Consider the following 44,863-nt stretch of genomic DNA (forward strand, 5'->3'; position numbering starts at 1 on the left):
ACTGTTATGATGACATAAGCTGTTGTATTATAACTAATACTTTTGTGTTATAGCATAATATAATACAAGGCAGAAATTTTTTGCCCTTATATGGGCTAAAATCGACTATTCTCACGCGTAACTACTATAAAAAATTTCAATAGGTAGCATAGAGCAAAAAGATCCATTAAAATATTGCTCAAATAATACAGGCTAAATTATCATTAGCTATTTGACAGCTTCGTATGAAGTGAAGTCATAATTAAAATATTTCTTGGTCGTAAACTGCTGGAAAATTCAGTAGGCAAATCAGTGAGCACACTACTAAGGTGAGCTCTCATTGGTAAGACCAAATTGGTTAACATAGATGATTCGTCCATAGTTTTATTATGGCTGTGGTGAATACCTGGATTTAGGTTTAGGAGAACAACATTGTCCAGCCTTAAAATTAAGTCTCTTGCTCTTAGCTTGGCAGTTGGCTCTGCTGCATCTTTGATTAGCGCCTGTGGTGTAACAGGTAGTGATAGCTCTGATACCAACCTTATGACTCCAACTGGTTATTATGAGCATGCAGAGGCTAAGGTCTTACCTGATCCTATCAAGACTGCGCCAGGAGTAGCTTTATATAAAGATAATGCTTTTGCTATTCCAGCTGTTACTCCAACTGAAGTTAGCGAAGGTTTAGTTGGCGAAAATATGGATGTTCGCCCTCCAGTAGTTTCTCAGGTTTCAGAGTCTGGTGTTGACATCTTAAATAAGGGTGAAAGTGCCGTAGTTTGGTTCTTACCTTACAATAGTTTTAATGTCACCAATGAAGAGACCGCTTGGAGATATTTAAATTCTTCATTGTCATATTTAAAGCTACCAATTGCTAGCCGTGATGATACTCAATACGTAATTAGAACAGCAGAGTTCAATTACAATGACTTTGGTGAGCCATATGATGATATTTCTAAGGATTTAGAGGCATCATCTTTTAGCCAAACTTATGAAATTCAAGTAGGCCACGCTCAGCAAGGACAAATTGGCTATTTCATTACTTTATTAAGTTCCAAGCACAGCAAGAGCTCTTTTGAGCTTACCCCAGTACAAAAGAGCAGCTTTACTGTAGGCTTTGGTAACACCTTAATTAAAGCATTATCACTACAAGCAAAGGGTGCAGATGTTATTCCTGACTATGTACAGGTAACCTTAGGTCGTGATAACAACGCTCAAGACGCATTAGTAGTTAGTGCTCCATACAATACCACCTGGAATGTAATGCGTGGTACCTTAGAACAGTATGGTATGAGTGTTGAGGAGTATTCTATTTCTCGTTCTACCTTCACCATTAAGGTAAGCGAGGAGGATTCTGATTTCTATCGTAATTTAGGAATTGAGCCATTCTTATTAGAGTCTGGTGAGTACATTGTGCGTTTAGCTGTATCTGGCGACAACACATTGATCACTTTCTATGATGAGGATGACAAGCCTCTAAATGCAAACAAGGTAGCAGCCTTATACGCTGGCTTCTCTAAGGCACTTGCACAACAATTTGCCTTATATAAGAGCGAAGGCTCTAAATATCTTGATAAATTTGCTGATGAGGATTAAAATTTACAAGGCTTGATAGGGTTCTATCAGGCCTTATTTTTTACTACTTTTCTAGGAAAGCGCCAAAATGGAAAAGAAACAGGAAATTTATCGCGGTAAGGCTAAGTCTGTTTACGAGACTGATGATCAAAATCACTACATCATGTTATTCCGCGATGACACCTCTGCTTTTGACGGTAAGATTATCAAGCAGTTGGATCGTAAGGGTCGTACCAACAACCGCTTTAATTTCTTCATCATGAAGAAGCTTGAAGAAGCTGGTGTTCCTGTACACGTTGAAGAGTTACTCTCTGACACCGAGTGTTTAGTTAAGAAGTTAGAAATGCTCCCAGTAGAGTGCGTTGTTCGTAACGTAGCTGCTGGTTCTATCTGCAAGCGTTTAGGTGTTCAAGAGGGTCTTGACTTAAACCCTCCAACCTTCGAGTTCTTCTATAAGGACGACGAGTTACACGATCCAATGGTAAATGACTCTCACATCATTTCCTTTGGTTGGGGTACTCAAGAGCAGATCGATGAGATGAAGCGTTTGTCTTTCAAGATCAATGAGGTTTTAAAGGATCTCTTTGATAAGGCTGGCTTAATCTTAGTTGATTACAAGCTCGAGTTTGGTCTTTACGAAGGCAAGTTAATCTTAGGTGACGAGTTCTCTCCAGACGGTTGCCGTTTATGGGATAAAGAGACTCGCAAGAAGCTTGACAAGGATCGTTTCCGTCAGGGCTTAGGTGACGTTATTGAGGGCTACGAGGAAGTTGCCCGTCGTATCGGTTGCCCACTCTAATTTATCCTAGCTAGTACAGCAAAGTGTTACTAAGAGCATTTTGCTAGTACGCATACACTTGTTTTATAACTTGTGTAGTGGCCACAAAATTTATTTTGTGGCCACACGTATAAATTCAAACAAGCTTTCCCAGAGCTAAATTTGCTCACTAAATAGTAATACTTTTCTCATTGTAGTTGCCATCAACTATTCAGTCTCTGCTCCCTCACAATCTACTGCATAAAGTTCATTTTTATTTCTTTATTTTTATGTAGTATCTATGAGTCTTAGCTTAAATTTTCTCAAGGCTGTTGAGACTAAATTTAGCCTTTAAGTTAGATTTTTTCTTTCTTGATGATTTTTGACTAGTTCACTACAATAGAAATACAACGTTTTGGAATTTCAGCTTATCGTCGGCTTGGTGATATAAGCTTCTTAGCAGAAGTTTATAATTATCTTTTTACTTAGCTCTTGTCAAAATTAAAAAGCACTAAAATTAGTGTTTATGACGTTAAGCTTTGGGGATATTGGCAAGAGGCGCTATATTAATAAAGTATTATTCAAATACTTGGATTGCGAAAAATTAGGATTTTAAAATGGCAGCAAGAAAGCGTAGAACCAAAATCGTAACTACTTTGGGCCCAGCAACTGATCGTCCTGGTGTTATTGAAGAGTTGATCCGCTCAGGTGCTAATGTAGTTCGTTTGAACTTCTCTCATGGCACTTTTGAGGATCACAAGAAGCGTGTTGAATTAGTGCGTGCCGCTTCTAGCTCCTTACAATTACCTGTTGCAATTATGGGTGATTTACAAGGTCCTAAGATCCGTATTGGTAAGTTTAAAGAAGGCCCAATCTTATTAAAGTATGGCGATTCTTTCGTTTTAGATGCTGACTTAGATCTTAATGAGGGAACAAAAGAGAGTGTAGGCCTTACTTATCAACAATTACCTCATGATGTAAAGCCTGGCGACATTTTATTATTAGATGATGGCCGTATCCAATTAGCTGTTACCAAGATCGAAGGTAACAAGATTTTAACAACTGTTATTGTAGCTGGCCCATTATCCAACAATAAGGGCATTAACAAGCAGGGTGGTGGTTTATCTGCTCCAGCTTTAACTGCTAAGGATAAGCAAGACATTATTCATGCAGCTAAGTTAGGTGTTGATTATATTGCTGTTTCTTTCCCACGTTGCGGTAAGGACTTAGAAGAAGCCCGTCGTTTATTAAAAGAGCAAGGCTCTAATGCTGCTATTGTAGCTAAGGTAGAGCGTGCTGAGGCTGTAGCTTCTGAGGAGGCTATGCGTGATATCGTAATGGCTTCTGATGCTGTAATGGTTGCTCGTGGTGATCTTGGTGTAGAAATTGGCGATGCTAACTTAATGGCCGTTCAAAAGCGTCTCATTAACTTTGCTCGTGGTCTTGATCGTATTGTAATCACTGCTACCCAAATGATGGAAAGCATGATCAAGAGTCCTATGCCAACACGTGCAGAGGTTATGGACGTATCCAACGCCGTGCTTGATGGTACTGATGCTGTAATGTTATCAGCTGAGACCGCTGCTGGTGACTATCCAGTAGAAACTGTACGTGCTATGTCTCAGGTATGTTTAGGCGCAGAGTCTCAGGTTCAAAAGTCTGGCTACCGTGCTGATCGTATCTTTACAACCCCAGAGGAGACCATTGCTGTTTCCTCCATGTTTGCTGCTAACCACTTAGAAGGCATCCATGGTTTAGTTGCATTTACTGATAGTGGTCACTTACCTTTATTAATGTCACGTATTCGCTCTGGTTTACCAATTTTTGCTTTCTCTCGTTCTGAGCAGGCAGTTCGTTGGATGAGCTTATATCGTGGTGTATTCCCATTCGTATTTGATAACTTATCTTACAACAACCGTGATGAGTTATTACGTACTGTAGTTCGCTACTTACAAGATTTAGGTCACGTAAAGACTGGCGACCGCTTAGTAGTAGCTTTTGGTGTAACCATGGGTCAATCTGGTCACACTGACTCTATGCGTGTAGTAACCGTATAAGGTCACAGCAATAAGTTTTAATAGCTTATAGCTAAAAAGGGCATCTTAAGTACACTTAAGGTGCCTTTTTTATTTGCCAGCGACATATGAACACATAATCTTTGCAGTCTCTTACAGACATAGGAGAGACAGTTGGTTATTTATCAAAACTTGCTTAGATTTTGCGTTGTGGAGGTAATAAATTCGTATAAATGACCCTCAACATACTGCAAAACTGTTAGTTAAACGTAAATATTTGAATGTCTCCCCTATGTCAGCTCTTAAGTTTAATTGGCCCACCATCCACTAAAAGTTTACCTCGTTAAAGTAAAAGCTAAGCTCCTAAGCCTCATTTGATTTTTAGCCACCTAAATCACATCTTGTGAGCCACATTTTGCATCACCATCAACATCAGCCTTTATGGCGCTTATTGGCCTACAGCCTTAATAATTCTCATAAGTGCTTACTCCCATTCATCAATACCTAGCCTCAAGGGCAATGTCCTCTCTTAGAGTCCTTAGAGCCTTGTGCTAATGCATATGTCTTCAAGAGTATGGCTTATAGCTTCAAGCGCATGGTTTACAGTTTCAAGAGCGTGGCTTACAGCTTGGAGAGCATGGCTTAAGACTTTGGGCGCAACGATTTGCGCTTTGAGTTGTTGTAAGGATAGGGTGGTGGATAGTGGGATAGACGCTACGGCTAGCGTATGTGGTGATATGGGATTTTTTCAGGGGCCAAAAACAACAAAACCCACAATAGTGGGCTTCATTTAATGGTGGATGCTATAGGACTCGAACCTATGACCCTCTGCTTGTAAGGCAGATGCTCTAACCAGACTGAGCTAAGCATCCATTGCTTTAGTGGTGCACATTATAGAGATATTAATGGCACTTGGCAAGACAAAAAAGAAAAATTTGCCCAATTTTTTAAAGCGGTTGTTAACTACTGATATGAGAGCAAGATAATTCTTTTGCTTGAGGTAAATATGAATAAGACAACCACTATGGTAGCAAAGATGTGATTTTGCAGGGCCCAAAAACAACAAAACCCACAATAGTGGGCTTCATGTAATGGTGGATGCTATAGGACTCGAACCTATGACCCTCTGCTTGTAAGGCAGATGCTCTAACCAGACTGAGCTAAGCATCCATCGATTTGGTGATGCACATTATAGGGAGATTAATAGTACTTGGCAAGCTTTTTATTAAAAATTTTTTAAATAATATTAAGCATGTGCATAGAAAAAGCTAATTTATCTAATGTAATGTAGTGTGCTTGGGGCTGAGCACAGTATTGTTGTGTCTTGGCAGGCCTGCAAACTGGCCAACTAGCATGCTGGCAGGATGGCAGACAGGCAGCTTTGTAGCTTTGAAGCTTTGCTGCTTTTAAGCATAGCTGCATAGCTGCTTGGCTGCATAGCGACATTGCGGCTGTGCAGCATGGCTTTATGGAGGGGATCGGGCATTATCTTCTGGCTTTGCTGCTGGGAGGCTTTGCTGTTTAGTAGGGGTGATTGGGGGATAAGATCAACAAAACTTAGAGATAATAGGTATAATGTTGGCTATTTGTATGGCACCATAGTGCAGAGATAATCTATATTTTTAGCATTTTGTTTTAGTTTCTTTTTTTTTATGACCATATCTGTAGTTCAGGATAATCCATATCGTGTGCTAGGCGTGTGTAGCCAAGTATCTTTAAGGAATATCTCTTCTAATCACAAAAAGATGATGACTGAGGTAATTAAGGGCAAAGAAATTCATTTGTCCTTAGATCTTGCTTCATTCATGAAAGAGCCCTTAAGAACTCCTAGGCGCTTAGATCAGGCAAAAAGTCAGCTTTTGTCTGCTCGTGGTCGTATTTTGTATGCCATGTTCTGGTTTGTTGATACCAATAAGCTAGACCATGCTGCTCTTTATTATTTGACTCAGGGTCAAAGAGAAAACGCAGTTAAGATTCTCCAAAGTCAACAAAGCTTTTCCTCTTATATAAATTTAGCTGTCTTAGCCCTCATTGAAGACCGTTTTGATGATGCTGCAACACTTTATTCTCGCTGTCTGCAAGATGAGGATATGACCCAAGCCTTTGTACAACAAATTATTGGCGATAAATTTAAAGTCAAAGGCGCTTTTTTATTAAGTAAGGTATTAGACGTACTTAATAAGGAAAAAGAAAACAAAGAGCGTGAAGATAGCTCTGATGAGCGCAGTTTTGCTGGTGCGGGCCATGGTGTACGTAATAAAGAGGCTCAAGCCCCTAAAACAAGAGTAAATATTGAAACACCACGTACTTCTTTATTAGAGAACTTAAATCTTAAAAAGCAAGCTGGTAGTTTTGATCGCCATCTAACCGACGCTCTCAATGGTTTAATTGAGCGTATTGCGCTTATTAATCGTGAGTCTGGTATTGAAGATGACTTCTTTGAAGTAGAGCTCAATCCAAACCCAGCAGCACAAATGGTGTTAGAGGAAGTATCTCACTTCTTAGCTATTAACAATAGTGTTATTGAAGCCTTTAGACAGCGTTGCTACGAGGCTAGAGAGCGTAGCTTGTACTTAGATTATGTTTATAACTTAATCTCAGTGGTTAACTATTCTTTCCATCTGTATGCAACTGAGTTGGGTAGACAGTACTCTCCTCATATCGTGCAGCAATTACGTTCTATTATTGCTAAGCTTGAGCGTCTGTACTTTAGATTAAAATCTGATGATTTGGATTACTTTATTTCCTCTTTAAGACGCATTGAGGATGCTCTTCCTTATTATTACGCTATTGCTAATAATTTTGAAAAGTACTATTTGCTTAGTGATGATAAGAACCTCATTAATAATTTCTATGAGTTCCATCGTGCTAGTTCTAGAGTAGTGGATCAATTTAGCGCTAATTTTGGTCTTAAGGGTAGCTACATTGATTGTAGCCTTCACTTGCAAGATATGGTGGTGCGCTATAACGTAAGCTTTATGCTTGTTATGGTAAATCTAGCCTTACGCCATCCTTATAGAGTCAAGTTAACAAAGAATGGTCAAGTTACTGAGCAAGAGCTAAAAGTAGATGAAAGCTCATTGTCTGAATATACTCCTGAGGAAAGTTCTGAGTATAACGACCAAAATGATGACTCTAGTGAGTATGAGGCTCAAAACGCTCAGGATGAGCATAGCAATCAGGATGATGGCTACGATGATGAGCGCCGTCATCAGTATTATGGCCAACAGCGCTTTGCAATGACTGCTGCTAATATGGGCAATGATGCTAGTGCAAGTGAAAGCAATGATGGTAATAAGCAGCCTGCTCCTAAGCTTACCAAGGAGCAAAAGAAGCTTTTAAAGAAACAAGAGCGTGAAAAGAATCTTAAGGAGAGAAAGCGCAGCTCTTATTTCAAGCGCAAGCTTTCTAAGCAGCGCAATAACTTTATTAATATGTTAGAGCGCTATCAAAGTTATTATGTATCAGAGCATACTATGACTTTGTTAGAGATTACTATGCGACAAGTTAAGCGTCTGCCTCCTCCAGTGAGTGTTAAAGGCCTGGTATGGGGCTTAATCTTGATTGGCATTGCTGGTGCTGCTGTTTATTTAAATATTATGTTTAATTAAGATACAAAAAGAGCTTAACTGACCATCAGTTAAGCTCTTTTAGCATTAGTCTTAATTATTTGTAATATTATGATTAGAGAAGCGGTCAATCATAGCGGTAAGGTCGCTGGAGAGATTGGTAATTAAGTTGGTTCCAGCTAAATTGCTATTGTTGCTATGGAGACCCTCTTCATTCATAGAGAGTATGTGCTGTACTTTAATATTAACCTCTTCTGCTGTAGATGAGTGTTGCTGAATAGTGTTGGCAACATTATTGGTCAGCTGCTTAATAGCATTAATACTGTTTAAGATCTCATCAAGCTTTTGATTGGTTAATTGTACTTGAGCCACGCCAGTGCCTACATTAGCGTGTCCTTCCTCTACCATGCTAACAGTTTTACCTGCAATGATTTTAAAGCGATTAATAAGCTCGTGAATTTGAATAGTGGTGCTTTCAGTACGTAAGGATAAAGATCTAACCTCATCAGCTACCACGGCAAAGCCACGACCTGCATCGCCTGCACGGGCGGCTTCGATAGAGGCGTTGAGGGCTAGTAAATTGGTTTGACTAGCAATATCTTTAATTAAAGATGAGGCTTTTTCAATATCATCTACTCGAGATGCTAAATCATTAATAAGGGTACGAATTTCAGAGGAAATAGTGCTAAGTTCATCAATAGCACTCATGGTTAAGCCAGCTACTTCTTTACCTGAGCTTACTAGGTCGGCTACATCTTTAGTATTGCGAGCTGTTTCCATGGAGCTGGAGCTAACATCAGCAATCATATGAGTAATACTTTCACCAATGGACTTCATTTCCATCATAAGCTCATGAGTAACACGAGCTCGCTCTTCAGCTTCATTGACGCTATCAATTTGGCTTTCAGAGCGCATTAGGGCAATATCATTAAGTTTTTTAGCTGAGTAGCGCACGCGAGTCATAATGGTGTCAACCTCTTTTAGGTTGTACATTATGTTGTACACCACCTTAGCTTCCAAGCCAGCTCTATGGGTATAGATAATTTCGTTAATAGTGTTGTTTTGGGATTGGAAGACACCCATAATAAATTTTAAGATTTCATGCTTTCTATAGTTGCTATAGCCTAAAACAGCAAACATAGCGCCAAAGCTTAAAAAGGTACACCAAATATTATTAGTAAATACCTCTAATAAGAAAGACATGATAAAAATAAAATAGAGTACAAAGCTATTAGGAGCAAGGCGAGAGCGAATCTTCTTACCCTCACGCATTTTCTTATAGACTTGTTCTGCACGTGCAATTTGAGTGTCACTAGCAGCTGTACGTACAGACTCATAGCCAACAATTTCACCATTTTGTCTTATTGGCATGATAAGGGCATTAACCCAATAATAGCTGCCATCTTTGCAACGATTTTTAATCAAGCCCATGAATGGCTGACCTGATTGAATGGTTGACCATAGCTGAGCAAAGATCTCTGGTGGCATATCAGGGTGGCGCACAATATTTTGTGGCTGACCAATTAGTTCTTCACGACTAAAACCACTCATCTCAACAAAAGTATCATTCACCTCTGTGATAATACCTTTAAGGTCAGTAACTGAGATAATCTTAGCATTAGGATCGCTAGGGAATTTGTGTTCTCTATTAATGACTGGACCGTTATCACGCATGGGTTGGTTCTCAATTAAAAATAATATTAGATGTGTGGCAATTAAGAGCAGGCTCAAAATGATTTAGTTTTGAGCAAGTGCATTACACACAATAAAGTACAAAGGTATCTGCACAATATTGGTTCAGCACAAAGATAACTCATTACTAAAAATACTTTAGCTATGGCAGATAGGCTGTTCCAAATTAACAATAACTAATATATAAGCTAATCAACAAACATCAGACTTAATACTGAATATGTGCATTATAGCCTTAATTACATGCAAAATATTAACTTTAAGATATTAAACAATATTACTTAGCATGAATTTAACAAAAGCTGATAAGTGGCTTATATATGCAGTTTTATACTGTTTATTTAAAATTAAGAGGGTATTAAGTACAAATAGATGATGATGATTAGAATCTATTATGGCTAGATAGAACTACTATACAAGAATGCTTGTTAAATGCTGGTTCTTAAGCCATATTTTTTCTATAAAAAACACTAGTGATTACTAATCTATTAGTTGATATCTATATAGAAAATTTTGTCAAAATATTCGCTCGTGCACCAAAAGTTATCAAGACGTGATAAGCTCATGTAAATGGATAAAAGATCTGCTTAATATTAGTTTTTGGTGATCTAGCGCAAATTTAGCACAATACAATCTTGCTATTCTAGACAGATAGAAAGCAAATTCAAAAAAATCCTGATAACAAATTTAGCTTATGGCACACTAAATGGTAATATAGCAAGTTCCAAATTTAGCTGCTATTGAAGATAAGTGAGGCTAATATGCCTGAGAGTAAAGATTATTTAGCTTGTGAGCAAAATAGAGAAGTTAAAGGTATTGCTAACAACAATAACCTTAACTTAGCTGCATCTGAGCAAAATAATTGTGCTCAAATCGATGCTTATCAAGGTTCTCTTATTAATCATAAAGATAACTTACGCTCATCTGACTTAGCTCAGATTAACGACTTATGTTTAAAAGAGCTAAACACATCTTACGAGGATTTAGTAGGGGAAGCTCTTGCCTATCAAAGTCGTATTATTAGTGGCGATTTGGCTGAGGTCTTTAATTCAGGGCTAATAGTAGAACATAGCTCTTGCGATGAAGAGCTGTTATATATTTATCAGCGCTTATCGCAGTGTCAAAACCAAAGAATAAGCAAGCGTATGCCTCTTGAGCCTTTATTATTGGGCTCAGACGAAGCGCTTCATCCTATGTTTAGACGTATTGCCACTTTAGTTAAAGTAAAGAGCGCTCGTCTTTTACAGTTAGAGGCTTTATTAGAGCGTAATTTTAGTGCTTGCGTCGTATCTTCATATTTAAAGGAGCAGCATTCTGCTCCTGTAGCTAATCGTATTGTTAAGCCAAGCTCTATAGAGCAACCACAACCAAGTGAAGCTTTAGAAAACAGCAGTGCTTTACAACAGTCAAGCTCAGTTTCTAATTCCAGTGTTTCCTCTTATCACAGTAGCTCTGCCAGCAACAGCTCAGCCAGCCATGGCTTGACAGGCAACAGCCCTGCCAGCGGCAGCGCTGCCGTCCACGGCGTGGCCTGCGGTAGCTTGGCAAGCAGCAGCTTTGCAAAGGTAGAGGGCGGCTTTAGTGATGCTGCTATGGCTAAGGCTAATGATAAGACAAAGTCAGAGGCTGCTGCTAAGAGAGCTAATCAGGATATGGAGCTCCATGCTAGCAATGATAGTTATCATAGTAACTTAGCTCAGCTCTCTAATGGTGAGCAACCATCATTCTTAAATAGTGCAGAGTTGCCTGTACCATCTCATGCTATGGAGCATAAGGGCTTTAGCTCAGTAGTTAATAAAGTGCCAGAGGATAACAAGGCTCAAGCTCCTTTAGGTTTGATTGGTGATGCCATTGCTAAGTTGCAAGATAAGCATGCACATGTTGAAAGTTCAAAGATAAATGTTGATGCTTTAGAACTGGATAAAGTTATTAATGCTAATGTGCTTTATCAAGATTCATTAGGCTTAAGCGAGCATGGTGCCTTTATGGGACATGAGGATAGCTTTATTAACTTTAATCAGAGTATTGAGCGTCCTAGCCTTACTACTAAAGGCTCCTTTGCCAACATGTCTTTAGCTCCTAAGAGCAAACAAGTACAGCAAGCTCAAGTTGATCTTTTTAAACACACTGCAGGCTTGGTTGGGGCTATGGTAGAAGATAATGGCCAGAGCAATAGCGCTCAAACTAACCTCCCTAAAGGCCCTGTTGTGTCGTTAAATGGAGTTAATAACGCAGCTAATAGTTATGGTGCAAGTGGCGAACAGCTAAGTTCTAATTACAGTGCTGCTCCTGAAGGCACTAACAGCCACGCTCCAAGTAACATGGCATCAGCAGGTAATATTTATAACCCTTACCAAGTCTCAGCAAATCCTGAAAGTTCTTTTATGGGGGCGGGCGCAGGTGCAAGCACTCTCACAGGCGTAAACGCAGGTGCAAATGTAGGTGCGGGCGCAAGTGTAGCGGCAATGCCGCAATCTGGCTTTGTAGGTAGTGTTGGCGTTGAGGCAGGGGCTGGGACTTATGGCTTAGCTGAGGGCTTTAATGATTTTATGCCGCAAGGCATTGGCTCTTATGAGAGCAGCTTTGGTGGCGGTGCAAGTGCTATCGCCAGTGCTAATGCTGGCGCTAGCGCTAGCGTCAGTGCTGGTGCCAGCACTGGCGTTAGTGCTAATGCTAGTGCTAAAGAGGTAAAGGCTAATGGCGGCATTGGTAGCTCCAATGTAGGGACTTCGTCGGTAGTTAGCTTAAACAATAAGGCTGTTGATCCTGTCGCTATTAAAGCTAATATTAAGACTAGACAAGATCCTGATGTGCAAAGAGCTAGACGCTTAAAGCAGCCTGTTTCTGCTTTTGAGGTCTTGCTTAAAACTATTGAGCAGCATACTGGTATTGATGTTGATGCCGTAGAGGTTGATCCTTTTGAGATTTACCAAATGCGTCGCCAAGAGGCTAATGAGGTAGCAAACGAGATAAAACAGCGTCAAGAGGCGTTCTATAGACAATTTATGTCTAATATGCGCAAAGACGCTAATGTTAATCCTGAGTATACTTTTGATAGGTTAAGAAAGGATGAGCTCAATCATGATGCTTTTAGTTTGTCCTTTAAATTCTTAGCCAGCATTAATCAGAAGCTCAATAAGCAAATGCTTTTAGTGTTTGGTGATAGAGGTTCAGGTAAAACTTTACTCTGCCATGCTATTGCTAACCAATATATGAATCTTAAAGCAGCTGCCCATTACCAGTCCCCACGTAATCGTCAATTACCATTAGCTCTCATAGTTAATTTTGACGATGTAAAAAAGACTTGGCTCTTTTTACATAAAGAGACTTACGAGGAAAAACTCTCACGAGAAAATCTGTTTAAGACTTATTGTGAAGTTGATTTATTAATTTTAGACGGCTTATGTAGCGACAATATGGCGCTTGAGCCTTTTTCACAAAAGGTATTTTCCGAGCTTATTCGTACTCGTGTAGCTCAAAACTTACCTATGGTGGTTACTACATCAATAAATCTACAGGCTATTCATAAAGCTGTAGGTGATTTATGTTATGAGGGTATTAAGAGCTTTGACGTAGATGCTACTGCGCTATTAGGTGGTTCTCGTCGTCCTAATATCCGCTTTAATGGTGGTTATTTGCCATAGTATAGCTAAAGTCAAAATAATTATTGTTTTCTTTAACAGGCGTGACCACTTTTAGGTTGCGCCTTGTTTTTAATGGGCTAGTCTAAGGTCTAATGCCTAAAAACCAGGGCCTGATGTTTAAGGCTTAAGGTTAGCAATTTGGTTAAGTCCAAGGCCCCATACCTATGCCTATGACCTATGGTAATAAGTCATAGGTATAGGGGATAGTGGGCAAGATTTAGCCAATTAAGAGTTAGTTTGTTTAAAGTTTTAGTTGGTAGGTAGCGCAGTATTTATTTTGCAAAAGATGCAAAAAGATGGTCTTTAGTGCATAATGCACCCACCAATGGATTTTGTCTTGCTGTTGTCAGATAGTGGGGAATAATAGTGACTGGTGGACGTGTTTTAGCCTTTGATTTTGGTCTTAACCACATAGGTGTGGCTGTAGGTAATGAGTCTATTGGCTCGGTACAGGCACTAACAGCTATTAAGGCCCAAAATGGCATTCCTAATGAGCAGCAAATGGAAGCTGTATTTAAAGAATGGCAGCCAGATTATATTGTGGTTGGTTTTCCTTTAAATATGGATGGCTCTAGTGAGCTTATGACTAATAGAGCACGTAAGTTTGGCCATAGACTGATGAGTAAATACCGTATTCGAGTTTACTTTAAAGATGAGCGTTTATCATCAGTAGAAGCCAAAGATGAAATCTTCCATCATCAAGGTGGTTACCGTGCTTTAGTAAAAAACAAAGGTAAGATTGATGCTACCGCCGCTAAAATAATTTTAGAGAGCTTTTTTGATGTGGGCGGGCGTAATAGTGATTGTGATTTTTCCGATCCTATTGGCAAGCAGGCTTAATTTTTTATTTTGAGGAAATAATCATGAGTTTAAATCATGATATTAATGCTATTGTTGAGCAGATAAATAAGTTAGAGCAGGAGTTAAAAGACCTAAATTTATGGGGTGGCGAGGCTTTACGCCCAAGTGATAAGGACTTAAGCTCAACTAGTCCTTTTTGTTTAGATACCATTGAGTTCCATCAGTGGTTAGAGTATGTGCTAATTGCTCGTTTTAGATCTATGATTGAAGCTGATATGGCACTTCCTCAAGCTATGATGACTCATACTTATGCTCAAGAAAAATATCGTGGACAATGGTCTAACTATCGTAATTTAATTGGTATTCTCCAAGAGCTTGATAAGCTTGTTACTATAGCTTAGTTGCTTAAGTTGGTAGGGCCATGGCAAACATTTTGCTTTGGTCTGACCAACTCAACTCTTTGTGTTTAATACAGCCGTCGGTGAATTGACAGTGGGTTTATTTTCAGATCTTGGTTCTAAAGTAACAGCTCCCGTATCTGGGGCCATGGACAAAGCCAGAGCAAATCCAAAACTTGCAAAAGGCATGTCTATTGGTGGTGCTGCTTACCGAAAACTACGCGTAATTAAGCTTGGTACCCCATTGCTAGTATTAGCTTGTCTAGCAATGATTACCTTGCCTATTCCACCATTACTATTGGATATGTTGTTCTCTTTCAACATTGCCTTATCTATGGTGGTGTTATTAGTAGCTATTTACGCTAAAAAGCCACTAGACTTTGGTTCTTTCCCAACAGTTTTGCTTTTGACCACTATTTTGCGTTTGGCTCTTAACGTAGCTTCAACACGTGTAATTTTAATTAATGGTCAAGAAGGTACCGCTGCTGCTGGTAAGGTTATTGAGGCCTTCGGTCATGTGGTAATGGGTGGTTCCTATACTGTAGGTTTGATCGTCTTTGCTATCTTGATGATTATTAACTTCGTAGTAGTTACCAAAGGTGCTGGACGTATTTCTGAAGTTTCCGCTCGTTTTACCTTGGACGCAATGCCTGGTAAACAGATGGCTATTGATGCGGACTTAAATGCTGGTTTAATTAACCAGGAACAAGCACGTGAGCGTCGTGGTGAAATTGCCCGTGAGGCTGATTTCTACGGTTCCATGGACGGTGCTTCTAAGTTCGTAAAAGGTGATGCTATCGCTGGTATGTTAATTCTTTTCATTAACATTATTGGCGGTATTATTATCGGTACAATATTCCATAACATGAGCCTAGGCGAGTCAGCACGTATTTACGTGTTATTGACTATTGGTGATGGTCTGGTAGCTCAAATTCCTTCCCTATTACTATCTGTAGCCGCAGCTATTATCGTTACCCGTCAAAATGGCACCGAAAATGAGATGGGTCAACAAGTGGTCTCTGAGTTATTTAATGAACCAAAGACCATGTATATCGTAGCTGGTGTACTCTTTGTTATGGGTAGTGTGCCAGGCATGCCACACGTAGCTTTCTTATCTTTAGCTGCTATTGCTGCCTTTATTGGCTACTTGATTAAGCGTAAAAAGATTGCAGATCAATTGGCCGCAGAAGCCCCACCACCACCTCCTCCTGAGGCATCTCCAGATCAAAGAGAGCTTTCTTGGGATGACGTATCTGAGGTTGATGTTATTGGTCTTGAGGTAGGTTATCGCTTAATTCCAATGGTGGATAAGGCTCAGGGTGGTGAACTATTAAACCGTGTTAAGGGTGTGCGTAAGAAGTTATCACAAGACTTAGGTTTCTTAATTCCACCTGTACATATTCGTGATAACTTGGACTTAGGCCCTAATAGCTATCGTATTACTTTAATGGGTGTTACTTTTGGTGAGGCTGAGATTCAGCCTGATCGTGATATGGCTATTAACCCAGGTCAGGTATTCGGTCGTGTTCCTGGTATCCCAACTAAAGATCCTGCTTTCGGATTAGAGGCTGTATGGGTTGCCAAACAAGATAACGATCGTGCTTTAGGTCTTGGCTATACCGTAGTAGATTGCTCTACTGTAGTAGCAACCCACTTATCACAAATTTTAGCTAATAACTGTGCTTCCTTAATTGGACAAGAAGAAGTGCAGAATATTTTGGATATTGTTTCTAAGACTCAGCCTAAGTTAGTAAATGGCTTAGTACCAAATATTGTAAATTTAGGCTTATTAACCAAGTTGTTACAGAATCTGTTACACGAGGGTGTTCCTGTACGTGATATGCGTACTATCTTAGAAACCTTGGTTGAATATGCTCCTAAGAGTCAGGATCCTGAGGTGTTAACCGCAGCCTGTCGTATTGGTCTACGTCGTCTGATTATTCAGGATATTGTTGGTGGTGATTTAATTATCCCAGTAATTACTTTATCTCCTGACTTAGAGAAGGTACTACACAAGTCATTAGAAACTGGTGGTGCTGAGGGTGTAGGTATTGAGCCAGGCTTAGCTGATCGTATGCAAAAGAGCTTATATGAAGCTACAGCTAATCAAGAAATGGCTGGTGAGCCAGCTATCTTGTTAACCTCTGGTATCTTGCGCTCAACCTTATCAAGATTTGTTAAAAATACTATTCCTGGATTACGAGTGCTTTCTTATCAGGAAATCCCTGATGATAAGCAAATTAAGATTGTTTCTGTGGTGGGTAATAACAATAACGCCCAGCAACAAATTAGAGGCTAATCCAAAAGATTGATTTAAAAAGACCCTATAGTAATATGGGGTCTTTTTTTATGTCACTTGCTTAAGAATTTTTTGCTACCTTTTTGACATTTAACTAAATTCCTAATGAAAATTAGGTAATTATGATTGTTTGCTAAATTAGATAAAATGGCCTAATGACAGGGGTTCATAGCTCAAAAATCAAGGCTAGCGGCATTAAATTTGCTTGCGAGCTAAGCTTGAATTTTTTAGAGAATTAAGTTGCCCTTATTAGGTCTTGGCTGATAGACGGAGTTTGGGGGACAGTTAATAATAATTGCTACTCAACTTAATTTAGTATTGGTTTGCCCTGCAATTTTTTATACAATCTTTTAGATGTCCTAATCATTGCCAATTTATCTAAGAATAGATAATTCTTAGTTAAGAAAAGGACAATGGGATTATTTACACAGACTTTTTTGTTTTTCTAACAAGTATGGCAAAAGAGTCCCATGGTGTAAGGATGATGGTTTAGCCGTAGGTCGTAAATGAAGTTAAAGCGCTTTGAAGCAAAAGATATGCGTGAAGCCCTAACCAAAGTTAAAGAGGAGTTAGGTGACGACGCTATCATTATGTCTAATAAACGTGTTGCAGGTGGCGTTGAGATTGTTGCTGGTATAGAAACATTACCTATTGCAAAATCATCAATGCAAGCTAATGTGCGCCCAAGCAATGCTGCTGGCGGTTTATCCTCTATGGCTGACCGACAGCTAAGTGACGATAAAGTTGATATCAACTCTGATGCTAGCAAGCCTAAGCAAGATCGTAGACTGATTGGTGGAAAAAATCAGGCCTATGCTCAGAGTTTGATTGAGATTTTAGAGCGTCAACAAGCAATGAGCAAAGAGCAAGGCGATAAGTTATTAGGTGATATTGCCGCTAAAACCGAGCAAAATGACCAATATCAAGAGCGTCCTGCTAGATCTAACTCACTAAAAGGAACAGGTGTATCACGCATTATTAACCCAGTAACAGTAGATGGAGATTACGACGATATGGCCAATGATCCTATGAAAAAAGCAGGCCCATCAAGAATTGATCCATCTTTGGATGAAGATGCTGATCTATTTAAAACACCGCCTCTTCCTTTATCTCAGCAGCGTGAGTTTAAGAATTTCTTTGTTAAATCAAAGACTAAGCAAGAAAAAGAAGAATACGAAAGTAAAGCAGGTATTGATACCTATCGCTCAACTGGTGTTTCTGATGTCGCAGTACGTAAAGATTTAGAAAAAATGCGTGCTGAGGTGGAGAATATCCGTAAATTACTTCAGTTTGAGTTAGCTGGTCTGTTACAAGACAATCGCTCTCGTAATGAGCCTGTTAAGGCTATGGTCTACAAATTATTAAATTCAGTAGGCTTCTCTGATAGCGTAGCTGATTCTTTAGTAAATCAATTACCAGCTGAGATTACCTTTAATAATGCCTGGCGTGAATTAGTTTCTATTATTGAGCGCTCTATTTTAGTAGGCGATGATGAAATTGTTTCTAAAGGCGGCATTGTAACTTTAATTGGCCCTGCTGGTGTCGGAAAGACGACAACCCTAGCCAAGTTAGCTGCTCGTTTTGTGATGCGTTATGGCCCACAAAGAGTAGCCATTGTTACTGCTGACCATTATCGTATTGGTGCTGTAGAGCAGATTAAGACCTATGGTCGTATCATGGGTTGTGCCACTTATGCAGTAAAGAATATTGCTGAGTTACCTCAATTGCTCTATACACTTTCTGATAAGAGCTTAATCTTAGTAGATACTGCTGGTGTTGGCTTTAAGGATGAGCGCTTTAATGCTCAGTTATCCCAGCTTAAGTTGCAAGCAAGTTTAAAACTTAAGCACTATTTAGTGTTGCCTTGTACCACCCAGCGCAAAGTATTACAACATGCTTATGAACACTTTGCTATGGTAGGTTTAACTGGTTTAATTCTTACCAAGATTGATGAGTGTCAAAATGTAGGTGATGCTTTATCTTTATGTATTGATATGAAGCTGCCTATTAGCTATATCACTGATGGTCAACGTGTGCCAGAGGATTTAGATATTCCTAATCCAAATGCCTTGGCTCGTAAAGCATTAAGTGCTGTAGAGGATGATATTGCTCAAAGCATGATCCCTAAGGATTAAGAGTTTTTTTTAATGATCACCTGGCCTATTAATAGGATTAAGGTGGTCATAAAAGTTATCTGATAACTAAACATACAAATTTATTAATTTGATTTTGTAAGTTATTAACGCTGTGCTATAGTTTGCCTTTTGCTCAAATTTAAACCAAGTTAATTTTGGTTTGTTCGCAAAATTTCAGTCTTTTTTACGATTGAGGCAAAATAATTGCATATAGAGCTCCAAAAAATACTTTTTTACTAAGCTTTGACACTTTATGAATTTTAATTGAGATAGATCTTAGTTTTATAAACAAAGGCAACAGAAATTATTAAATTAGTCGCTAATTTAAATAAGACTAGATATATAATTTTAGCTTCTAAAGTTTTTGTTTTAGCTCAACTAATAAGCTTTCTTAAGACTTTTTCAATACTGGATATTATAAGTGTTAGAAGTTGTATTGTTTGGTTGATAGTTATACTAAGCAATCAGGCAAATGCAGAGGCTTGACGAGGCTTCCTAATATTACTCTGTGATATTAAATACAGATTAATCGTCGTTTCAATAGTTTCGTATTACGCAATGAGCGTGAACTTTTAGCATAAGAGTTTGCAGGTGTAGGATATCGTTTGTATGGCTACAAAGTACAAATGGAGAAGAGTTAAGGTTATCACAGTTACTGGCGGCAAGGGTGGTGTCGGTAAGTCCTCTGTGTCCTTAAATTTAGCTGTTGCCCTTTGTCAAATGGGTAAGCATGTCATGCTGTTTGATGCCGACCTAGGCTTAGCTAATATCGATGTTATGCTGGGTTTAAAGGTTCGTAAAAACCTTGCTCATGTATTGCGTGGTGAGTGCTCCTTACAAGAAATCATTCAAGATGGACCACATGGTCTACGTATTGTGCCAGCCTCCTCTGGTTTAAAGGAAATGGCTGAACTCACTATCGATCAGCATGCTGGTTTGATTAGAGCTTTCTCCTCATTAGAAGAGCCAGTAGATTTCTTAATCGTTGATACTGCTGCTGGTATTTCAGACATGGTGCTTTCATTCTGCCGTGCGGCTCAGGATGTCATCATGGTGGTATGCAATGAGTCCACCTCTGTAGCTGATGCTTATGCTCAAATGAAAGTGCTCTCCAACGATTATGGTGTGTCAAAGTTTAGAATCGTTGCCAATCAAGTTCACTCACTTGAGGAAGGCAAGTTCATGTTTAAGAAATTAGTTACCTTAACTGACAAATTCTTAGACGTGGCTTTAGAGTTATGCGCTTGTATTCCTATTGATATTAACATGCGCAAGGCTATTAGACAGCGTACTTGTGTGGTTGATGCTTTCCCTCAAGCTCCTGCTGCTCGTGCCTTTAAGAGCTTAGCTAGACGTGTATTGAATTGGCCTATTCCAGATATTGCTGGTGGTTATTTAGAGTTCTTTGTTGAGAACTTAATCCGTCGTCCTGATGAGAATGGTAACTTACCTCCATTACCTCAGACTATGGGCTTTGATGAAGTGGACAGTGCAGGCAACCCTCCACCTCCAGCTCCAATTGGTAGTCTCTTAGGCATTGGTGTAAATCCTATGAATGGTGATTTTCAGGCCAATAATTTAGCAATTGATGAAGATGCTGAAATCGAAGATCAATTTGCTACTGTAAAGGCTGACGCTATTGCAGCAGGCTTAATTTCACCTGATGAATAGTTAATATATATGCAAACTAAAAAAACCGCATTTTTGCGGTTTTTTTATGTCCAAAGCTTGCTAATATAAAAAAGATGGGTTCCTCCTCGCCTTACCATGTTACGCACTGCACTGCGCCGCACCGTATCGTATCGGGCCACCTCAATTCCCGTTCCTCAAGCACAATTGCTTATGCCTGAGGCAACCATAAATGATGCAGAAGGGGCTTAAAGGACAACAAACAATAAGGGAATTAAGCCATACCTATATGATGGGGTATGATTGCCAAGAGCGCTTAGCATTAGCATTTGGAGCTAGCCAGCTAACTCTTGCGAGCTTTTTCTGGCTCTGGATAGCTTGAGCTGGCCTTGTGGGGATGGAGGCGAGATTGGTAAGAAGATTTAGGGGCTTACTAGATATGGGGTTGTTTGGCACATATTTAGCAAATAGCTTTAATCTTATTGCTTTTGCCAAGGTTTTGGCAGCAATGATAGTATTTCTCTTTATTAATTAGATATTTTGTTCTTAGCTCTTTGTTTGGTAATATTAGCCTAACTAGTAGCTTTTTTTACCAAAGTTGACTTGTAGCCACTAGAGCTTATGCATTTAATAAGTGCTGTAAGTGGTGTTATTCTGATATCGCTCGCTTGTTTAGAGTTGAGTTGGATGTCTTGCTAATATCTTAAAATAGTTTTATAAAGATCCTCTTGATCTTCTAAGTCAGGTATTACTTTTGAGCTTTACTTTGTTAAGTAAGCTATTAAAGTAGGGAATAATCGTTTCATGGGTAACTTGAGTAATGCAATGTTAAAAGGTGCCAAGGCCTACCAAGGTCAGAAAGTAGCTGACCGCAACTCACTGGTAGTGAAGTATGCACCGCTCGTGAAGCGAGTGGCTTTGCACCTTAAAACTCGTCTTCCATCTTATGTTGACGTTAATGACTTAATCCAATCTGGTATGATTGGATTAATGGACGCTATTCAAAACTATAAAGATGGTCATGGTGCCACTTTTGAAACTTATGCTGCTATTCGTATTCGTGGTTCCATTATTGATGAGTTAAGACAAAGCGATTGGACTCCAAGATCGGTTCATCAAAATACCCGTGCAATTCGTGAAACTTTAGCTCGTTTATCCCATACCTATGGCCGTCCGCCAACTGATGCTGAGATGGCGGCAGAGTTAAAAGTTGATATCAATAAATATCATCAAATGATTTTAGACAGTAATACTTCACAAGTTATGTGTATTGAAGATACTGGTCTTACTGATGATGTTATAGGGGAGCGTCCTTTTTCTGATATCAATGCCTTAGGCCCTGATGATAAGCTCTTTGAATCTGTCAATGGCGAACAGTTTAAACATGCTTTAGCAACATCAATTCAGAAATTACCAGAGCGTGAGCGCACCATTATTGGTCTATATTATGATCAAGAAATGAACTTACGTGAAATTGGCTTAATTATGGGCATTTCAGAGTCACGTACCTGCCAAGTGTTATCTCAAGCAGTGGTTAGACTACGTAATGCTTTAGATGAGTGGGCTTATGTTCCTAAAAAAGAGCAAGTACTAGCTAACAACTCATATCGCCAGGTGGCTCAAGAAGTCACTAAAAAAGCACAAACTCACCTTACTAAGCGTAAATCTTCATTGTTTGATGATAATGGTGAGGTGGCAGATAATTATTTTGGCTCAACAGCAAATGCTATTGAAAGTTCAGTCAAAGTATCAAATGCTTATAGCAATACTGCTAATATTAATGCTGACAACAAGACCATCGCTGAAAATGAGATTATCCCTGACCAAGCTCCTGCTTTAGAGGCTAAGCCAATTAAAGCACCAGCTCGTCGTGGCCGTCCAAGTCTTAAGAGCAAAGCTAATAGCGTAAATAGTGTTAATAGCGCCAATAGCAATAGCAGCAGCGATAAAGAGCTAATGATTCAAGATAAGTCAGAGAAGAGTGAGCGTAAGAGTGCTCGTTCTAAAGTTAAGGCTGAAGGTGCCTCTCGTACTCGTGGTCGTCCAAGTGCTAAACCTGTGGTTATGTCTATGGAAGAATTTGAGGCGATGCAAAAGGCACAAGCTATCAATGCATCTAATAGCTAAGAGTAATGATTAAAGTTTCTTACTCTATAGCCGTTTATTAAAATAGTAAGATGCTTAAAATTTAAAATATTGTTTTTGAGCAATAGTGGTTAATTTGTTCGATCTTTTGTTAAAATGGCGGCGCAATAATTATAAATCTAAGGCAATCGGATAACTTTGAGGGGTTTGCTAATTGGTTTGTGTTGCTAACATAAGGTCAGACAATTATCTGGACAAAGGAGATAGGGCTAAGCACTAAAGATTAGTGATAGCTCATGCAAGGTCTTATTTATAAGAGCTTGTCTAACCACGCTTATTACTGCGTCGAATTTGTTTTTCGGTCATGCTCATTTTCTGATTGTGGTATTTGGTGGTTGTGACCTGGGCTTTTGTTCACAGCGAATACCTAATACTAGATTTTATTTTAGTTGCCATTCTAGATATTTATTAAGTCCTAAATATGGTGTTTTTTGGCATCTTGAAAGTTGTAAAGCTATCAACTTTTAAGATTTTCCTAAAGATAAAGCACAAAATAACAAGCTTATATTTGCTTGAAAAGCTGAATGGCGCTAATATTAAGGTTTGAAATTGACTTTAGGTACATTGCTATCATTAAAAGCAATTATCTAAATAAACCGATTTGTTTATGTATCAAAGATTTAGAGGATACATGCTGTAATACAGGGCATGTATGCTTTTTGTTTTTATAATTATTGCTATAAAAGCTATATCTGACAATACGTAAATTTTGTCACTAGTCAGTGATACAGGGTAGAGCAGATGTGTTTAACACTCTTTGCCCCATGTCAATTCAGGACCAGGCATATCAAAATTTATTAGTAAGATATGTTATGGGAATTTGTCCTGAAGACCTTTATGCAGTTAAGGAGAGTATCTTGGATAAAGATATTAAGATTTTGATCGTTGATGACTTTTCTACCATGCGACGTATCATCAAGAACCTATTGCGCGATCTTGGCTATAACAATACTTTCGAAGCTGATGACGGTGCAACTGCTCTACCAATGCTTGAGACAGGCGACTTCCAGTTCGTTATTACTGACTGGAACATGCCAATCATGCAGGGCATTGAGCTTTTAAGAAAGATTCGTGAGAATCCAAAGCTTAAGTCACTTCCTGTGTTAATGGTTACCGCTGAGGCTAAGCGTGAGCAGATCGTAACTGCTGCTCAAGCTGGCGTTAATGGTTATATCGTTAAGCCATTCACCGCTGATATCTTAAAAGATAAGTTAGATAAGATTTTCGAGCGTATTGCTAACGGTGAAGCATAATTTTTAGGTGGAGCGGTTCATGTCCGATATTTGTCAAGCCCCAGCGATGTTACATGAGTCTGATAAGCCTTTAATTTCATTAGAGGACGCTCGTGAGATCGTAATGTTGCTTGAGGCTGGAATGCAAAAAGAAGCTGATCGCAAGTTGATTGCTGTAACGCAACAACATGAGGAAAGCTTCTATCAGCAAGTAGGCTATTTGACTCGTGATTTACACACAGCAGTGCAAAAGTTTGCCTACGATCCAAGATTACGTGAGATCACTGACGAAGAAATTCCTAATGCATCTGAGCGTCTCCGTTACATTATCTCGGTAACGGACAAGGCCGCAACCCGTACCTTAGATGCAGTAGATAGATGTACTCCAATTGCTTATGCCCTTAAGTCATCTATTGATGATTTAATGCCAATTTGGAAGCATCTTATGAACGGTCGTATCGATCGTTTTGAGTTCGTATTTTTATGCCATCGTATTGACGATCTTTTAAAGAAGACTGCTGAAGATGCCTCAGATCTGTCCAATCAATTGAACGAGATCTTGATGGCTCAAGACTTCCAGGACTTAACAGGTCAGATGATCCAGCGTGTAATTGGATTGGTATCTGAGGTTGAGTCTAAGTTGGTAGAGTTCTTACGATTCTTCGGTCAGTACACCCCTGAGCAAGATCAAGAAAGACTCATGCAGAAAGCCATTGAAGCCCAAGGTCCAGCTCTTGATAGTCAAATTGAGGCAAACACTGCCGCTGCTTCGCAGGACGAGGTAGACGACTTACTAGCAAGTCTCGGCTTTTAGGAGTGAAAGATGGATGAGGAAATTCTACAGGACTTCCTGGTTGAGGCTGGCGAAATTATTGAAAAGCTCGATGAGCAGCTGGTTCAAATCGAGAAGACTCCTGATGATAAGGACCTTTTAAACTCTATCTTCCGCGGATTCCATACCGTTAAAGGTGGTGCAGGATTCTTGGAGTTAAATGAGTTAGTTGATATTTGTCACGCAGCAGAGAACGTGTTCGATATGTTGCGTAATGGCAAGATCACTTTAAACTCTGACTCTATGGATGCAGTTCTTCAGGCTTATGATGAAATCACCCGTCTTTTCTCGGCTGTGCAAAATCGTGAGCCTTTAGAGCCTGTGCCTCAGGAGTTAATCTCTCGTTTACATGATATTGCTGATGGCAAGTCTGGTGCTCCAGCAGCCGCTGCTGCTCCTGCAGCAGCTCCAGCTCCAGCTCCAGAGCCAAAGGTTGAGGCCGTTGCACCTCCACCTCCACCACCTGCTCCAGAACCAGCCCCAGCTGTTGCTGCAAGCTCCTCTGATGGCAGCGATGATGGTCATAGTATTGATGATATCACCGAAGAAGAGTTCGAAGCTTTATTAGATCAATTACACGGCAAGGGTCATGCTCCTGGTGCCGCAGGCGATTTAGCTCTTGAAGAGCATAGCGCTCAAGAAAAGCCTGCTAGTGTAGATGAGACTGATTTAGAGTTTGATAAGATGCTACAGGCTGCTGGCCATAATGACAGCCCAGCAGCCTCAGCTGCTCCTGCACCAGTTGCAGCTCCAGCTGCTGCTGCGCCAGCACCAGCTGCCGCACCAGCTGCCGCAGCTGCGCCAGCTCCAAGCAAAGAAGAAAAGAAGCTTACTGCTATCCAAGAAAAGATTGCAGCAGCTACCAAGGTTCCTGCTCGTGGTAATGCCGCCGCTTCTAGTGGTGCTGCCGCTGATGTTGAGACCACCATGCGTGTTGACAGCAAGGTGCTCGATGACATTATGAACATGGTAGGTGAGTTAGTACTAGTACGTAATCGTTTAGTATCAATAGCTGCTCATCGCTCTGATCAGGAGATGAACAAGGTAATTGCCAACTTAGACGTGGTTACTGCTGACTTACAAGGCTCAGTCATGAAGACTAGATTGCAGCCTATTAAGAAGGTATTCGGTCGTTTCCCACGCTTGGTTCGTGACCTTGCTCGTAAGCTTGATAAACAAATTAACCTTGTCATGGAAGGTGAAGACACCGAACTTGATAAGAACTTAGTAGACGCATTAGCCGATCCTATGATTCACATGGTTCGTAACTGTTGTGATCATGGTATTGAATTACCTAATGAGCGTACTGCTAAGGGCAAGCCAGTCACTGGTACTGTTACCTTATCAGCAGCACAGCAAGGCGATCATATCTTGCTTCGTATTATTGATGATGGCGCTGGTATGGATCCAGATAAGCTTCGTCAAGTTGCTGTACGCAAGGGCGTATTAGATGAGGAAGCAGCTGCCCGTATTTCTGATGAAGAAGCTTACAACTTGATCTTTGCTCCAGGCTTCTCTACTAACACTGTGATTACTGATATTTCAGGTCGTGGTGTAGGTATGGACGTGGTAAAGACCAATATTTCTAAGCTTAACGGCTCAGTACGTGTGCTATCAGAGGTTGACAAGGGTACTACTATTGAGATTAAGGTTCCATTAACCTTAGCTATTTTACCTACCTTAATGGTTCAAATCTCAGGTCGTACTTTCGCTCTACCTTTAACCTCAGTATCAGAGATCTTCTATTTGGATCTTTCATCCATGCGTAATGTGGATGGCCAAAACACTGTAATTATTCGTGACAAGGCTGTACCACTATTCTTCTTGAAGCAATGGTTTGAAAACTCCAATATCTCTGAGTACTTAAAGGGTAAGGCTCATATTGTCTTAGTACAAGTTCCAGCATCTAACTTAATTGGCTTTGTTGTTGATGAGTTAGTTGGTCAAGAAGAAGTTGTGATTAAGCCATTGGATAGTCTATTACGTCATACCCCAGGTATGTCAGGCGCAACTATTACCTCTGATGGTGGTATTGCTCTAATCTTAGATATTCCAGCCTTGATTCGTGCTTATGCTCGTAAAGGCGGCAATCGCTTCTAATATTTGAAGCCTAATTAAGATTATGCACTCTTATGGTAATGATTGCATAAGAGTGCTCTATAGTTTTGTCTTAGTTTTGTAGCATGCTTAGTGTTTAATACTTAAAAAGCGTCCTGCAAATTATTAAGGATAGCTCTAAAGCCTTGCTTTATTGCGTATAACCGACTTAACTGCAATTATTGGAACGATTCATTTCGTCCATCAAAAGGGAGGCTTCTTGTGGGGCCTCCTTTTTATTTTTTGACTGTTGCACTAAAATTAAGAAATTTTTGCAAATAGATACAAGAAAGACTTAATTGTTATATATTTTTTGAATGCGTAATATGGGCGCAACTTACATAGGAGAGAGCCTCTAAGGTGAGAGTCTCTAATTTTGCAAAATTAAGGAGCCATTCATTTTGTCTGCAAGGGGATTTCCTTATGTTAAGTCTTAGAGCCCAAGCATGTAACAACAGCACATTAAATATTTCCAAGTTCAATTAGATAGACAAACTAGACAGAGCATAATCACAATACTTTTTTAAGAACTTGGACACACATTCAAAAGTTGCAAAACATATAGGGCTATAATCAATAACCTAAGTTGTTGGCTATAGATTTAGTAAATGATTAAAAGTTAGTGCTAACTTTTTATTAAACAATGACAACTTACAAGACTGCATCAAGTGATTAAGAACTTATTTTCTTAATTTTGTCTAAATATAAGAGAGCACTTAACAAAAATATTACCTCAAATGGGTTTTCCCTTTGTAGGTCGTGGATTTAAGAGGTTTTTATGGCAATTAAGGTACTCATCGTTGATGATTCTACCTTCTTCAGAAAAAGACTTACTGAGATTATTAAAGGCGATCCTGCTTTTGAGGTTATTGGTGAGGCCAAAGATGGTAAAGAAGGTGTAGAGAAGACTTTATCCTTACACCCTGATGTAATCACTATGGACGTAGAGATGCCTGTAATGGACGGTATTACCGCTGTACAGGAAATTATGAATAAGTGTCCTACTCCAATTTTGATGTTCTCTTCTTTGACTTTTGAAGGTGCCAACTCCACATTTAGAGCTTTAGAGGCTGGTGCAGTTGACTTCATGCCAAAGAACTTCGATGATATCGCTCACCGCCGTGAAGACGCTCTTAATACTTTAAGAGCAAGCATTAAGGCTGTGGCCCGCTCACATATTCGTCGCAGTGTTCCTCGTGCTTCTTTAAGCACTGCTGGCAGCAGCAGCGCATCTGGCGCAAGCGCTGCTAGCGCACCATCATCTTTAGGAACTCGCTCTACTTTAAGTTCACGTATTGGCGGTGGTATTCCAAGCGCTCCTAGCACCTTAGGTACTAGCCGTTTAAGCTCATTAGGAACTAACCGTAACTCAACTTTAGGTTCTAGTGCCTCCAGTGCTGCAAATACCTCAAGCACTGCAAGCACTAGTACTCGCACTTCAACTTTAGGCTCACGTCCTGCTCCAAATATTGCTAATTTAGCTATTAACAGCCCAGCACCAACTGCTGTTACTAGCACTTCTGCTCGTGTGCGTGATGATTTTGAGAAGGTCTATTCTTCCATTTCTAACGTTAACCAGGGTCGTCCAGCTGCTGCTATTAGCTTTAGCTTTGGTAATGCCAAGGGCGTATCTACTAACTTTAAGGTCTCAGGTAAGGCTCACGAGTTAGTTGCTATTGGTTCTTCTACTGGCGGCCCAGTGGCTTTACAGAATATTATTCCAAAGCTTCCTCGCTTAAATGTGCCAATTATTATTGTGCAGCATATGCCTGCTTCATTTACTAGCACCTTTGCACAAAGACTTAATGGCCTAAGCCAAAACGAAGTAGTTGAAGCTCAGGATAATATGATGCTTGAGCCAGGACATGTTTATATTGCTCCTGGTGGTCACCAGATGATTTTAGAGCGTGGTGCTGGTAAGACTAGAACACGTATTTTGCCTGCTGATCCACGTGTGGTCTATCACCCTTGTGTAGACGTAACCTTTGCCTCTATTGCCTCCGTTTATGGCGGTAATGTCTTATCCATGATTTTAACTGGCATGGGCTCTGATGGTTGTGAAGGTTGCCGTATCCTACGTCAAAAGGGCGCTGTAGTATGGGCTCAAAATGAGGATACCTGTGTAGTATATGGTATGCCTCAGGCTGTGGTTAATGCAGGTTTAGCAGACCAAATCTTACCTTTAGATAAGTTTGCCGATTGCATTACTCAAGAAATGCGCCGCTCATAATTAAGAGTTCATTTAAATTAATAAACCCAAGACTAAATTAGCCTTGGGTTTATTTTTGCCTACAATTCAGGCAAAGCGTCAAATGTTTAGCATTAGCACAATTAGCAAAACTAATTAATGTGCTATCATTGGTCATTGGCAGTTTTTTGGCTAAGACTTTTGGCATAATTTTAGCAAAGGTCTAAAAAACTTATCTTTACTAGCCTTGTGAAACCTTAGTGTGGAGCAAGAAATGGCTTATCTTAAGTAAAATTAAGACTTGCTATTAGTAAAGCTAGTTTGCTTAATTATGCTTTTGCTTTTAGTTAAGTAAACTGGAGAGTAGATTTATTCTTAAAATTTGCTTGTGATTAATAATTTTGTTTCTCCATGCTGATTTTTAGAATAAGTGCTATAGGCACAGCGCATCACGTATGTGATAGGAGGGAGGATCAACACTTTGGGCTGGCTCTTGCTGCTCAAGGAAGTTTGGTGTGCCCTATTTCGTCAGTTAGTTATTTTGACTAAGGAGACACTAGGACACTGTTCTTGTAGTTTTACAAGCAATCTGAAGTGCTTTTTAATCCTAAGCTGATAAGCACTGTGTTGATTAATATTGAGCTTTGTTCGGTGTAATAATTTATGAACTTACTAGGTGTAGTAATTGCGATAGGCTGTATTATTGCCACTATGTTGCTAGAAGGTACCCACCCAACAGCACTGGTTAACTTCCCTGCATTCTTGGTAGTAGTAGGTGCATCCTTCTCTGCTTGTATTGTGCAGTTCTCCTTCCGTGAAGTTTTAACTGCTTTAAAGCATGTGTTGTGGTTAGTTTCAGCTCCTCGCTTAAACTTCCAATCACAAGGTGAGCTTTTAGCTGGCATGTCTACTATTGCCCGTCAACAAGGTCCATTGGCTTTGGAAAACTCTGTTGCCTCAGCAAATGATGACTTTACTCGTACTGGCATTCAAATGATTGTAGACGGTGTAGATAAAGATGCTTTATATGCGCTTTTAGAAAACGCCATCGAGTTAGAGCAACAAAAATTAGAGCCTAACGCTAAATTCTTCGAGTCCATGGGTGGTTACTTCCCTACCATGGGTATCGTGGGTGCGGTATTAGGTTTGATTCACGCTATGTCCTTGCTTGATCGTCCAGACTTATTAGGCCCATCCATTGCGGTGGCGTTCGTTGCTACCATTTATGGTGTGGCAGGCGCTAACGTATTCTTAATTCCTGCTGCTAACCGTATTCGTTCCATTAACGCAGAAATTGCGCTCTTTAAGTATATGACCTTAGAAGGCCTAGTATCCATTGCTAGCTCTGAGAATACCTTAATGCTTAAGCGCAGAATTGGTGTTTACACTGGTAACTTAAATGGTGATTAGTATTTAATACTAATAACTCTAGTGACAGTGAGTTCTTTGAAGGCCCTAAAAAATTAGGGTCTAAAGTGTTAAAAAGCAATAAGGCGCAGCTTATAAGTGAGCAAGAGCCTTGAGAGTATTCAAGATGCTTTATTGCTTTTAAAGGACAGGAAAAATGGCTAGAAAGAAAAAACATGCAGGTCACGAAAACTTAGAGCGTTGGCTGGTATCCTACGCTGACTTCATGACATTGATGTTTGCTGTGTTCGTGGTGCTCTATTCCTTTGCTATGGCCAAATCTGTAGATGCTCAGTCTATGATTAAGGGCCTGATGGCATCATTTAGTGAAATGGGCATGGTGTCAGCTGTCCCTGGTGTTATTGCGTTGCCAGGCCCAGTTGCTAATTTAATGGCTGATGCTTCTTTAGCATCTGCCTCTAGTGCCCAAGGTGAAGTTCAGACTCAAGCCCAAGGTGGCGGTGGTGTTATGGACTTTGGTGTCACTCAGCAAAGTATTGAAGATGCTGGTGCAACCGAGCAAACTTCTAATTCTGATGAAGAGGCTGAGGCCATTACCCAGGGTGAATTAGAGGCAAGTGAAGTTACCGAGGCTACTAATGGTAGCTTAACCAATGTTACTCCTGATAGTGAAACTAATAAGAGCTCAGGCATGACCAAGGGTGGTAAGCTTGACGAGGTTTCTGAGGGCGGTGTAGGCCCTGCTGATAGTGAGTACGAGGGCGACTATGAATCTGGTCAGCCATTTAGCACTCTGATGCGTTCTATTTCTGAGACTATCTCAGCAGAAGGCTTAAGCGGAGATATTATTGTTGAGCATGATCCTAATTGGATTACTATCAATATTTCTTCCTCATTATTGTTTGCTTCTAACTCAGCATCAATCTTGACTCGTTCACGTCCAGTTATTGCAACTATTGCTAGCGCTCTTAAGGATGTTAATAACTATATTCGTGTACGTGGCTATACCGATAATACTTTTGTTCCAAGCGCTATTTACGCTAATAACTGGGATTTATCATCCAAGAGAGCTATTAATGTGCTTCAGGAACTTGAGACTAATGGTATTGATCCTCAGCGCTTAGCTGCCGAGGCTTACGGTCAGTACTCACCTTTCTACTCTAATGCAACTCGTGCAGGTCGTGCACAAAACCGTAGAGTAGTAATTGCTATCTCTCGAGAGGCCTTAAAGCCAGAGACCTTAGCAATTGTTCCTGGTAATAGTGATCGTATTATCCCAACTCGTCGTGCTGGACAAGGTGGCTTTAGCTTCCAGTCTAATGTTGACGGTTCGGTAAGCTTTAAGGCCGATCCTGTAGAGGACAATATGGGTAACCAAGGTGCAGCTCCAGCAGCTGTTCCAGGTGATGATGGTCAAGAGGGGGGTAGCACTCGTTTTGAAATCCCTAACTTTGGCCCACAAGCTAATTAGTCATTAAAACTTTTATACGCAAAAAGGCGCTATCGAAAGGTAGCGCCCTTTTTGTTTACTAATTCAGATTTAAAATAGTCAATGCAAATCCAAATTCAGGAGTCGCTAACAAAGCTCGCCTTGACTGTTTCATTTGAAAGTCCCTAAAAGCCTGTTAAAATATTTAGCTAATCTGGTAGGTATTTCTTAATACTGGCTTAGTAATAGTCTAGTCTTTAACCAAGGAACAGAGCACTTTATTTTTACTATTAGGTCGTGGCACATTCCAAGGGTTATATATTATTTAGGAGTTATCAGTGTTAGTTTGGGCAGTTGCAAGTCAGAAGGGTGGTGTGGGAAAGACGACCACAGTGGCAACACTAGCTGGCTGGTTACAAAAAGAAAAGCTCCGTGTATTAGTTGTTGATACCGATCCGCATGCCTCATTAACCTCCTATTTAGGTTATGAAGATGAGCGCTCAGAGCAGTTTAACCTCTTTGATCTTTATGCTATGAAAGATCTTAGCCGTGAGGGTGTATTAAATTGCATTACTCATACTGCTCATGAGGGATTGGATTTAATCGCAGCTTCTATGACTTTAGCCACTATCGATCGTCATTTGTCTGGTCGTCAGGGCGTAGGTCGTATTTTGGCTCGTTCTTTAAAGCTTATTGAAGATTGCTATGATGTAGTGCTAATTGACTGTCCTCCAGTCTTAGGTGCACTGATGGTTAACGCCTTAGTGGCCAGTACTACTATTATTGTTCCAACTCAAACAGAGTTCTTGGCCTTAAAGGGCCTTGAAGGTATGGTTCGAACCTTTACTGTAATGCAAAGGGCTAATCAAAGTGTTCATTTTGAGTATTTGATTGTGCCAACTATGTATGATCGTAGAACTAAAGCATCAGTACAAAGTTTGAGCTACTTAAAGACCCATTATCGTGATCATATATGGCAAGAAAGTATTCCTGTAGATGTTTCTTTTAGAGAATCATCTGCAAAGCGTTTGCCTTTGCCTTTAATGGATGAAACAAGACAGGGTGCTGTTTCTTACCATCGTCTTTTAAAATATATTGTTGAATTTGAGTTAGAGCGTCACCCTCAAAGAGTAGGTAGCAAATTATTGGAGATGCTCGAAAGACTCCAATACATGCCAGACCAAATTTAACTAACTAACTAACTAAGCGTCTTTTTTACAGTAGGTACTCCCAAACTTACCTCTGTTTAAAGATATTCACCATGGTTAGGCTTAGTATTTTTTAGATTAAGTAAGCACATTATCAGATTTAGGATCTTGCTAGTTAAGATTAGTGTAATTACTTTTGATAGCTTATTGAGACCTAATTTAGGCTCATAAAAGGAGTATTTTTGATGTCAGTAAGTCATCACGATCGCGAAGAGGAAACTCTCATCGCTTATTTCCAGCAAATGCTGGCAGATGTAGATGACCAAGAGTTCGATGGTGAGCTTCAAGCTCAAGGCGGAGATCTATACGCCACTCCTGCACATAAGTCAGCTTATAGTGTTGAGGCTAATAAGCAGGTTCTAAGTAGCGCTAATGAGGCAATCAAACACACTCATGATGAGTCACCTTATTATGAGGTACCACCAACTAAGAGTGCCTCTAAAGATAATGTAAGCTCTAGCTATAGCCAAGATTACTATCAAGAGTACTCCCCTAAAACTAAGGATAGTGCCTCTGCAAATGACTTAGGATCAGGCGCTAACAATGTAACTAGCATTGAGTCTAAAGTAAGTCCTATTGAGCAAGATTATACTCCTGAGCCTCAAATGCAATTGGCTCCTCAAGCCAAAGTTGCCGAGAAAACCTTAGACTTTGCCTCTCCTAGCGATAGTGGTAGCTTACAACGTCTCTTAGCAACAGTAGAGACTCATACTGAGACTGAAACCAAGGTAGAAACTAAGGCCGAGCCAAAGCTCGAAACCAAGGTAGAAACCAAAGCAGAGCCACAGGTTGAGGTTAAGGTTGAGCAACCTAAGCTTGAGACCAAGGCCGAGCCAAAGGTAGAAACCAAGGTCGAGCCAAAGGTTGAGGCTAAGGTTGAGCAACCTAATGTAGAACCAAAGGTTGAGACCAAAGTTGAGCAGCCTAAGGTCGAAAATAAGGTGGCTGCCCCAGCCCCAGCTGTAGCAGCTGCCCCAGCAGCTGCGGCACCTGTAGTAAAGAGTGCTCCTGTAATTGCAGCTACTAAGCAGGCTGCAAAGGCTGTAATTAAGACTCCTCAGCAGCTGGCTCAAGAGCGTATGGCTAAGAAGCTCGAGGCTATTGCCGCAGAGTGGAAGAATGTCGATTTGGGCGAGCAGTTCCAAGTGTTATTCTTCTTAGTACAAGGCGTTCGCTTTGCTGTACCTTTAATTGATTTAGGCGGCATTTTTGAGTGCGAAAAGATTACTCAATTATTTGGTAAGCCTTCTTGGTTTATGGGTATTACTGATGTTCGTGGCGATAAGATCAATATTGTTGATACTTTACGCTGGGTAATGCCTGAAATTAAAGACAGCCCAGATAAATATCCATATTTGATTTCACTTGGTAATACTGAGTGGTCAATCGGCTGTGATATCTTAGAGGGTAATCGCACTTTAAATAAATCTCAAATTAAGTGGCGTGAAATCCCTGGTAATCGCCCTTGGCTTGCTGGTATTGTGACCTCAGATAAGTGCGCTGTGTTACATGTGCAATCCTTAATTGCCTTGTTTGAAGCGGGCGCTGATATTGAAGATCTCAACAAAAATCTTAAGACTGACAAAAAGTAAGAAATTTTGTTGGTAAAGAAAGAGCTAATAGAGCCGTAATTATTTGTTGTTTGTAGCTATAATTAGGCTCTAAAGTGCGATAAGGGCCGATAATTTGGCTATAATTAAGAGAAATATTGCTTATCTAATATATAATCAGTTAGGCATTATTTTTCAAAATAGATTTCATTAATGCGCTTTAGCGCAGACCAAAATCAGACTGATAAGGAACCTTAAATAAGGGGCCATAGTAGGGGCTGAATAAGCTCAACATATCAGTTGCTCTCCACCAGTTGTTGTTATGGTTGGAGATTGAGTTTAGAGGACTTTATAAAATGGCTAATGAAGCAGCAACTTCATCCTCAATTTACGAACCAGATAACAATTCCCAAAACGAAGTATTACGCTGGGTAACTTTCCAATTAGATAAGGAAATTTATGGCGTAAACGTAATGCAGGTTCGTGAAGTTTTACGTTACTCTGATATTGCTCCTGTTCCAGGTGCACCAGCTTACGTACTCGGCATTATTAACTTACGTGGTAATGTAGTATCTGTTATTGATACCCGTATGCGTTTTGGTTTACCTCCATCAGAGATCACTGATAACACTCGTATCATGATCATTGAGTCTGAGCGTCAGGTAGTTGGTATTTTAGTTGATTCCGTAGCTGAGGTAGTTGATCTCAATACTGCTGATATTGATGATACCCCTAATGTAGGTACCGAGGAGAGCGCTAAGTTTATTTGTGGTGTTTGCAACCGCGATGACGACTTATTAATTCTTATCGATCTCTACAAACTCTTAACCGAAGAAGAGTGGCAAGATATCGCCAATATTTCTAACTAATAACTAGATAGTAATTAGTTTTAACAAAAAAAGAGCCTCATTATTATGAGGCTTTTTTTATTGTAGGTTTTTTTATAAAAGATATAGTCTCTGGTATTAGGCTTTACTTTGGTCAAAAGCTAAAAGCAGCACTCTATCTCACCTAGATAGGCCTTATTCAAACCTACCAGCATGCGTCCATATCAAATGTTGGTTTTTTCAAAGGCCACTCAATAAGTTAATACAGTCATAGCCTATATCTTAGGTACATGGTCTTTAGCCAGCTCTCTGGCACAAGCCCCGCAGGCCCTAGCCTGGCAGTCCCATGGCTCTGGCACCTGGTCCATGGCCCATGGCTCTGGTTCTGAGCTTGCTGGTCTAGCAGCATGCCTAAGCAAGCTCTTCATGGCAGTAGCCTGAGGTAGCAAGCGTCAACTTGCGGTGGCCTGTAGCACCTTGCTAGATCCTACAATGGGGCAGGGAGCGTATTGTAGTGCCATGCTTAGGCTGCTTTGCTTTCTGGGCTGGGGCAGCAACTATCTATCGTAGCCATGGTTCAAAGGTGATAGCACTAGCTTTTATGGCTTTAAGATAGATGTTACACAAAATGCAGTGGCTTGCTTATTAGTTGGGGTAGTTTATAGCATTTAGAGTTTGACTAAGATTGCCATAGTAGTGCGGTTTATTAACAAGGGATTTGATAAAACATGGTATAATTAAGAGTTTTTTTGTCATTTAGTTGTAAATATAACTAATGATATTCGTAGGATTGTTTGCTTTTTGGTTAAACAGCATGGTGGCACTATTTTTAAGATAAACGCTATTACAAGCGCTGGGTTAAAAATTTGTGGCTAAGGTTTATAGTTAATATTTAGGATTATGGTAATGGACATCACTAATGGCAATTTAGGCTTGCTTCCTTTTTATTTTATGGGCGGTCTAGTGGTTGTTCTATTCTTGCTTTTAGTATCTTTTATTTTAAATAATAAAAGAGCCTCTCGTATTGAGGCCGTTATGGATGAATTGCAAGAACGTTTGGTGCAATCTGAAGTTGCTTTAGCTGATGCTGGTAAGTCTTTAGATGAGTTGTTCGGTAAGCGTAGAGCTAATGGTGGTGAACTTAATATTCCTACCGATTTAGAGTCATTAACTTTCATTGATGATGAGGGCAATACTCATAATTTAAAGGAAACAATTGAGTCTTTAAAACAGCAAATCAATGATGTAGGCGCTGAACAGCACCGTTACTACCAAAGTATTATTCAAGAGCAGCAGGTTTTAGTTGAGTCTGTATCTTCTTTAAAGGATTTAATTGCCAATATCCAAGCTGATCGTGCTAACAATGCTACAGGTGGTAATCAGGCTAATGATAATAGTGGTAGCTTTAATCAGGTCATGCCACAGACCTATGCCGATCCTCAAGAAAATGCCTATTTAGAGGCTGAACAGGCCTTTAACCAAAGCGCTAATGGTATTTTTATGCCTCCAGGGGCTGCTGCTAATATGATGGGTAGCGAGCAAAATAATAATGATGATTTAGCCTCTGATGCTTCTTTTGCTCAAACTGCCGCTGATATTGCCCAATTAGTAGCTAAAACCGATTTTAGTGCTATCGATCCAAATAGCGCTCCTACTACTATTGGCGAGCATATGCAAAATGCTCAACGCCAGGCCATGCCACGCCCAAATCAGGCCAATATGCAAAATATGAGAGCAAATAGAGCTCCTGGCAATAACCAAGCACGTAACAACAATAATCAGGCTCCTAGCCATAACGGTCAGAGCCATGGCATGCAGAATAATAAGGCCCAAGGCTTTGTAGGTGGCCGTGACCCAATGAATCCTTTGGGTATTAATAACCAAGTTGCTAATAATAGTTTTGACCCTCAAGCAACATTTGGTAATGGAGGCTCTGATCTTGGCTCTATGAATGCTAAGGAGAATCCCACGCCAGGTTTATTACCGCCAGAGGAACAACTCATCGAATATGAGATCCCAAGCCCAAGCTCAGAACAGATTATCAAGAATGAGCAATCCTTATCGCTAGATAATAACCAAGAGACCACTAGCTTAGTAGATGCTATTGATTTTAATGAGGTAGTATTACCGAACGTTAATATCGATCCTAATGCCATTGGCGATACTGCTGAGGTGGCTTTAGGTATGGATAGCCTAAACTCTGATAGTAATAGCAATTTAGCCCAAAAACTTGAACATGATGGCTGGCAAGTGGCTGAAATTGAGCCAATGGCTGCCTTTGCTGATCAAGAGATTAAGGGTGCTATTGCTGATAAGGGAGCTCATGATCATCATGAATTAAATCACGGCAAGAGCAATTCTGATGAAGATCGTTTTGATGCCTTAGAGAATTTTTCTAAGCTTTATAACCACTCTGTACAAGACGAGAACTCTGACAAGCCTAATAACTTGTTAGAGAGTTCTTTTGGCTCTGAGCAAAGTGTTAACCAAGCTACTGGCAATACTCAATTAACCATTGATTATACCTCTAGTGATTCTTTAGATAGCTTAGATAACCTTAAGGTGGCTGTTAACCATGATATGTCCCCAGGTGTGGCTAAGAACAATGACGCTCAGAGTAATCTTAAAGGCGACATGTCTGCTGCCAATGTGGACTATTTAAAGGTTCCACAAAATGCTCCTGTGGTTGATATGATTTATGATCATAACTATGTACAGCAGCAAAAAGATAAGCGCCCTAATGGTATTAGTATTGATACTTTAGATAAAGCTAAAACCTTTATTGAGGCAGGTGTATCTTTAACTGAAATTTCAGCTAAGACTGGTCTTAGTGAAGACGAGATTAAGCTTATCTACGATGTAGATGAAAATGGCAAGATTAAAGACACTACAGCTCAATTTAAGAAACAAGCTGAGGACAGTGAAGAAAGTATCTTAGACACTAATGTAGCTGACGATAAGGACAATAACGATAGTAAAAACTTATCCCATAAAGCTACTAGCAAGAAAAAGGGTGCTAAGAAAAATAATAAGACCTCTGTAAAGCAAAGCCATGCAGTACAAGACAATAATCCATCATCAGCTTTAGATAAAGATGAGCGTATGGTTATTGAGTCTATGATGCAAGAAAAGCATGATCCATTCTCTCAAGAGGTGGCAAAAGAGCTAACTCAAGAGTTTGATACTCAAGAGGACAAGTCAAATAGCATAACAGTACAGAGCAGTGATCCTATTCCTGCACCTGTAGGGGAAGAGCTATCAGAAGAGGAGGCTCTGGCTGCTAGTTTGTTATCACGAGAAATGCTTGAGGAAGGAAAAATACCTGAGCTTTCTCAAGAGGCCGACTTTAAGGCCGCTGTAGAGCAAAATAAACTAGAGCGTGAGCAAGCCTTAGCGCAAAGCATTGAGGAGACACAGGTAGCTGCTACTTTGGATAATAACTTAGATGCTATTGATCGCCTTGCTAATTCTATTATTAGTGAGAATGAAAAGAATGGCTTACTAAGTACCAAAGAGCACCATAGTGAGCCTGTATCTGATATAGACGATCCGCTTAATGTGCTAGGGGACTTTAAACATAAAAAGGGATCCTCTGTAGCAGCTTTAGCTCAAAGTATTAAAAATACCTCTGATGACTACATGGCTGAATTAGAGCACGACATTAATGATGCCCTTAAAGATGATAGCGTAACTATTGGCTCTTCTGCGGCTGTTAAAAATAAAGCACCAGCTAATAAGCAAAGTGCCCAAGATAATTTAACTGTTGAGCAAAGAGTGCAAGCTAATCGTAAAAAGATTAGTTCTTTAGCTAGTTCAAAAGATAATCCATCTCAGGCTGCTCGTGCTGCTATGCAAGCTCAAAAGAGCCGTAATTCACGCAAGAGCAAAGCCCGTGATCAAGGTGCTATTGGCGCAGTAGGATCTGCAACCTCTGAGCGCTCTTACGATGGCATGGATTTAGGTGGTACATCCTTTAGCCAAAATGCAGCAGCTAACCGAGCTCCAAATCGAGCTCAAAGCCAAGCTGTAAAAGCTAATGCTGCCAATAATGATTTAGCTATGAGAGCCGCTCTTGATAAAGGCCCACAAAGCTCAGGTCGAGGTCTGTCAGCCTTATTAGGTGCTGATATTGATGATGATATGACCTTAGAGCAATTAACTGCTCCAAGAGCTATGGATAAGCCAATTAAGAGCAATAATTATCCTACTGTAGATGAGGCTTTAGCTCAGATTGAGAGTACACCACGTAGTGCTCCTTTATCATTAGGTGCTATTGAACAGCGTGCTACACCAGCTACCTCAAGTTTTTCGTCAGTAAGCTCGAAAAACCCTGGTATGGCTGATGTTATTGCCATGGCTCCTATGGCCCTTGGTTCCATAGAGGGTGATGTTGATGGCATGGTAGCAGGGGCTATGATAGAAGATGAGGATCCAGCTGCGCTATTAAGTCAGGTAGTTAAAGGTGGGTTCAACTCAGTAGCGCTCAGCAATGATCAACTTAATACTTTAAATGAGATTAACTCAAATGGTATTCCAAGTAACAGTGTAGCTACTGCCACCGCCCCTCAAGGCAAATCGCAACACTATGCTAATTACCAAGCACGTAATGCTTACGGCATTAAGCGTCGCTAATTTAAAAGGCTACCTCAATAGGTAGCCTTTTCATTTTTGCCCCAGCTCCAACCTACGCCGCATCCTGGCTACCACCGGGCCAAGCCCTTGACATCTCTAGGCCGCAGCCTAACCACGTGCTTGCAGCCGCCTTGCCAGAGCCTAGACACACTCTAGCAGCCATCTTAAAAATACAGTACCAGTTAAGCTAACTGTTGTTGGGATCTGGTTCTTATTTAAATTACCAAATTTTATTATGTTAAGAATGCATTTTTGATTTATCATAGCTTGTTCAATTTTTTGGTAGGAGGCAGGTATTGCCTCCTTTCAAAAAGGAACAAATTATACATAAAATTACAAGAAGTATATTTTTCTAATTTTTAAAGAGCACAAATGGCGTATTTAAGCCATCTTTCTTATCCAGCTAAGCTGGAAGTTGGAGTTAGGTATAAGTGTATGCCAAAGTCAGTATCCTGAGGATACTATAGGTAGCTCCAAGGGTAAGAGCCTGACAGCTTCTAAGCAGGTACTTCTGAGGTTAAGGGCTATAAGGCGATAGGCATGCTATAGGTAGGCCTTATTAGGGCCTATACCTATATGAGCAGATTATTTGTAGCGTTAATAATGAGGTGAAGATATAGCGCTAAGGATAAAGGGAGCTGTTAGCTATTTTTGTTGCTTTTGCAATAAATCCTTTACGGCTTTATCATCGATTTTTTCTTGAGAGTTACCCAAAGAAATAGCATATTCTGTTTGAATTTCAGCGGTAACATCTTCTGCTTGTTTCTCTTTAGCAATAAGTTCTTCAGTGCTTAAGTAGACTGACTGTTCTTTATTGGCAGCTGTTGGAACTTGCTTGCCTTGAGTGCTATTTGATTTAGGGCTAGTAATGGTAATAGCAGGCGCTGTCTTAGCATTACTGTTTTGCAATAACTCTTGATCGTGCTTATCATTTGGGCCTGGTTTTAGTACTACTAATTTAATGCCATCAGGCAAGGTAGAGGTCTTATTAGGGGCAACCACGCATTGCTCTAATGGTTTTTCATTGTCTTCTTTATTGCTTTGAGGGCCTTCTTTTAAGATTGCAATAATACGCTCTCTTTGATCAGCACTGATATCATCTGGTAGTAGTGCTAGATTGGTAATACTCTGGTAGGTTTTACCACTTTCAGTATCCACCATAGGTAAAATTAAATTAATACCAGAAATACTACCTGTTTTAGTTTTAATTTCTCCAGATAAAGTGCCACCATAAGCGCCATCAAGATTTACTTTTGGCTCTTTTGTCTTGGCTAAATCCTGAGATTGAGTCTTTCCTTGAGCTTGAGCTTGGTTGTTACTTTGTGAGTTAGCGGTCAGCACCATAGAGCCTGCTTTAACTTGGTTTGCCAGGGCCTGAGCAGGGGGTTGGCCTTGGCCTTGTACTTGGCCCTGAGCCATGGCCTGTGCCTTAGCTTGAGCTTGGGCCTGCTGCTTTGCTAGCAGTTCACGTTGCAAATCGGCTCTGCGGGTAATATTAATGGTGCCCTTAGTAGGTTTGGTCTTAGAGCGTAAGGTCATAACAATAAACTCATTAGGTACGCCTAAACGCATAGAGTAACCAGACCATACAGCTATACCGTTGCTAACAATTAAGTCAGTATTGTTAATACGATAGTGGCCAGACAAAAAGCCCTCATTAATTTTGGCTACCACTTGATTGAGACCTAAAATCAAACCACCATGAGTATGGCCTGATAAAACTAAATCTACCTTTTTATCACTGTGGGCAAAATCAATAGCATATGCAGGACGGTGAGAGAGCACGATAGTAGGGGCACTATCATCTAAAGCTTGAGCTACGCCTTTTACATCAGGCATAGGAAGTCCATAATTAGCAGCCTTAGGATCAGTAATACCACCTAAGGTTAAGAGTGTTTTATTTTTGTCATCTTGTAGTGCTACTACTTTGTTATCTAAGCTCATAATGCCGCCTTTAACAAAGTAATCATGCCATGATTGATATCCTGAGTAATACTCATGGTTACCAGTAGTCAGATAAACACCAAATTTGGCTTTTAAATTAAATAGTAATTTAGTTACCGCATCTCTCTTGTTTACTTGACCATCAATAAGATCACCTGGAAGTAAAATTAGGTCTGGATTGAGACTATTGATTTTATTAACAATGTCACCTACATAGCTAGGATCGGTAGTGGTAGTAATATGAAAGTCTGAAACCATAATTACACGCATACCGTCTAGTCTAGGATCCAATCGCTCCATGGTGACTTGATAGTGATTAATACGAGGCTTGCTATAGGCTGTAGAAGTGCCATAGCAGGCTACAGCTAGCGCTAAGATGAGCATTAGCTGGGCATGAAAAAGGGAAAATGCTGGCAGAACAAAAGCTTTATAGGAGCGCTTAATAATTTTGGCTCCTAAATTTAATAGCGAGCGAAATACTACTAGTCCTGCTAAAGTAATGAGAGTAGTGCGAGATAAGTCTAAAACAAAGTTAAGGTTATAAGGAATATCAGGGTCAAAAGGATTGCCACCAACAATCAAGTGTAAGTAATTACGGCTAATACCTAAGATTACTAATAAAGATAGAATAGTTTTCGAGCGCCAAGAAAGCCTTAAAGGCATAATAAGCCCAAAAAGCAAAACCAGAAGAACAACGAGAGAAACAAGGTTTTGAGTGTTTGACATAAATGGCACTACTTAAATACAGCTATAAATAAGAGAGCTCATTATAATACCCCAAAATTAGCATAGACATATGGATCGCAAAAAAGCTAAAGATTAATGATCTCATACCAGCCATTAGCCATCTTAAGTGCTGCGCACCTTACTAAGCTTTAGCCCCTTTATAAGTGCTCAAAGCATTTCATGGTCTGTTTAGCTGGAAGTTTTACCAAAGCACTAATCATAGAACAAGCAAAGAGTACTTTGAGTCGATAAAAGCCCTGCAATAGCTTAATGCCTTACTATCAATAGCACGAGGCGCAATGCTTTAAAGATAGCGCACATTAGGAGAGCCTTGTTAGAGTTAAAAGAGGCCCTGTGCACTGAGGTCTTCTTAGCTGAGTAAGCCTTATGCACAGGGAAGGCGCTAGGATTAGATGCTAGCGTGGGTGGGGCTGTAGAGCGTATGCAGCGCTTAAGTGCGGGCGCTAGTACAAGCGCAAGCGCTGGTGCCAGAGCAGGCTCTGGCACTGGTGCTAGAGCGAGTGCGGGCGTAAAAGCCTGATGGAGCTGGGCAAATACAGCCTAAAATGGATGGGCGAGAGGCATGGGTGCTGTTATGCAAAGGCAAACAATGAGCATGAACAGTACAATAGGCAAAATAAGCAAAAGCTTGAGCCTCTAAAAACTTTGCATCAATGCCAAAATCAGAACATTGGGCAATAGTTAAATTAAGCTTAGCCTCATGAGCTAATAGAGCCATTCTTTCTAGTAAATAGCTGTTAAAGGCACCGCCACCACAAGCGACAATTTCAATATCTTTGCATAAGGTACTTTCATGGTCTTGGTAAACTTTAGCTATAGCATCGATCACTGTTTTAGCTGTTAGCTCGGTAAGAGTAGCTAAAATGTCACAGAGATTAGCTTGAGTTAAATTAGTCAGATCATACTGACTTAAGTAGTCAGAGATAAAATTACTATTAAAGAGCTCTCGGCCTGTAGATTTTGGATAAGGCTGAGTAAAGTAAGGATGAGAGAGTAGTTTAGTCAGTGCCTGATGGTTAACTTGTCCTTGACGAGCTAAATTACCATCTTTATCAAAGCTGATATTTAGGTAGGTACGGCAGATATAATCAATTAAAGTATTGGCAGGGCCTGTGTCAAAAGCACTAATTAAAGCGCCTTGAGCTCCTAATACAGTGATATTAGCAATGCCTCCTAAATTTAGAACCACTCTAGTTTTATTGGCACTGGCAAAAACCATCTGATGAAAAGCTTGAGCAAGCGGTGCTCCTTGTCCACCATTAGCAATATCAGCTGCTCTAAAGTTAACAATAGCATCAATATCGGTGCTGTTGGCTAATAAAGGGCCATTATCAATTTGGAGGCTAAAGGCATCTTGAGGCTGGTGACAAATCGTTTGACCATGAGCTCCAATAGCGCAAATATCTTGAGCTTGATAATGGCTCTGGGCTAATAATTGTTTAACCGCAAGAGCTTCTTTAGTTGCGACTACATTAGCTCCAAGACCTAAACTATAAACATTATCATGAGCGCTATGAGGCTGACATAAACCATTTAACAATAGTTTTTCCTCAGTAGTCCAATCACAGGAGGTAGTAGCTAAAGTTTTAAACTTTAAGCAACCTTGTTCATCAGCCTTGATAGACATAAGAACGCCATCTAAGCCATCAATGCTAGTTCCTGACATAAGACCAATAAACAATTGTTCTACATCCTGGTGCTCATCATTCATGATTACTTTCTCCAGCCTAATTTACTTATGGATGCCCTTTAGGCATTTTAAAACTTAAACAAAAAATAATGAGATCTTAGCCTAAGAGCTTTAACAAATAGGCGTAATTCTCCACCTATAACTCGAAGAGTTTAGGTGGAGATGTAAGCCTACATCTTAATAACATTATAGCGGTCGATCTTGCTTTTCTATATATTCTCTCAAAACAGATAGAGGAGCACCTCCAACTGAAATTAGGCAGTAAGCTCTTGACCACATAGCATTTGTTCCAAAATAAAATTGACTTAAATAAGCAGATTAGTGTTTTCTTATGTGTTTTGAGCTAATGGTTTTGAGGTAATTGTAAAGTATAGCGGTACTATAATTTAACCCCTGACTTTTATAGGATTGATGCATGTTTTACAGTAAGCGGAGGCATATTGAACATGCAAAAATCGCCCAATGTATCCTCGGTAATCAATAA

The 44,863-nt window shown here is 40.0% G+C and carries 23 protein-coding genes, 2 tRNA genes and 1 pseudogene; 21 read left to right on the top strand and 5 right to left on the bottom strand.

Going from position 1 to position 44,863, the window contains the following annotated elements; translation table 11 throughout:
• Positions 1-411: 411 nt before the first annotated feature.
• The 3 genes from bamC to pyk all read left to right on the top strand — a co-directional run bounded on the left by bamC (position 412) and on the right by pyk (position 4,365).
• A complete protein-coding gene (gene bamC / locus MXE38_RS06480) occupies positions 412-1,572 on the top strand; it encodes an outer membrane protein assembly factor BamC (protein WP_246913329.1) in 1,161 nt (386 codons plus the stop codon).
• 67 nt (positions 1,573-1,639) lie between these two features.
• Positions 1,640-2,350 carry a phosphoribosylaminoimidazolesuccinocarboxamide synthase gene (purC, locus tag MXE38_RS06485; RefSeq protein WP_246913330.1) on the top strand — a complete coding sequence of 237 codons (711 nt, stop codon included), beginning with the start codon at positions 1,640-1,642 and terminating at the stop codon, positions 2,348-2,350.
• Between the two features lie 575 nt (positions 2,351-2,925).
• The gene (gene pyk / locus MXE38_RS06490; RefSeq protein WP_246913331.1) at positions 2,926-4,365 is read left to right on the top strand and encodes a pyruvate kinase; all 1,440 of its coding nucleotides are present in this window, start codon (positions 2,926-2,928) and stop codon (positions 4,363-4,365) included.
• 752 nt (positions 4,366-5,117) lie between these two features.
• Here pyk and MXE38_RS06495 read toward each other — a convergent pair.
• Both MXE38_RS06495 and MXE38_RS06500 read right to left on the bottom strand, forming a co-directional pair.
• Positions 5,118-5,195, bottom strand: a tRNA-Val gene (locus tag MXE38_RS06495).
• Positions 5,196-5,415: 220 nt separating this feature from the next.
• Positions 5,416-5,493 (bottom strand) — tRNA-Val (locus tag MXE38_RS06500).
• A 482-nt stretch (positions 5,494-5,975) separates the two neighbouring features.
• On the opposite strand from MXE38_RS06500, the gene MXE38_RS06505 reads away from it, so the two are divergent.
• The gene (locus tag MXE38_RS06505) at positions 5,976-7,934 is read left to right on the top strand and encodes a hypothetical protein (RefSeq protein WP_246913332.1); all 1,959 of its coding nucleotides are present in this window, start codon (positions 5,976-5,978) and stop codon (positions 7,932-7,934) included.
• Positions 7,935-7,985: 51 nt separating this feature from the next.
• Here the strand turns inward: MXE38_RS06505 and MXE38_RS06510 are convergent, their stop codons facing one another.
• Complete coding sequence (locus MXE38_RS06510) at positions 7,986-9,566, bottom strand: methyl-accepting chemotaxis protein (protein WP_246913333.1); 1,581 nt, start codon at positions 9,564-9,566, stop codon at positions 7,986-7,988.
• Between the two features lie 779 nt (positions 9,567-10,345).
• Between MXE38_RS06510 and MXE38_RS06515 the strand changes: the two genes are divergently transcribed.
• The 17 genes and pseudogenes from MXE38_RS06515 (at position 10,346) to MXE38_RS06595 (ending at position 39,998) form a co-directional block, all read left to right on the top strand.
• A complete protein-coding gene (locus MXE38_RS06515) occupies positions 10,346-13,228 on the top strand; it encodes a hypothetical protein (protein WP_246913334.1) in 2,883 nt (960 codons plus the stop codon).
• Between the two features lie 366 nt (positions 13,229-13,594).
• Entirely contained in the window at positions 13,595-14,068 is a 474-nt protein-coding gene (gene ruvX, locus MXE38_RS06520) for a Holliday junction resolvase RuvX (RefSeq protein ID WP_246913336.1), read from the top strand.
• A 23-nt stretch (positions 14,069-14,091) separates the two neighbouring features.
• The gene (locus MXE38_RS06525) at positions 14,092-14,430 is read left to right on the top strand and encodes a YqcC family protein (protein WP_246913338.1); all 339 of its coding nucleotides are present in this window, start codon (positions 14,092-14,094) and stop codon (positions 14,428-14,430) included.
• 184 nt (positions 14,431-14,614) lie between these two features.
• Positions 14,615-16,726 carry a flagellar biosynthesis protein FlhA gene (gene flhA / locus MXE38_RS06530; RefSeq protein ID WP_246913364.1) on the top strand — a complete coding sequence of 704 codons (2,112 nt, stop codon included), beginning with the start codon at positions 14,615-14,617 and terminating at the stop codon, positions 16,724-16,726.
• Positions 16,727-17,232: 506 nt separating this feature from the next.
• On the top strand, positions 17,233-18,861 hold the full coding sequence (gene flhF / locus MXE38_RS06535; protein ID WP_246913340.1) for a flagellar biosynthesis protein FlhF: 1,629 nt from the start codon (positions 17,233-17,235) through the stop codon (positions 18,859-18,861).
• Between the two features lie 609 nt (positions 18,862-19,470).
• Positions 19,471-20,289: pseudogene (locus tag MXE38_RS06540) on the top strand (P-loop NTPase); the annotation flags it as partial.
• A gap of 1,005 nt (positions 20,290-21,294) precedes the next feature.
• Positions 21,295-22,617, top strand: a complete 1,323-nt coding sequence (locus MXE38_RS06545; RefSeq protein ID WP_246913342.1) for an RNA polymerase sigma factor FliA — start codon at positions 21,295-21,297, stop codon at positions 22,615-22,617.
• Positions 22,618-23,492: 875 nt separating this feature from the next.
• Positions 23,493-23,888 (top strand): chemotaxis response regulator CheY, encoded by a 396-nt coding sequence (locus tag MXE38_RS06550; protein ID WP_246913365.1) that lies wholly within the window; start codon positions 23,493-23,495, stop codon positions 23,886-23,888.
• 19 nt (positions 23,889-23,907) lie between these two features.
• Positions 23,908-24,681 carry a protein phosphatase CheZ gene (locus MXE38_RS06555; RefSeq protein WP_246913344.1) on the top strand — a complete coding sequence of 258 codons (774 nt, stop codon included), beginning with the start codon at positions 23,908-23,910 and terminating at the stop codon, positions 24,679-24,681.
• A 9-nt stretch (positions 24,682-24,690) separates the two neighbouring features.
• Positions 24,691-26,799, top strand: a complete 2,109-nt coding sequence (locus tag MXE38_RS06560) for a chemotaxis protein CheA (RefSeq protein WP_246913346.1) — start codon at positions 24,691-24,693, stop codon at positions 26,797-26,799.
• Positions 26,800-27,574: 775 nt separating this feature from the next.
• The gene (locus MXE38_RS06565; RefSeq protein WP_246913348.1) at positions 27,575-29,026 is read left to right on the top strand and encodes a chemotaxis response regulator protein-glutamate methylesterase; all 1,452 of its coding nucleotides are present in this window, start codon (positions 27,575-27,577) and stop codon (positions 29,024-29,026) included.
• A 621-nt stretch (positions 29,027-29,647) separates the two neighbouring features.
• Positions 29,648-30,394, top strand: coding sequence for a flagellar motor protein (locus tag MXE38_RS06570; protein WP_246913350.1), 747 nt, complete (start codon positions 29,648-29,650; stop codon positions 30,392-30,394).
• A 154-nt stretch (positions 30,395-30,548) separates the two neighbouring features.
• A complete protein-coding gene (locus tag MXE38_RS06575; protein WP_246913352.1) occupies positions 30,549-31,823 on the top strand; it encodes an OmpA family protein in 1,275 nt (424 codons plus the stop codon).
• Positions 31,824-32,119: 296 nt separating this feature from the next.
• On the top strand, positions 32,120-32,971 hold the full coding sequence (locus MXE38_RS06580; protein WP_246913354.1) for a ParA family protein: 852 nt from the start codon (positions 32,120-32,122) through the stop codon (positions 32,969-32,971).
• 203 nt (positions 32,972-33,174) lie between these two features.
• Positions 33,175-34,581, top strand: a complete 1,407-nt coding sequence (locus MXE38_RS06585) for a chemotaxis protein CheW (RefSeq protein WP_246913356.1) — start codon at positions 33,175-33,177, stop codon at positions 34,579-34,581.
• A 314-nt stretch (positions 34,582-34,895) separates the two neighbouring features.
• A complete protein-coding gene (locus tag MXE38_RS06590) occupies positions 34,896-35,408 on the top strand; it encodes a chemotaxis protein CheW (RefSeq protein ID WP_246913358.1) in 513 nt (170 codons plus the stop codon).
• 864 nt (positions 35,409-36,272) lie between these two features.
• Entirely contained in the window at positions 36,273-39,998 is a 3,726-nt protein-coding gene (locus MXE38_RS06595) for a hypothetical protein (protein ID WP_246913361.1), read from the top strand.
• Between the two features lie 645 nt (positions 39,999-40,643).
• Here the strand turns inward: MXE38_RS06595 and MXE38_RS06600 are convergent.
• Both MXE38_RS06600 and MXE38_RS06605 read right to left on the bottom strand, forming a co-directional pair.
• Positions 40,644-42,605 carry a metallophosphoesterase gene (locus MXE38_RS06600; protein WP_246913362.1) on the bottom strand — a complete coding sequence of 654 codons (1,962 nt, stop codon included), beginning with the start codon at positions 42,603-42,605 and terminating at the stop codon, positions 40,644-40,646.
• 514 nt (positions 42,606-43,119) lie between these two features.
• A complete protein-coding gene (locus MXE38_RS06605) occupies positions 43,120-44,400 on the bottom strand; it encodes an anhydro-N-acetylmuramic acid kinase (protein ID WP_246913363.1) in 1,281 nt (426 codons plus the stop codon).
• Positions 44,401-44,863: the final 463 nt, after the last annotated feature.

The organism is Anaerobiospirillum sp. NML120448 (genome assembly GCF_023050945.1).
Taxonomy (GTDB): domain Bacteria; phylum Pseudomonadota; class Gammaproteobacteria; order Enterobacterales; family Succinivibrionaceae; genus Anaerobiospirillum.

What these genes read in the sequence shown, in the direction of transcription:
- purC (WP_246913330.1), top strand. Translation starts at nt 1,640, where the DNA reads ATGGAAAAGAAACAGGAAATTTATCGCGGTAAGGCTAAGTCTGTTTAC.
- pyk (WP_246913331.1), top strand. Translation starts at nt 2,926, where the DNA reads ATGGCAGCAAGAAAGCGTAGAACCAAAATCGTAACTACTTTGGGCCCA.
- MXE38_RS06505 (WP_246913332.1), top strand. Translation starts at nt 5,976, where the DNA reads ATGACCATATCTGTAGTTCAGGATAATCCATATCGTGTGCTAGGCGTG.
- MXE38_RS06510 (WP_246913333.1), bottom strand. Translation starts at nt 9,566, where the DNA reads ATGCGTGATAACGGTCCAGTCATTAATAGAGAACACAAATTCCCTAGC.
- MXE38_RS06515 (WP_246913334.1), top strand. Translation starts at nt 10,346, where the DNA reads ATGCCTGAGAGTAAAGATTATTTAGCTTGTGAGCAAAATAGAGAAGTT.
- MXE38_RS06525 (WP_246913338.1), top strand. Translation starts at nt 14,092, where the DNA reads ATGAGTTTAAATCATGATATTAATGCTATTGTTGAGCAGATAAATAAG.
- flhA (WP_246913364.1), top strand. Translation starts at nt 14,615, where the DNA reads ATGTCTATTGGTGGTGCTGCTTACCGAAAACTACGCGTAATTAAGCTT.
- flhF (WP_246913340.1), top strand. Translation starts at nt 17,233, where the DNA reads ATGAAGTTAAAGCGCTTTGAAGCAAAAGATATGCGTGAAGCCCTAACC.
- MXE38_RS06545 (WP_246913342.1), top strand. Translation starts at nt 21,295, where the DNA reads ATGGGTAACTTGAGTAATGCAATGTTAAAAGGTGCCAAGGCCTACCAA.
- MXE38_RS06555 (WP_246913344.1), top strand. Translation starts at nt 23,908, where the DNA reads ATGTCCGATATTTGTCAAGCCCCAGCGATGTTACATGAGTCTGATAAG.
- MXE38_RS06560 (WP_246913346.1), top strand. Translation starts at nt 24,691, where the DNA reads ATGGATGAGGAAATTCTACAGGACTTCCTGGTTGAGGCTGGCGAAATT.
- MXE38_RS06565 (WP_246913348.1), top strand. Translation starts at nt 27,575, where the DNA reads ATGGCAATTAAGGTACTCATCGTTGATGATTCTACCTTCTTCAGAAAA.
- MXE38_RS06570 (WP_246913350.1), top strand. Translation starts at nt 29,648, where the DNA reads ATGAACTTACTAGGTGTAGTAATTGCGATAGGCTGTATTATTGCCACT.
- MXE38_RS06575 (WP_246913352.1), top strand. Translation starts at nt 30,549, where the DNA reads ATGGCTAGAAAGAAAAAACATGCAGGTCACGAAAACTTAGAGCGTTGG.
- MXE38_RS06585 (WP_246913356.1), top strand. Translation starts at nt 33,175, where the DNA reads ATGTCAGTAAGTCATCACGATCGCGAAGAGGAAACTCTCATCGCTTAT.
- MXE38_RS06590 (WP_246913358.1), top strand. Translation starts at nt 34,896, where the DNA reads ATGGCTAATGAAGCAGCAACTTCATCCTCAATTTACGAACCAGATAAC.
- MXE38_RS06595 (WP_246913361.1), top strand. Translation starts at nt 36,273, where the DNA reads ATGGACATCACTAATGGCAATTTAGGCTTGCTTCCTTTTTATTTTATG.
- MXE38_RS06600 (WP_246913362.1), bottom strand. Translation starts at nt 42,605, where the DNA reads ATGCCTTTAAGGCTTTCTTGGCGCTCGAAAACTATTCTATCTTTATTA.
- MXE38_RS06605 (WP_246913363.1), bottom strand. Translation starts at nt 44,400, where the DNA reads ATGAATGATGAGCACCAGGATGTAGAACAATTGTTTATTGGTCTTATG.